Source organism: Providencia vermicola (assembly GCF_020381325.1).
GTDB classification, from domain to species: Bacteria; Pseudomonadota; Gammaproteobacteria; order Enterobacterales; family Enterobacteriaceae; genus Providencia; species Providencia vermicola.
This window is the reverse complement of the sequence record NZ_JAGSPI010000012.1, coordinates 142,668-197,073: the sequence shown is the minus strand read 5'-3', so window position 1 is coordinate 197,073 and position 54,406 is coordinate 142,668. Positions and strand designations below refer to the sequence as shown.

Sequence of the window (54,406 nt, the reverse complement as noted above, 5' to 3'; positions counted from 1 at the left end):
CTTCTGGGTCGTTGCTGCGAGGTGACGTATATTACGTTTTTCTTTTAGAAAGTCAAGTGTTTATTTTCAACTTTTTCTTTCTTCACCTCCGTTATCACTGGGTTTCCCCTTTTCGCCGAAGCGGTTTGTCGTGACAACGGATGCGCATTATAGGGAGACGAAAAAATCTCGCAAGTGTTTTTTTGATATTTCTTACTGACAGCCGAATAATTAAACAATTCGTATAAAAAAAACATGATTTGTTGATAAATCACACTATAGATTATCAAACTCAATCGCAAAGTAGGAAACCTTCTCCCAATTGGTGTACTCAATTTCAGTATTAGGGTCTGTTGGTCCATCAGTCATTTTCATAATGAGACGGATCATCACTTTGTCGAACCATTTATAGCGCGGGTAAAACAACGCCCCCGCAAAAACAGACTTCAATGCTGGCTTCCAAGGACAAGCCTCCAGAAACTTACGTGTATAAGCATTTGTCTCTACGGTATTCTTGCCTTCTTTCCTTGCTGTCAGGTTCACTGCAAAGAAAGCGGTCTTCATTGAATTCAACTGGCTTTGATGAGAAGTCACGAAACGCTGAAGTTTTTTATTAAAATGCCCATAACGGATAGAAGCACCTACCAGTACCTTTTCATAAGCAGATAAATTAAAATTTTGCTCTGTATTCAAATCGCGAATATCACACTCTCGCCCTAAGCTACGCAATTGCTCTGCTATTTTTAAAACAATTTTTTTCGTCTGCCCATCCGTACTGGAATGTAGAAGTAAATAACTCATTATCGTTCCTAGATTTTTATCATTTCTATATATAGCAATATTGTACTGTATTACTCACGCCAAAACGTTGGAGTCAATAACACTAATAAGGTAAACACTTCTAAACGACCAAATAACATGGTAACGACCAAAATCCATTTACCCGCTGGATTCATACTTGTGAAATTATCCGCTACTGTGCCTAACCCAGGTCCTAAGTTATTCAATGTAGTCGCAATCGCAGAAAACGCTGAAAATTCATCGACACCTGTTGCGATAAGTAATAAGAGGCTGACAACAAAAACCAATGCATACGCAGAAAAAAAGCCCCAAACAGCCTCTATTATACGTTCAGGAAGTGCTCTTTGACCAAGCTTGATGGTATAGACTGCATTTGGGTGTACCAGCCGTTTGAGTTCGCGGGAACCTTGTAAAAACAATAATAAGATACGGATAACTTTTAAGCCGCCCCCTGTTGAGCCTGCACATCCACCAACAAATGCTGCACACAATAAAAGCATTGGCAAAAATAGCGGCCAACCAGAGAAGCTATCTGTAGTGAAGCCTGCCGTTGTAGCCATTGATACAACTTGGAAAAAAGCCTGATCAAGTGTTTGACCCAAACCGCCGTAGACTGAGTGGTACATCAATACCGCAGTACACACCACCACGAGAACAAATTGGAAGCTGATAAACATCTTAAATTCAGGATCGCGCCAATAAATACCAAGGCTTCGCCCAGTTAAAACTGCAAAGTGCAAACCAAAGTTACACCCTGAGATAATAAGGAAAACACCAATAATGGTATTAATTGCGGGGCTATTAAAGTAACCGACGCTGGCATCGTGGGTAGAAAACCCACCAATAGCAATTGTTGAAAAGCTATGGGAAATCGCATCAAACACATCCATCCCAGCTATCCATAACGCAATTGCACAGGCTATCGTCAATAATACATAGATAAGCCAGAGTGTTTTTGCTGTTTCCGCAATTCGAGGACGCATTTTATTGTCTTTCAATGGCCCTGGCATTTCTGCACGATAAAGCTGCATTCCCCCAACACCTAATAGTGGAAGAATAGCAACTGCAAGCACGATGATCCCCATCCCCCCAAGCCACTGCAACATTTGTCGGTAAAATAAAATTGCTTTAGGTAAAGAATCGAGTCCTGTTAATGTTGTTGCTCCAGTCGTCGTTAAGCCAGAAAAGGACTCAAAAAAGGCATCCGTCACGGAAAGGTTTGGTCTTTCAGAGAAAATAAACGGTAATGCTCCCACACTGCCCAATACGGTCCAAAACAAGACAACAATAAGAAAGCCTTCTTTCGCTTTTAATTCATGTTTGCTATTACGCGTAGGTAACCATAAAAATAGACCAATTAATAACGCCGTAACGAAGGTCTGGCTGAAGGCTCGCCCCGCACCATCGCGATAAATTAACGCGACAATACCGGGAATAACCATGGTAAAAGAAAAAATGATGACAAGCAGCCCGACAATACGGGTTATTGCACGAAAATGCATTCGGCAGGTTCCTTGCTAAAGCGGTTGACTATTCCGATTCTGGCGTGAGCGTTAAGGCACCACGGCTTATATCGCGTAATTTATCATTGACCTCCTGCTCAAGGGTAGCAGGAATTGTAATTTGCAAAGCAACAACTTCATTATAATCACTGTGCAAGATCACGCCATTGACCTGAGCAAGCAGCTGTTCTATTGCATTAATTAGCGAATAATCACACACTAAATTAAACACTTTTTGCGGGACTTTGGTTTGTGTCGATAATATTTTCAGCGCTTGTTGTGCGCCATTACCATAAGCTTTAACTAACCCACCAGTACCTAATTTTATCCCACCAAAATAACGCACAACCACACAAGTGATTTCCCCTAACTGACTACCTAAGAGCTGCGCCATAATAGGTTTACCCGCCGTCCCTGTAGGTTCCCCATCATCGGAAAAACCCAATTGTTGAGAATCGTCAGGACGGCCAGCAACGAATGCCCAGCAATGGTGCCGAGCATCGGGGTATTGTGCTTTAATCGATTGAATGTAATCTTTCGCCGCTTCAATACCCTCGGTATGAGCTAAGTAAGTAATAAATCGGCTTTTTTTAATTTCTTCTGTAAAAGAAATCGTTTCTGCCGGTATTAAATAAGGTTTCATTAACGTAAATGCAGGTCTCGAGTCATATTTTCGATGCGGTTAGCATGGATCACGATATTGTCTTCAATACGAATACCACCGTATGGCTTAAAGAACTCAATTCTATCCCAATTAAAATGCTGACTAAACTCACCCGTTCTCCACGATGAAAGCAGAGATTCAATGAAGTAAAGACCTGGCTCGATAGTTAACACCATTTTGGGTTCTAGAACACGAGTACAACGCAAGAAAGGATACATTTTTGGCGCGGCAAGATGTGTCCCATTGTCGTCTTGCATAAATCCAGCTGCATCATGGACTTGCAGACCTAATGGATGCCCTAAACCATGAGGTAAAAATGGTGTAGTTAAACCATTCTCAACCATTGATTCTTCACTAATACCATTAACAATATCATGTTTTGCAAGGATTTTTGCTATACGATGATGCATATCCACATGGTAATCAGTGTAACGAACGCCCGCTTTAATTGTATCGATAAGAGAAAGCTGCTCTTTATTAACATCTGAGACTAATTCAGCAAATTCATCCTTGCCTTTTGCTGCATACGTTCTCGTGATATCAGCCGCGTAACCGTTATATTCGGCGCCTGCATCAATCAAGAAACTCCGTAATTCAGCAGGAACGGATTGCTGTAATTTAGTGTAATGAAGCACTGCTGCATTTTCATTCAATGCAACAATATTGCCATACGGCACGTTAGTATCACGGTGGCCTGTTGACTGTAAGTAACTGACATTAATATCAAACTCACTCATTCCAGCACGGAAGGCTTCCAATGCAGCAAGATGGCCATTTACCGCCATTTTTTGCGCTTCACGCATGCAATACAGTTCGTAGTCTGTTTTATAGGCACGATGGAAATGGTAATAGTCTAAGACTGGCTTCGGATTGATATTATCTAAAGAGATGCCTAAAGATTCGGCTCTTGCTGCCGCTGAACCAATATAAGCTACATTCTCTTTTGGTAAACTGGCCAGGAACCCTTTGATATCATCTGCATTTTTTAGATGAATTAGTTCGACATCTTTCGTCCAAAAGCCATTTGGAAGTGGCTCAACACTGTGCCAATAATCAACGGGTGAGTAAAACCATAATTTAGGTTTATTAACACCGTCAACTAATAACCAAGAATGGGGGACATCCGTAACAGGAACCCAAGCCTTAAAGTGCGGATTAACCTTAAATGGGTAGTCACTATCATCAAGAAAGATGCGAAGTGGTTCACCCGAATGAATCAATATGGCATCTAATTTGCTGCGCTGTAAGACTTGCTGAGTTCTGTTTTGTAACGTTTTAATATGATCAGCGTAGAGTGCAGTCAGTTTTTCCATTTCCTTCAACCTTTCAGCATTAATTAGAAAATTCAAGCTTATCACGTTCTGTTCTTAACGGATATGCACTCCGTTGCAAATCTAAACTAATTAATTGATAAATAATAAAAATATCATTTTAAAACAATAGTATTTAGCTTAATTGCTGTGACCAAGATTCCAAATTTGTTATTAACTATTTGCAATTAATTAACATTCTAGTCACACTAAAATCATCTGGTCGTACCAGATAACTTTTTCATGTAAAGGAGAACAGAATGCTTTATCAAAGTGAAACAATCTATATTCAATGGTTGAAAAAAGGTATTGCAGAACTGGTTTTTAATTCACCAGGGCCAATCAATAAGTTGGATACCCACACCGTTGCTTCACTGGATGAAGCCGTGTCTGTTCTTGAGCGTCAACCTGATCTGCAAGGTGTTATTTTCCGCTCTGACAAATCTGCTTTTATTGTCGGAGCTGACATCAAAGAATTCCTCTCATTATTTGAAGCACCGAAAGAAACCCTAAGTGAATGGCTGCAATACGCTAATAGCATCTTTAATCGCATTGAAGATCTTCCCGTTCCGACGATTTGTGCAATCAATGGTTATGCACTTGGTGGCGGCTGTGAATGTGTTTTATCAACAGATTTTCGGATCGCCTCACCTGATGCTCGCATTGGTTTACCCGAAACGAAACTTGGTATCATGCCAGGGTTTGGTGGCTCTGTTCGTTTGCCAAGACTAATTGGTTTAGATAGCGCGCTAGAAATTATTACTGCTGGTAAAGATGTCAGCGGGCCTCAAGCACTCAAATTAGGGCTAGTTGATGCCGTAGTTGAAACCGAAAAATTGCCACAATCTGCTTTAGCCATTATTGAGTCAGCCATTGCGGGTAACATGAATTGGCAGAAGAAACGCCAACCTAAACTGGCTCCTCTTCAATTAAGCCCACTTGAGCAGACCATGAGCTTCAATGTTGCAAAAGGCATGGTGTATCAAGTTGCAGGAAAACACTACCCAGCGCCAATGGCGGCGGTCAATACCATTGAGAAAGCAGCAAATTGCACTCGTGATGAAGCGCTTAAACATGAAACAGCAGCTTTTGTCCCTCTCGCTCACAGTGATGTTGCCCGTTCATTGGTCAGTATTTTTCTTAATGATCAACAAATTAAATCCAATAGTAAAAAACTGGCTCAAAATGTTAAAGCGCCAACTCAAGCCGCTGTTTTAGGCGCAGGTATTATGGGTGGAGGGATAGCTTACCAATCCGCCAGTAAAGGTGTGCCAGTACTAATGAAAGACATCAATGAGAAGTCTTTAGATCTTGGTATTGAAGAAGCCCAAAAACTGTTAAATAACCAGTTTGAGCGGGGGCGCATTAGTGCAGCTAAAATGGCAACAACTTTAGCCGCGATCCACCCTTCATTATCTTATAATGGCATTGAAAATAGCCAAATCATTGTCGAAGCTGTGGTTGAAAATCCCAAAGTAAAAGCCGCCGTGCTATCTGAAGCGGAATCACTTGTTTCACCAGAAACGATACTGGCATCTAATACTTCAACAATTCCAATTTCCACATTGGCTCAATCCTTAAAACGCCCAGAAAACTTTTGTGGCATGCACTTCTTCAACCCTGTACACCGAATGCCTTTAGTGGAAGTTATCCGCGGTACACAAACGTCTGACGATACTGTCGCAAAAGTCGTTGCCTATGCAAATAAAATGGGCAAAACACCAATTGTGGTGAACGATTGCCCTGGTTTCTTTGTGAATCGTGTTCTATTCCCTTATTTTGCAGGTTTCAACTTATTACTCCAAGATGGTGCGGATTTCAAAGAGATCGACAAAATCATGGAAAAAGAATTTGGCTGGCCGATGGGCCCTGCTTATTTACTTGATGTCGTTGGTATCGATACCGCCTTCCACGCTGAACAAGTGATGGCGCAAGGTTTCCCTGAGCGAATGAGTAAAACGGGTAAAAATGCAATTGATGTGATGTATGAACAACAACGTTTTGGCCAAAAGAACGGGAAAGGCTTTTATCAATACGAAAAAGATAAAAAAGGAAAACCTAAAAAAATCAATGACCCACAAACCGATGAACTACTGAATTCTATCTGCAAAGTTAAGCGTTCATTTACGAAAGAAGAAATTATTGCTCGAATGATGGCACCAATGATAAACGAAGTCGTTCGTTGCTTAGAAGAAGGCATAATCCAAAGCCCTGCAGATGCAGATATTGCGCTAGTTTATGGCTTAGGCTTCCCTCCATTTAGAGGTGGCGTGTTCTGTTATTTAGACACACTCGGTAGCCAATCATACTTAAAAACTACGGAAGCATTAGCATCATTAAGCCCGCTTTATCAAGCACCTGAGGGCTTAAAAGCAAAAGCGATGACTAATGCTACCTATTACCCACAACCACCTGTTGTGGCTATTGATCTCAAAAAAGTTGCGAGGGGTTAATTTTATGGAAAACGTCGTCATTATTGATGGAATACGTACACCAATGGGTCGTTCAAAGGGTGGAGTATTTCGCCATGTTAGAGCTGAAGACCTTTCTGCGCACCTTATGAACGCAATTTTTGAACGCAATCCTAGTGCAAGTAAAAAAGAATTAAATGACATTATCTGGGGATGTGTACAACAAACATTAGAACAAGGTTTTAATATTGCAAAAAATGCCGCTTTATTGACGGATATTCCCCATACTGTGCCTGCTGTCACGGTGAACCGCCTTTGTGGTTCATCAATGCAGGCGGTACATGATGCGAGCCGATTAATTATGACGGGTGATGCAAATTCAGTCTTAATTGGTGGTGTGGAACATATGGGGCATGTGCCTATGACACATGGCATCGACTTTAACCCTAAACTCACATTACGAGTAGCAAAAGCCGCAGGTGCAATGGGGTTAACCGCAGAAATGTTAGCCAAAATGTACAAGATTAGTCGAGAAGAACAAGACGCCTTTGCGCTTAGGTCTCACCAACTTGCCGCTGCTGCCACAAAAAATGGAAAGTTCGCCAATGAAATCGTAGCTATTGAAGGGCATGATGCTGATGGGAATCTTATTTCCGTAAATTATGACGAAGTCATCCGCTTAGACGCCAGTCTTCAAGGGTTAGCTGCCCTTCGACCTGCCTTTGATCCTGTAAATGGTACAGTAACGGCGGGGAATTCATCTGCTTTATCAGATGGCGCATCCGCCATGTTACTGAGTAGCGAAAGCTATGCGAAGCAACATGGCATAAAACCGAGAGCTAGAGTCAGGGCAATGGCCGTTGTTGGCTGTGATCCATCTATTATGGGATTTGGCCCTGTGCCTGCGACTGAAATGGCGTTAAAACGAGCAGGCTTATCTTTAAATGATATTGATATTATTGAGTTAAATGAAGCATTCGCGGCTCAATCCATCGCATGTTTAAAAGGGCTGAATATTGCTGAAAGCCTCATTGATGAGAAGGTAAACCTAAGCGGAGGAGCTATTGCGCTGGGTCACCCATTAGGTTGCTCTGGAGCAAGGATCACTACAGCATTACTAAATCAGTTAGAGCAAAAAGATAAGCAATTTGGTTTAGCCACAATGTGTATTGGTTTTGGTCAGGGTATCGCCACAATCATTGAACGAGTTTAATACCCATTTCGTCAAACATTGCATTTTGTCGATGTTCCCGCCTAGTCAGGGGCGGGTTTTTTTTGCCTTTTCTTACCAAATACCCGTGGCTCATCTGCCATAATTTCGACTAATAGTTTTGGCGACAAAAAATTATTTCAAAGCGTTTTAACCTTGAAATGACTGTATAAACTAAGTGAAGTCCCCCTGCAATCCGCAACACTGCCATATTAAATAATATACCAATGCAAGTTTAACCCTCATAGTTCAGATTGTAGGTAGACGGCAAGCGAAGATATTCCTAGGAGCGTAGATAACTACATGACTCGGGGAGCTAAGTAAAGCCCCCCCTACAATTTGAAATATGGCGAGTTAAATAAATTCGTAGGCATCACCAAACAAGCGTTCAACTTTAGCTCCACGCTCATTACAAAAACGATCCCTCGCGCTTTTCGCCATCTCAAAACGACCTGCAATATAAATATCATGTTCTGAAAGGTCGCCAAAATCCTCTAATACTGCGCTAAGAACTGTCCCTGTGCGGCCTCGCCACAATTCATCGGGTTGTTCAACAACAGGAACGACTTTTAGACTAGTGTATTTTTCACTCAGTGCTTGAAGTTCACCAAGATCATACAAATGCTCTAATTGACGCCCTCCCCAATAGAAGGTGATATCCCGTTGAGGGTTTTCAGCTAAAGCGGCAAGCAATATTGAATGGGTATAAGAGAACCCTGTTCCTCCCGCAATTAAAATCATTGGGCTTTGACTGTCTTCACGAAACCAGGCTTTGCCATGAGGGATATCGATATCAATGCGCTGTTGATCTAAAATTCTATCCATCACCGCCATGGCATATAAATTAATTTCAGAGGCACCAATATGCAGTTCGATTGTGCCTTTGGTGCAGAGTGTAGATGCCATTGAAAAAGGTCGTTTATCTCGCTCATCCATCACAACCATCAAATATTGACCAGCTTTAAAATGAAAGGGACCATCTGGCAACAAAATAACCCGATAAACCGTATCCGTGATTGATTCGACAGATGTGACTTTACAGCTTAAAGTTGCCATGCTTTCCCTCTTATTTTTCAAAAATTTTCAATTGTTCCCAGATATCATCAATGCGAGATTTAACGCTTTCCGTCATGACGATTGGGCGGCCCCATTCACGATCTGTTTCACCTGGCCATTTGTTTGTCGCATCAAGCCCCATTTTTGAACCTAAACCAGACACAGGGGAAGCAAAATCAAGATAATCTATTGGGGTATTTTCCATCATAACCGTATCTCTAGCAGGGTCCATACGCGTTGTAATAGCCCAAATAACATCCTTCCAGTCACGTGCATTGATGTCATCATCACAAACAATAACAAATTTAGTGTACATGAACTGACGCAGGTATGACCAGACCCCCATCATGACTCTTTTTGCATGCCCTGCATATTGCTTTTTCATTGTTACAACCGCTAAACGGTATGAACACCCTTCGGGAGGGAGGTAAAAGTCGACAATTTCAGGAAATTGTTTTTGTAAAATTGGCACTAAAACCTCGTTTAGTGCTTCACCAAGTACCGCGGGCTCATCCGGTGGGCGGCCAGTATATGTTGAGTGATAGATAGCGTCACGGCGTTGAGTAACATGAGTGACGGTAAACACAGGAAAGTTATCTATTTCATTATAATAACCCGTATGATCGCCATAAGGTCCTTCTGGTGCCATCTCACCAGGCTCAATATAGCCTTCAAGAATAATTTCAGCACCAGCAGGAACTTCAAGATCATTGGAAATACACTTAACCACTTCCGTTTTATTACCGCGTAATAAACCCGCAAAAGCGTATTCAGATAACGTATCTGGCACAGGAGTAACTGCGCCTAAAATCGTTGCTGGATCAGCGCCCAATGCAACAGCGACAGGAAACTTTTCCCCTGGATGCGCTTGGCACCATTCTTGGAAGTCTAATGCGCCACCACGATGAGACAACCAGCGCATGATCACTTTATTTTTGCCAAGGACTTGCTGACGATAAATACCGAGGTTTTGGCGCTCTTTGTGTGGCCCTTTAGTGACCGTCAACCCCCACGTAATAAGTGGTGCGGCATCTTCTGGCCAACAATGCATTACTGGAATTTTAGTCAGATCAACATCTTCACCCGCCCAAATTTGTTCCTGGCACGGAGCTGAGCTTAAGCGCTTAGCTGGCATATTCAAAACTTGTTTGAATTTAGGTAACTTGTCGAATAAGTCACGGAAACCCTTCGGAGGATCTGGCTCTTTTAAGAACGCGAGTAGCTTGCCAACATCATGCAAGGCTTTAATGTCTTCTTGCCCCATTCCCATCGCAACCCGCTTGGTTGTCCCAAACAAATTACATAGAACAGGCATATTGTAACCTTTTGGATTTTCAAATAATAAGGCCGGTCCCCCTGCTCTTAGGGTGCGATCTGCAATTTCAGTCATCTCCAAATAGGGATCGACTTCCATTGTAATGCGTTTTAACTCGCCTTGCTTTTCCAGCTGCGCGATAAAATCTCTAAGGTCACGATATTTCATTATCTTCTTTTACTATTACAGAGGGAGTCTCATTATAAGACGTCCGGCCAAGGTTACAAGTTACTGTCTAAATCATTTAAAAATCAATATTTTTCTGGTTAAGTATACCATTTTACTGGCAATCAAAAGGGACTAATTTTTCTAATAATAATGTATCGAACTGCTCTGGGAATGTTTTGTTGTGCTGAAATAATTTAAAACCTTCATTCTTACCACTAAAATAATGAAGTTCATTCCCTTTAATTTGCAAGCCGCTACCTTCTCGAAGCGCAACAACCACTTCATGTGGGTTAATTACACAAAACTCTTGTAGTCTTTCATCACGTGTTTCCCCCATATGCCCAGAAATATGAGCATCAATGTAATGTGGGTTAATTTGTAATGGAAAGAGCCCCAAAGATGGCATAATAGCTGCGTTACTCACTGGCATATCATTGGTTGTGCGAATACTTGGTGTTGCTACATTACAACCTGCACTCCAACCAATGTATGGAACACCACGCTCTCTGACCGCACGTTGAATCGCCACAATCAAACCATTTTCATGTAGGCACTTGTTTAACCACCAAGTATTACCACCGCTAACCAGAATACACTCTGCTTGTTCAATGGCTTCAACTGGGCTAGAAAAATGCTCTATAGTCGTTACTTTAATGCCTAGTGCTTCTGAAAGTTGTTCTGCACGCTCATCATGAGAGCCACGCAGAACAGCATATGGAACGAGAACAGCAGATTTGATGTTTTTACGGGTAAGTGTTTCTTTAATTCGAGGTAAGGCATAGCTTAACCAAACTGAGTTTCCTGGTAATTTACCATTACTCAACAAAAAGATATCCATTGTGTCTCCTACAAACTTAGGTTCTATATTACAGTGGTCATAAGCCGCAGCTTGATGATTTTAACTTACGGATATGAATAATATTGTGCAGAGGTTCATTAGTCACATTGTTCTGTCGTAATTTGTTATCATAAACATATTATTGTCATACGAGATTCAAAAAATGGAAAAATGGTACCTGCTTTATTGCAAACGAGGCCAAATTGAACGTGCTATTGAGCATTTAAATAGACAGAACGTAATCTGTATGACTCCCATGACTGAGATGGAAAAAATTGTTAGGGGTAAAAGGACAACGGTGCAAGAAGCATTATTTCCGAATTACTTATTTGTAAAGTTTGATCATAACGAAATTCATACTACGACGATTCAATCCACTCGGGGTGTTAGTCATTTTATTCGTTTTGGCAAATTACCTGCCGAAGTACCAGATGAAGTTATTGAGTTATTGCAGCAGGCACCTATTGCTCATATGCTTGCACCAGAACTCCCAAAATCAGGCGATAAAGTGATAATTACAGATGGCCTTTTTGCAGGAGTTCAAGCTATCTTTGATGAGCCTAATGGAGAGTATCGTTCAATTCTCCTATTGAATATTTTAAACAAAAATGTCCCAAAAGTACTCGAAAATACGCAATTCAAAAAATCACCTGAGTTGTAATTCAAAACAATAAAAGCCCATTATTATGGGCTTTTATTGTCAGTAAAATCAGAACCTCGATGCTTCTATTAAGCTTAAGGTTCTTCTTTTTCCTCTTCCTCTTGCCGCTTCCTTCCTTTACCTACATAGAAATTAGAAAGTAAAACACCAAGCTCAAAGAGCAAGTACATGGGCACTGCGAGTAGCGTTTGAGATAATACATCAGGAGGCGTTAAGAACATCCCGACGATAAATGCCCCTACAAGAATGTATGGACGTTTACGCTTAAGTGATTCAGGGGTCGTGACCCCAGTCCAACATAGTAAGATAATGGCAATAGGCACCTCAAAAGCCGCGCCAAACGCCATAAACAACGTCATAACGAAACTAAGATACTTACTGATATCAGGAATGAAGTTAACGCTATCTGGCGTTGTTTTAACAAAGAAGCCAAATGCTAGTGGGAAAACGACGAAATAAGCAAATGCCATTCCAAGATAAAATAAAAAGCTACTTGAAACCAGCAGAGGTAACATCAATTTACGCTCATGCTTATAGAGTGCTGGTGCAATAAATGCCCAGATTTGATAAAGAATTACAGGTATCGATACAAAAACCGAGACCATCATTGTCAATTTAATCGGGGTAAAAAATGTTGATGCCACATCAGTCGCACTCATTTGCGAACCCACTGGCAGCTTATCAATCAAAGGGGCCGCAACGAGCCGGTAGATATCATTTGAAAAATAAGCAAGTGCAGCGAAGACAATTAAAACTGTAATTAAACAGTTTAATAGCCGTTTGCGAAGTTCAATGAGGTGGCTAATAAGTGGTTGTGTATCATTTACAGCCATGTGTTATTTTTCACTTTCGGTTTGATTCGAGTTTTTAGCTTTAGTATCTTGCGAGTCTGTTGTTGCTAAAGCGACTGGCTCATCAGTTTTTGCTGGTTCCTCAGTTTCAACTTCCTCAACAACAGCAGCCATTTTAGCCGCATACTCAGGATCTGGATCCGATTCTTGCGTCTGTTCAGCGCTGTTTTTCGCATCTTTGACAGCCGTATCATAGCTATCAGTGATTTCTTTAGCTTTATTTAACTCTGTTTCAATATCATTAGTTGTTGCTTGATAGCCACTTTTTAGTGACTGAGCTGCTGTCCGCAGTTCTTCCATAGACTGCTTCAGTTCAGGAGATAGCGCTTCTAGATTAGCTTTCTCCTCAACTTTTTTCAGCGTTTCTTGCAGTTCCTGTAATTTCAGCTCTTGCGATAGCTCATTTTGTACATTAGCAGCCATTGAGCGCATGGCACGAATCCACCCAGCAACGGTTCTCACCGCCACAGGTAAGCGCTCAGGCCCTAATACAACAAGACCGATGACAGCAACAAGCAACAGTTCACTAAAACCTATGTCAAACACGGTTTAACCCTGCTCTTTGTTTTTGCTCTCAACTGGGCTTTCTTTTTTCTCTGCAGCCTGTTGTTCCGTAATATTTTTAGTCGCAAAATCAGCATCTTGCTTTTCTTGTTCTGCTTTCGCTTTTTCATCATCACTCATCGCTTTTTTGAAGCCTTTGAGTGATTCACCTAAATCAGAACCTAAAGAACGTAATTTTTTGGTGCCGAAAATTAAAATAATAAGCAAAGCAATAATAATGAGTTGCCAAGGACTACCAAAAGCAGCCATTGCAATAGTTGATTCCATTGTTAATACCTCTATAGTTTTGGGATCAATTGTTATTAGGTCTATTATATACAACCAACACAAAATACGGAAATGTTCACAGCCTTATAAACTTGTCGCAAAACAAAGTTTACTTAATTTTCGCCTGTTTTACACCAACCAAACAACCACGATAAAGCACCAGCAGCCATAAACACTGCGGAAAGCCCCGTTAAATCGGAAATAAAGAATAAACTGCCACAAAGGATAAATGTAGCCCCTATTCCTAATAAGTATTGCGATTTCCGCTGTTTATTTCGCTGACCTTTCAACTGCTGTGCAAGTTGTTCAATGTTTGACTGCAAGTACTTGTGTTGTTTCAGGGCACCATATATTAAATCTGGTAGCTCAGGCATTTTTTCAGCCCAATAAGGTGCTTTTTCTTTCAATGCTTGTGTAATTGCAGGTAAGCCAACTTGGCTATGCACCCAATCCTCTAAAAATGGTTTTGCTGTTTTCCATAAATCCAACTGAGGGTATAGCTGCCGACCAAGACCTTCCACATACAATAATGTTTTTTGCAATAGTACTAACTGAGGTTGCACTTCCATATTAAAACGGCGCGCCGTATTAAATAAGTTCAGTAGTACATGCCCGAAAGAGATTTCGGCTAATGGTTTTTCAAAGATAGGTTCGCATACGGTACGAATGGCGAATTCAAAATCCTCCACATTAGTATCTTGGGGAACCCAACCGGAATCGACGTGAAGCTCAGCAACTTTACGGTAATCACGATTAAAAAATGCAATAAAGTTTTCAGCTAAATAGCGCTTATCTTCTTTATTTAATGAACCGACGATACCACAGTCAATACCAATATACAGAGGGTCTTCTGGGTGCTCATAACTGACAAAAATATTCCCAGGATGCATATCCGCATGGAAGAAGCTATCGCGAAACACTTGAGTGAAAAAGACTTTTACGCCGCGCTCAGCCAACAGCTTCATATTGGTTCCCTGCGCTTTGAGTGTAGCAATATCTGATACAGGGATCCCATAGATACGTTCCATTACCATGACATTTTCACGGCAATAGTCTGGATAAACTTCAGGGATATACAGCATAGAGCTGTTTTCAAAGTTACGTCGCAGTTGAATAGCATTCGCCGACTCGCGTAAGAGGTTCAGCTCATCAATTAATGTTTTTTCGTATTCACGAACCACTTCTTTTGGACGCAAACGGCGCCCATCAGGTAACAACGGCACCCAATTTGCGATACGGTACATGAGCTTAATATCCGCTTTGATAATAGGTAAAATATCTGGGCGAATAACCTTGATAACAACATCTTTGCCATTTTCTTTTAAAATAGCCGTATGAACTTGAGCGATAGACGCGGATGCGAGTGCTTGCTCATCAAAATGATCAAACCATTGCTCCAGAGGCCCACCTAAAGAAGCCTCAATATAACCACGTGCTAATTTACCATCGAAGCTGGCAACTTTGTCTTGTAATAAAGAGAGTTGGTCTGCGATTGCAGGTGGAAAGAGATCTCGGCGAGTCGATAACATCTGGCCAAATTTAATCCAAACGGGGCCTAATTCTTGTAATGCAAGACGTAATCTCTCACCAAGTTCTTTATCTTTGTGCTGATTCCTAATCCAAAAAAAACCCAAGCGACCAATACGAAGTGGCAACGTAAGTTTAATTTTGGGGATTAACTCATCTAATCCGTAAGAGAGAAAAACCCGAATAATGAAGTAAAGTCGTTTTAATTCACCGGGTGTCATTCTTCTCCTCCAGTTGGCTTAACCGTTGTTCCAGCGTACTCATTGAGCTCTCAATTTGCTCAACCTCATCACTAAAATGTGCGAGTTCGAGTTGGCTTGGCGCCATTTTCCACTCTTCAATAAGGGCATCTTTAACATACGTCTTTTGGCGTTTAACCAAATGAGTTGCAAGGCAAACACCTTTATTTAGCAGCTTGCTCAACCCCTCCGCTGCTACATCACCGATATACGGTGATAAATAGTGAGCTGGATTCCAAATCGCTAAATCGAGCAAAGAAGACCAATGTTGGACAATCTGCATATCCCCTTCAATCACGATATCACCGTGATTAATCAATTGAGATAATTGTTGTTTGTCTTTCAACTTCACTAAAGTGAACAGCGACGTTTTAATTGTACAATCTGCCGTTTCAGTCCATTCGCTCAGTACATCAACATGATTTTCCGCAAAAATCAGGGTCAGTGTTTTATTAAGCTCTTTTAACTCAATGGACATCACCTTACCCGCCAAACGCATCCTAGCAGGCTGCAAAACCTTCTCTTTAAACAGCATATGATTAAGAGAGGTTTCCATCATTGCTGTTATTAAAGAATACAAAACCGTATGTTGGATTTCGGTATGTGCTGATGGCGCTTCCATCTTAGAATTTAAACCCTTTGTGCAATGCCACAATACCACCGGTCATATTTGTATAAGACACTTGTTCAAAACCGGCATTTTCCATCATCCCTTTCAAAGTTTCTTGATTCGGGTGCATACGGATTGATTCTGCTAAGTAACGATAGCTATCTGGATCGTTGACGATAGCCTGACCAATACGCGGTAAAATATGGAATGAATATGCGTCATAAGCTTTATTCAGTGGTTCAATAACGGGTTTTGAAAATTCTAAAACCAGCAAGCGACCGCCTGGTTTTAGCACACGAAACATTGAACGCAGTGCTTTGTCTTTATCGGTAACGTTCCGCAAGCCAAAAGAAATAGTAATACAATCAAAATAGTTATCTGGGAATGGTAGTTCTTCTGCATTAGCTTGAACATAATTAACATTCCCCACAATGCCGAGGTCGCGTAATTTTTCACGCCCCATTTTCAGCATGGAATCGTTAATATCTGCCAGAATGACTTCCCCTTTTTCACCCACCAAGCGTGAAAATTTTGCGGTTAAGTCACCTGTTCCACCTGCAAGATCCAGTACACGCTGATTACGGCGCACACCACTTGCTTCAATCGTGAAACGTTTCCAGATGCGATGAATACCGAATGACATCAGGTCATTCATTAAGTCATATTTTGATGCTACAGAGTGAAAAACATTCGCTACTAAGCCAGCTTTATCCTCTTTGCCGACAGTGCGGAAACCAAAATCAATGGTTTCTTTCGTTGGTTCAGTCATTTCTCTTATGCCTGCTTATCATTCAAACTTTGTAGGAAGTGTAACAGCCTTTGAGGTAAAACCCTATTAGAAGTCTACGATTCAGCACAATTAGGTGAATCTGACCGCTCTACAAGTTGAGGCTCAATAGGTTGTTTTATCTCTACCCCAAGCTCCTTAAAACTTTCCGCTTGGCTAATCAAATTACCCCGCCCTTGAGCAAGGCGTTTCATCGCCGAATGGTAAGTATTATTCGCTTTATCAAGGCTGGAGCCTAAAACCTGCATATCATCCACAAATAAACGCAGCTTGTCGTACATTTTTGCTGCTTTATCTGCAATTTCTTGGGCATTTTGCCCTTGTCGCTCATAGCGCCATATATTATTAATTGTTCGAACCGCCACTAGCAAGGTGGATGGACAAACTAACATGATATTTTGCTTTATTCCTTCATCAAGTAGCTCGGGGGCTTCTTTCAAAGCCAGCAAATAGGCTGGCTCAATAGGAATAAACATTAAAACGTAATCCAGTGAACGAATTCCTGGTAACTGATGATAATCCTTTCGGCTCAACATTCGCATATGATTACGAATGGAAGCAACATGGTTTTTTAACGCTTGTTGCTGATCATGAGGGTCTTCACTATTGAAATAGTGCTCGTAAGACACTAATGACATTTTTGCATCGACAACCACATCTTTACCTTCAGGAAGGTGGATAATGACATCAGGTTGATAGCGACTATTATAACCTGTATTAATACTGACTTGGGTTTCAAATTCGCTGCCTTCACGCAAACCAGAAACTTCTAAGATACGGGTTAGGATAGTTTCTCCCCAATTACCCTGTATCTTGTTATCCCCTTTCAGCGCACGCGTTAGATTAACGGCCTCTTTGGTCATCTGATTGTTGAGCTGCTGCAACTGCCTAATTTCATAGGCCAATGTATGCCTTTCTTTCGCTTCTTCACCAAAACTTTGTTGAACTTGTTGGCGAAAACCGTCTAATTGTTCACGAAAAGGCGATAGCATTGCGAGTAAGCTTTTTTGCTGCTGTTCTGAAGCACGACGCTCATTTTGTTCAAAAATACGATTAGCTAAATTTTCGAACTGAGTCGTTAAGCGTTGCTCACTGTTCTGTAAAATGCGTTGTTTTTCTTCGTTAGCAAGCTGATTTTGCTCTAATCGTGTGATGACTTCGCGTAATTCGGCCTCTTGCTCCCGGTTAATGTCACGTTGTGTACGAAGCTCTTGATCAAGCCTGTCATATTCCTCTTTCCACTGAGCAAGATGTACATTTTTTTCATCGCTGGCTGCAAGTTGGCGGTAAGCCTGTTGTAGCTCTTGATCTTTATGCGCGATTTTTTGGGCAATAGAAAACCACGTCGCTAAACCACCGACTAAAATGCCACTCAACGCACCAATAACGGCATATAAAAGAGAGGTATCCACGATTAAATCCTTACTTTACAAAATCTAGTGTAAGGTAATGGGATACTGTATAAGTGTCCAGAGGTAATTTCATTTGCCGCCGTTTATTTGCGAGCCGCTTCGCAAGCTTAGCCTATCCAACTCGCAAACCATTTAAGACCAAGGGCTCCCGGGGCGAGTATGCCAAACGCCCAGATCATCGCAGAGGCAATATTAGCAAGTTGGAAATGGCGTTGAGGCATCGCACAGATCCCTGCAACCAAAGGGACGACGGCTCTCAATGGCCCGAAGAAACGACCAAAAAAGATCCCCCAAATCCCCCATCGGTCAAAAAAGAGTTGCCCTTTATCAATCATTTGCGGATTACGGGAAATTGGCCACATCTTGCGTACGTTTTCTTTGTAATGGAAACCAAACCAGTAAGAAAGCCAATCGCCAAAAAAGGCCCCTAACGCAGCCGCCAACCAAATAGGCCAAAAAACAATATTGCTTTCACCAATCAAAGCGCCAAGCGCAAGCAGTATCACTGTTGCAGGTAAAAGAAGTGATAAGAAAGCGAGAGATTCACCAAAGGCGAGAAAGAAAATAATGGGTAGCGCCCATACTTCATGTTCACGAGTAAAATCCGTCACAACGGTCACGATTTCATTGAGCGTCACGGTATATTCCTTCCATCAATGGCTAGATGTATTACAGTAGCGAAAAACGTATAAATCAAGATTAAACAGGACAATAAATTCAGCTGAGTTGTGTGGTCATATCTTTATTCACACAACATCAGCCAAGGTAACATCTATTATTCGAGGAAGTGTTGCTGTAAGTCTTCACGTTGTTTCAGCCCTAAGCCAAAATCGGTTTCCAACCACTTATTCACATTACCATACTGTTTTTCAATACTTTTTAAGGCTGTTTGTAGGAACTCTTCACGGACAGAATACACATACTCAAACTTTTTCACGATACTATCACTCATGGTTTTTGCATGTTCTTCCAGTAAGTGCTTACGATATGGCGCTAATGTTTCGTTAGTGAGCAAATAGTCTTCCATTACTGTTTCAAGATCAGCACCTAAAGCAAATAAAACCAGCGCCGAGCCAACACCAGTGCGGTCTTTCCCGACGGCACAGTGCTGAACAATCCCCCCTTTTTCGGGTTGCTGTAGCATGTTCACCAATTGATGATATGCGGGGTTATTCAACGGTAATAATTCATACAAACGAAACATAAATGCTTGTGGATCAAACTGTTCCAATATTTCTGGCGTGAGCTTATCTAAGTTTGCTGTCACTTCTTTGGCGAGCGGGTTTGCTGGAGCATGGACATAATGCGCACCTTGCCAAACGACATCAGGCTTAGCAATGATTTCAACTTCGTCCCGATAATCAATAATTTGGAAAAGATTTTGTGATTGTAGAACCGACTCATCATCCTGAGTTAAGCGATCTAATGCCCCTGAACGGAACAGCACGCCAGGCTTGATTTTATTGCCATTAGATAGTTTTTTCCCACCTAAATCGCGGAAATTAATCCCCCCTTTCAGTGGAAGGACGGAAGGGTGAAGGTAAGGTGTTGTTGACATAATGATTCCTTTTTTGCCCACAGCACACGTCTAAGTTGCAAATAAAGAAGATGCAAGCCAAACGATTAAAGGGCACATAATATTGATAATTGTTTTTATGACAATAACAGATCTAATGAATAAGAGGATCACGTTATTTTCTGGAAATTCATTACAAACTGTTAAAAACTTGGCAGGATTATAATTCAAATAGATAATATGGAGGGCAAACTAAGCCCGCCTATTGCCTTTCCACAACCGAGTGAATTTTAAATAGGCGAGCCAGTAAATCATTGATTACAGTAAACGACGTGCCGCTTCAACAACAATACTCAGCACATTACCTTCTGTTTTCTTCAGTAATGCTTCATTTGGGATTTCTTGTTGTGTACGATTAACAATCACCCCTGCAACCATACCTGCACGTAAGCCTTTGCTGCTTGAGCACATGGTCAGTAACGTTGCTGATTCCATTTCATAGTTCATAACGCCCATGTCTTGCCACTCTTTCATTGAGCCTCTGAAATGGCGCATTACACGCCCAGTATAGGTATCATAACGCTCTTGGCCTGGGTAGAAAGTATCTGAAGATGCAGTGACGCCAACATGAACCGTTGCACCCGCATCTTTTGCCGCTGCAAATAATGCATTAGTACAATCAAAATCAGCCACTGCTGGGTATTCAAGTGGTGCAAAGTGCTGGCTTGCACCATCTAAGCGTACTGCACCTGTAGTGACTAATACATCACCTACATTAATATCTTCTTGGATTGCACCAGTTGTACCAATACGTAGGAAAGTACGGATACCTAATTGCGCGAGTTCTTCAACTGCAATAGAGGTAGATGGGCCACCAATACCTGTTGAGCAAACAATAACGGCTTTACCATCGAGCTCACCACGCCACGAAGTATACTCACGTAATGACGCAAGGTGTACAGGGTTATCCATCAGACGTGCAATTTTTTCAACACGGTTAGGATCCCCAGGAACAATCGCTACGGTTGCACCCTGTAAGTCACTTTTCTTTAAACCTAAGTGGAAAACGTCGGACATATCAAACTCCTTTACACAATGGCATCATTGAATTAATTAGCTGCTATTAATATAGCGATAAGCACAAGTTAATTTAGTGACGAGTATCTCTTTTAATGAAAACACCATTATTTTATTTTCAATAAAACGTGATTTTAATCACAAAACAAAGGTGCCATATTGAGAATATGTTTAAGATGCAATCAGTATAGATGAATGTACCCGATTATCGAAAAAAAGCGCCTATAAAGGCGCTTTGGATTGGCAGGTAAAACTTAAAGTACAATTTTAGAGAATTACATCAAGGACAAGGACGCCAACTAAACCAATCGCCCACGCTATTGTTGTAGGAATAGACCAAACGATCATTTGTTGTTTTACGTCTTTGATCCCCATCATTCTGTTCACAACCCAATATAGGCTGTCGTTGAAATAACCGAAGAACAGAGACCCCATTGTTGCCGCTTGCGCCGCAACCAATAAGTTAATATCGGGTATTTGGCTGATGATTGGTGCAGATATAGATGCTGCTGTGATCATCGCTACCGTGCCAGACCCTTGAATTAAGCGTACCAATGTCGCGATAATAAAAGGAATTAGTACAGGTGTAATTGGTAAGTTTGCAACATGCTCAGCGAGAATATTACCTGTCCCACTATCACGTAATACTGCGCCTAACGCACCACCAGCACCTGTCACTAACAAGATAATTCCAGCGGCTTGTAAGCCTTCTTCCATACGGTCGATGACTTCTTCTTTTGTTGCCTTTGGCATTAATGTGTATACCGATATCAACACACTAATTGATAAAGCAATAATTGGCGCACCTAAGAATTCAAATGTCTGAAAATACCAGTTGCTTTCCATTCCTTGGAATGATTCAGTTTTTAAAATCAAGCCATTAATTGCATTGATAAAAATCAACAAGATTGGCGTGATAATCGGTAGTAAAGATAAAAATAAGCTTGGTAATGGTTTGTTTGCTTTTTCTTCCATGTAACGTGCGTGAACTTCTTTCAGATCTTCACTGCCCGTTTCATCTGGCATAAACTCAGGATATTTAGTTCCTAACCATTTGGCATAAAAAACAATTCCGATGACACAAGGAATAGCGAGGCTCATTCCAGCCAGTATCATCGCCCCAACATCGACACCAAAAATACCAGCTACGCCTAAAGGGCCTGGTGTCGGAGGAACTGTATGGTGTGTAACAACCAAACCACCAGCCAGTGCAACCCCTAAGGTTAATATGCTGCGCTTACCATTTTTTGCCAGCGCTTTTGCCAATGGATATAAAATGACGAAAGCGGAGTCAACGAAGATAGGGATACTGACAATATAGCCCGTAATTGCCAGTGCCCACTCTTCACGTTTTTTCCCTAACCATTTGATAAAGCTATAGGCGATTTGTTCAGCAGCACCTGAAACTTCCAGCACCCTTCCCATCATTACCCCGAGTCCGATAACAATACCGATGCTACCAAGTGTTGACCCAAAGCCTTTTGTAATGACTGTCACTGTCTCTGCTGCTGTTAAACCACCAGAAACACCCGCAATTGCCGCAGCAATGAGCATTGCCAATAACGCATGAACACGCGTTCGTAATACGAGAAAAATCAGAACGAATATGGCCACCGCGAGGCCAATAACAGGAATATAGGACATAGGCTATCTCCTAATTAGACGAGCCGTGGTGGGTGATAAACGAACGGATCGCGTCACCAAACGAGCCATCTGCACGGAAACCTAAATCCAATGCGCGGCTAATATCAAATTTACCAGGCCAACTCGCCACAATACGGTTAATGGCTTCATCGGGCTCAAAACGGATAAGATCAACCGTTTCTTGACCTGCAACATCACGCAATGCGTCAATCATTCCCTGAACCGTGACGGTGATGCCTGGCAAATTCACTGTCCGTGACTGGCCAAATTTTTCTGCAGGAATACTCACCGCATGAATAAAATTGTTAATCACCGTTTCTGGGCTTGATAACCATAATTCCAAGTCAGGTGAAACTGGACAAACACTCTCAATACCATTTAATGGCTCACGAATGATGCCACTGGCAAATGAAGAAGCGGCTTTGTTTGGCACTCCAGGGCGAATACTAATTGTTGGCAAACGCATAACACGTCCATCTATATAGCCTTTACGGGAGTAATCATTCACCATTAACTCACACATCGCTTTTTGCGCGCCATAAGATGACTGAGGGTTCACAACACACAGGTCAGTGATCACATCAGGTAATTGCCCACCAAAAACAGCTAATGAGCTGGTGAACATAAATTTAATTGCAGGGTTCTTCTCACGAGCAGCTTCCAATAATTGGCGCGTTGCTTCGAAGTTGACTTTCATGCCTAGGTCAAAATCGCTTTCAGCATGGCTGCTCACGATAGCAGCAAGGTGGAAAACCACATCCGTTTGCGCATCAATCAGCTCATTGGCTGCGCCTGGCTGGGTTAAATCCAACGCGACACAGCTCACTCTCGCATCTTCAACAGGCGATGTAGGGCACTGAATATCGGCTAAAACAAGGTGGTCAAATTTTAAACCCTGGCTATTTTTAAGCAAAGCAGCGGCTAGCTGCTGGCCCAGAAAGCCTGCGCCACCAGTAATAATAACTTTCATTGTAATTCTCCTTGCTATAGCCTTTTTCTGGCTATGCAGTCTAGGTAAGATTATTTATGTTTTATGTCTTTATTAAATGAAGTTTTATGTTTTGTTCTGTTATCCGTTGCACCACATCGATGGGTAATCGATCATCACAAACAATGTCGTGCAACTGATTTAGAGGGCAAACACGGAACATGCCATACTTGCCGAATTTGCTACTATCTGAAACCAACACACAACGTCGGCTTACATCTAGTAGCGTTTGTTTTATCTGTACTTTTTCCTCATGAGGTGTTGAAACACCATGTTGCAAATCCCATGAGCTAGTACTGATAAACGCAATATCCACATTCAAGGTTTGCAACATCATCGCGGCGGTATTCCCAACGCAAGAATGATTGCGTTTGTCCACTTGCCCACCTGTGTGGTAAAGGTTGAGCTGCGATTTATCCATCAAATACTGCATGATAGAAAAATCATTAGTAACGATCGTTAAATTAAAGCGTTCACCAAGGACACGAGCGATTTCAAATGTTGTCGTCCCCGCATCGAGGTACACAACTTGCCCATCTTCAACTAACGTACTGGCAAACTGGCCAATTTCACGCTTATGACGGTGATGCAATCGCGCCTTTTCACTCCAAGGTAGTTCTTGACGCAACACATCATTTAACTTAACGCCACCACTGATACTGAGCACCTTCCCTTCTTCTTCTAGCATCCGAATATCACGTCGTACGGTCATATGAGAGACATTCATAAGCTCAACTAAGTCACTGATCGACACAGTTTGGCGCTCATGCACGTAACGGTAAATAAAATCACGACGCTCAGAAGGGAGCATAGGTTCTCCTAATTATGAATCTGCTTGTTTAAGCCAGCCTAACCCATCTTCGGTACGGCCTGCAGGATGATATTCACATCCTAACCAACCGTCATAACCCATTTCATCCAATTGTTTGAAAATCCAAGGGTAATTCACTTCGCCGCTATCGGGTTCATGACGATAAGGGACTGACGCTATCTGAATATGACTAAATTTACCCCATAAACGTTCGATTGTTTTCAATAAATCACCCTCCATAATTTGGCAGTGATATAAATCCAACTGGATAAATACGTTTTCACGATTAATTTCAGGTAATAATGCTTCAGCTTGCTTTTGAGTGGTTAAAAAATAACCAGGCATGTCACGGGTATTGATTGGCTCAATCAGTACACGGATCCCATGCTCCGCCATCACATCCGCAGCATGTTGAATATTTTTGATAAAACACGCTTTTTGCTGTTCTAATGTGACGTTTTCATTCACTTTTCCTGCCATTGCATGCACTTGTTTACAACCCAATGCTTTCGCGTATGTCAGTGCCGTTTGTACACCTTCGGCAAACTCAGCCTCACGACCAGGAAGAGATGCCATGCCACGCTCGCCCGCTGCCCAGTTACCCGCAGGCATATTGAACAGTGCCTGCGTTAAATTGTGTTTCTTCAGTTCATTCGCAATTAAATTGGCATCTTCTTCATAAGGAAAAAGATATTCAACGCCTTTAAAACCTGCATTCGCTGCACGTTCAAAACGTTGCATAAACGGCACTTCGTTAAACATCATGCTGAGATTTGCTGCAAACTTAGCCATTTTTTGCCTCCTTACTTTTGTGGATAACGACTTTCGAGCAACTCGACTTGCTCTTGCGTTAATGTCGTAAAACCGTGTGGGCGCAATGTGATATATAAGCGAGCTGTATCTTCTAGCTCTTCTGCATTAAAAAATGCTTGTCTTAGTGTTTTCCCACCCACCACAGGCCCATGGTTAGATAGCAAAACCGCATTATGCGTCGGTGCTAATTTCGCAATTTCCTCACCAATTCGGTCGTCCCCTGGCGGCAAATACTCAATCAGTGGCAATTTACCCACACGCATGACGTAATAAGGCGTAATCGGGGGCAAGCAATTTGCGGTATCTAACCCTGCTAAGCACGATAGCGCAGTAAGCCACGGAGAGTGCAAGTGAACAACGGCTTGGCAATCAGGACGTTGCTGATACATTGCCATATGCATAGACACTTCTTTTGTTGGTTTATCACCATCAATCCAATTTCCATCGGCATCTAGCTTACTCAGTTTGTTTGGATCTAAATCCCCAAAGCTGGAATTTGTTGGTGTAACAATAATGCAGCCATCAGGTAGCCTAGCGCTTATATTTCCAGCCCCGCCGCTGCTATATCCACGATTAAACATTGACTTAGCCCAATCGACTAACTCTTGACGCAGCGCCTTTTCATCACTCATTAAACATCTCCTGTGCGAACTGGAAGAAATTTTCTTGGCCGAAGTTGCCCGATTTCAATGCTAACCAGTTTCCGCTTGCTAAATCTTGTACCCAAGGAACGCCTGGGGCGATCGGTGAACCAATGCTCAATTGTTCAGTACCAAGGCTTTGAACAACTTTGCCCGACGTTTCACCGCCCGCGATAATAAACGTGTTAAACCCTTTTGATTGAAGTTCCTTCACCACTTCACCAAATACGTTTTCGACCGCACTACTCGACTCAACAGCGCCATATTTTTCTTGTGTTTTCTTTAATAATTCAGGTGGCTGAGTCGCATATAATAATGGCGCTAAACCTGTCAATTGCTGCTCTTGAACCCAAGCTGCCAATGATTTTGCATACTCAGGGTTATTTAAACACTCACCAACATCCAATGCTTTTGCAGGTGCGATTTGCAGATAGGCCTGCACTTGCTTGTTTGTCATAACAGAGCAACTACCTGACAAAATGACCGTTTTCCGAGCTAAGCCAGTCGGTTTTTCCCCTCTGGTGGTGTTCCCCCCCCACACACACTGGCTATCAATGTTTGCCAGTGCAGCGCCTAAACCAGAGCCGCCAGTGAGTAATGGCATTGTTTTCACCGCACTTGCGATGGGTAATAAATCATCCATGGTGATCGCATCGACAACCGCATAACTCATGCCTTGTTTAGCAAACTCAGCTAGTTTTGCACTTATCGTGTCGCAACCCTGCTGTACCTCTACCAGTGAAATTAAGCCCGCTTTCCCTTTCGACTGTTTCTCCATAACGCGCAATAAATTTGCATCCGTCATTGGTGTCACAGGATGATGTTGCATCCCACTTTCGTTAAGCAACTGACCATTAACAAATAAATAGCCATGAACAACGGTTCTGCCATTGATGGGTAATGCAGGGCAAACTAAGGCTAAATCCGTCCCCAATTGCGCCATTAATGCATCAGTGACAGGGCCGATATTGCCTTTTTCTGTCGAGTCAAACGTCGAACAGTATTTAAAGAATATTTGCTGGCACTGCGCTTTTTGTTTTAACCAGTTACACGCTTTTGTTGAAGCACTCACGGCTTCATCAACAGGACACGAGCGACTTTTTAAACTGACAACAATCGCATCAACATCATGAGGTACAACGGTGTTTTCATCAGGTTCGTTCAACAGTTGAACGACCTTCCAACCGTTTTGTACCATAAAGCCCGCAATATCGGTCGCACCGGTAAAATCATCGGCGATTACGCCTAACTTCACTGTCATGCTTTTTTCTCCGGTAAAGTAATTCCTTTAAATGTTTTAATCACTGCGCTGTCATCTTGCAGACCAAAGCCTTCGTTACTCGCAGAAATAAACATTTGATGGGCAGTCGCGGCGAGTGGAAGCGGGAAGTTTAACGCTTTCCCCGTTTCCATCACTAAACCTAAATCTTTCACAAAAATATCGACAGATGATTTTGGTGTGTAATCACCATCCAATACGTGCTGCATGCGGTTTTCGAACATCCAAGAATTCCCTGCCGCATGCGTGACAATGTCATACATCACATCAAGGTCGATACCCGCTTTTGATGCTAGCGCCATACTTTCTGCCGCTACAGCGATATGTACACCCGCGAGTAATTGATGGATGGTTTTTACCGTTGACCCTAAGCCAACTTGATCACCTACACGATAGAGACGCTCGGAAATGGCATCAAAGACAGATGATAACCTTTCAAATAAAACGGGCTCACCAGAAGCCATTATGGTCAGTTTGCCTTCAGCCGCTTTAATCGCACCACCTGAAATTGGTGCGTCCACCAACGATAATTGGTAACTTGCAAGGCGTTTTGCAATTTGCTTAGTTTGCTCAGCAGCTAAAGTGCTGTGTAAAACAATGATTGTCCCTGGGCGTAGTTGTTCAACAAGTGGCTTGTCTCCAGAAAATAAAATAGCTTCAACTTGGCGGCCATTAACAACTACGAGTAATAACGCCTCTATTTCCTGAGCAAATTCAGCGGCATTTTGCCCTACAGCTTTTGCCCCAACACGAAGTAAGTTTTGGCAAGCTTCTTGGTTTAAATCAAATCCATAGGTTGGAATATTCTTTTTTATTAGAGATTGTGCAATGCCCATCCCCATGGAACCAAGGCCAATAACGCCAATATTATTAACGAAATTTCCCATAATGACCCCTGATGTTGTTAATCTTCGTGACTGTTGTGAATTTTCACACAACAAAATTCACAAACACATGACTAACATCACATTGCGAATAATATAAAAAACAATCAATTTTCACATAACAAATTGAAATAAAACAAATAAACAAATTCACACCTCATGAAAACCATTCACATAAATGTGTGATAAAAAATGTGACATCAGTTGTGCTTATTCACATCCTCCATAAACTCAATCACATCACCTTGTTATATCGAATTATCTTGAGTGCATCATTTTCATTGACCTGAAAAATAAATTAATCAAAATAGCCGACTACAATTTTTCAAATAATGCTCCATACTATGAGTGAGAGCATCAAGTGGCATGTTACCTAGGAGTCAAAAAATGGGGCTATTCGATCAAATGTTAGGGATGGTTGCAGGTGATAAAATGCAACAATTTCAATCTGTTATTAATTGGATTGAAAACCAAGGTGGCCTTTCTGGCGTCGTTAATAAATTTAACGAACAAGGCTTAGGCGGCATTATTACGTCGTGGATTAGCGAAGGGGCGAATTTACCGATTGATGGAAGCCAATTAATGCAAGTGTTTGGCAATGTTAATCTTCAAGAATTAGCTCAATCTGTGGGCTTAGATACACAATCAACGTCAGATTTAGTGGCTAAATATCTACCCCAACTGGTTGATAGTGCAACACCAAATGGTGAACTTCCTGAAAACCTCGATTTGGCTTCTATTGGTATGAATCTGTTGAAATCCAAATTGTTTGGTTAACCCGTTAACCGCCTGTATACACAAAAGGCAGGTTTCCCTGCCTTTGAGGTTGTTGACAAAGCAGGATAAAAGCGTGGTTTTTCCTGCTTTGTGTTATCAGCCGAAAATCAATAAATTGATTTTCCTAATTTATTTTCAAAACCCATCCAACCTGCCGTCAAACCTAATCGGTTTGCCAGCAGTCTGAAAGGCAGGTTTCCCTGCCTTTTATCACGCTTTTACGATGTGTGCTCACTTCTTAGCAATTTCGCGGCTTCAACCATGTTGGCCAACGCTTGGCGGGTTTCCGCCCAGCCGCGGGTTTTCAGTCCGCAGTCTGGGTTCACCCATAAGCGCTCAACAGGGACACGTTTTTCCGCTTTTCTGAGCAATGCAACAATCCACTCCACATTCGGTACATTCGGTGAGTGAATATCATAGACACCTGGCCCAATTTCATTTGGATAATCGAAATGTTCAAAAGCATCCAGCAGATCCATATCTGAACGCGAGGTTTCGATAGTAATCACATCTGCATCTAGCGCCGCTATCGAACCCATGATGTCATTGAACTCGCAATAACACATATGGGTATGAATCTGTGTGTCATCCTCAGCGATGGCAGCACTGAGCTTAAAGGCATCGACTGCCCATTTTAAGTATGCTGCCCACTCATTTTTACGCAGTGGTAAGCCTTCACGCAATGCTGGCTCATCAATTTGAATAATACCAATACCCGCTTTTTGTAAATCATCCACTTCATCGCGTAGTGCCAGTGCGATTTGTTTTGCAATGGTTTCACGGCTTACATCTTCACGCGGGAATGACCAACACAGGATAGTGACTGGGCCTGTTAACATGCCTTTGACGGGTTTTTCCGTTAGCGATTGCGCATATTTCGCCCATTCAACGGTAATTGCCTCAGGGCGGCTAATATCCCCAATAATCACGGGTGGCTTCACGCAACGCGAACCATAGCTTTGTACCCAACCATTTTGCGTGAACACATAGCCATCAAAGTGTTCACCAAAGTACTCAACCATGTCATTACGTTCAGCTTCACCGTGTACCAACACATCGATATCCAAAATTTCTTGCTCTTTAATCGCCTGTTTGATGTGCTCGCTAATATTTGTACGGTAATAGGTTTTATCTACATGGCCTTTTTTGAAATCTAACCGTAGTGTTCTGATTTCACTGGTTTGAGGAAAAGAACCAATCGTGGTCGTTGGCCATAATGGCAAGTTAAAGCGTTCACGCTGAAGCTGTGCACGTTGTGAATATGGGCTGGTGCGCTCTGTATCCCCCTCACGAATTGCCGCTAAACGTTGTGCGACGGTGGCATTATTCACTCGAGTTGAAGTTTTACGAACTCGAATCGGCGCACTGTATGTTTCTAACGTTGCGATGTTTGCATCAGTAGGTTGATTGAGTGCTTTGCTCAGCAAGGCAAGCTCTTCACATTTTTGTAATGCAAACGCGAACCAGCTTTTCACTTCCGCATCTAAACGCGTTTCATCATTCAAATCAATGGGACTGTGCAATAGTGAACAGGAGGTTCCTACCCATACTGAACGTTGACCTAGCAGTGGTTTTACTTGGGTAAATTTTTCACCTAAATCGGCTTTCCAAACATTACGGCCATTAATCACACCTAGTGATAAAATCCAGTCAGCAGGCAGCGCTTGGTGCAGTTTCTCAATATCATCTGAACCCGCCACAACATCGACATGTAACCCCTGGACAGCTAACTGTTTGATGATATCTAAGTGATGGCTAACGCCATCAAAATACGTGGTTAACAATAATTTTATGTGGCCTGATAGCGCTTGATAGGCCTCTTTATACGCTTGTTGCCATTCAATAGGTAAATCCAGTACCAATGCAGGTTCGTCAATTTGCACCCATTCAATGCCTTTTTCAGCTAAGCGCGCCAATATTTGTTGGTAAACTGGCAGTAATTCATTCAGCAACGATAAACGATCAAATGATTCGCCTTTAACTTTCCCTAACCACAGATAGGTAAGTGGCCCCACAATCACAGGTTTAACTTTGTGGCCTAGCGCAAGTGCTTCATCAACTTCATCAAACAATTGATTCCAAGATAGCGCAAATTTTTGCCCTTTTTGAAATTCAGGCACAATGTAATGGTAGTTTGTGTTAAACCATTTGGTCATTTCACCTGCTGGCGCGGGAGCACCTGTTGGCGCACGGCCACGAGCGACCCTAAATAAGGTATCTAAATCAATAGAACCATCTTCATTTTGATGGCGTGGCGGCACGTTACCTAATAGTAAACTGGTTGTCAGGATTTGGTCATACCAAGCAAAATCACCAACGGGTAATAATTCAACACCTGCATTTTTTTGCTGCTCCCAATGGCGAACGCGCAACTCATGCCCCACCGCTAAAAGCGCCGATTGGTCAATTTTGCCTGCCCAATAATCTTCTTGTGCTCGTTTTAGCTCTCTTTTCAGACCGACGCGTGGAAAACCAAGTGTATGATTTATAACAGACATATTGACCCCTTAAAATATTTAGCCGTCTAGATGTTTACACATCCATAATCAACAGGTACTGTATAAAGCACAAGCGCAAATATTTCATTGTCACCGTGAAGGTTTCTCATGATCGAACTAAAACATTTAAAAACATTGCAAGCGCTCAGCCAGTACGGTTCATTAGCGGCTACAGCAACACACTTGCACCAGACACAATCAGCTCTGTCACACCAGTTTAGTGATTTAGAGCATCGGTTAGGCTTTCGCTTATTTGTACGAAAAAGCCAACCATTACAATTTACGCCACAAGGAGAAGTTTTATTGCAGCTGGCACAACAAGTACTACCCTTGGTCAAAGATGCCATTCGCGTTTGTAATGAACCAGGTGTCTGTGCGCTGCGTATTGCTATCGAATGCCACAGTTGTATTCAATGGCTAACACCTGCGTTGCAACAGTTTAGGCAGACCTGGCCGCAAGTGAGTGTGGATTTTAAATCGGGGGTGACATTTGACCCACAGCCTGAGTTACTTTCAAGAGAACTCGACCTTGTGATGACGTCAGATATCCTGCCTGATCAAGGTATTCATTACACGCCAATGTTCGATTATGAAGTGAAATTGATCGTCGCCAATGACCATCCGCTTGCAAAGAAGCCACACATCGAACCACATGATTTGGCGAATGAAACATTACTGCTCTACCCAGTACAACGAGAACGTTTTGATGTTTGGCGGCACTTCCTGCAACCTGCGGGCGTTTCACCAAATGTAAAAAACGTAGATAACACATTGATTTTAATTCAAATGGTAGCAGCTAAAATGGGGATTGCCGCATTACCCCATTGGGCCGTCGATTCATTCGAGAAACAAGGGTTGATTAAGACTAAAACATTGGGGAGTGGCTTATGGAGCCGGCTATACGCTGCATGCCGTGAAGGAGAACAGCGTCAGCCAGCTATCGAGGCATTTACTGAGAACGCGACGGATCACGCTGTGGAGAGCCTTTCGTATGTGAAGCCCGCGAAAGTATCCAACGCTTATGCACCCAAAGAGACGCAATTATTAGGCTCGATCCAATGGTAAAACTCAACCAATTAGGATGTTGCTGCCAAATAGCGAAATTCACTAATAGGCCAGCTGGAACCATCATGTTATTCATAATAGCAAGGGTTCCAGCATCAACTTTTGTTGCCCCATAGTTCCACATAAAATAACCAATGCCTGATGCAGCAATACCAAGCCACAGCAGAACTCCCCATTGGAGGTTTGTGGTTGGCATCATGGATTTATTACCAAAGAGCAACCAGCCAATCAGTGCCACTAACGTTGCCCCCAAATAGAACCACGAGAAAGCCTGATGTTGAGGAATGGGATGTACCTCCATCAAACGCTTATACCCCACCTGCCCGATAGCAAAAAAGATATTGGCTAATTGCACGAACAAAAGCCCTAACCAGAATGATTCGCTCAAATGATCATAGCGAATAATTGCCGCACCAATCACCGCCAGCAAAGAGCTAAACAAGTACCCTTTACGCAGTGGTTGCCGTTCTAATAAGTCATAAATTAGCGTGACATACAGTGGTGTTAATACCGTAAAGAGTAAAAACTCAGCTACAGTAAGATATTGATAAGCATGGAAAACAAACAGGTACATGATCCCAAGCTGGCAAGCACCCACTAACATGTAAAGTGAAATCACTTTAGCGCCAAATTGACGCCAGCGAAGAAAAGGCAGGAAGACCAATGAAGCAAGGCCCACACGCACCAAAACTGAGAACCAGCTGTCGACTTGGCCTGCTAAATATTCACCGATCAAACTAAAAGACGCTGCCCAAAGCAGCGTCGTGATAACAAGTAACCACATAATGCTGTATTCTGTCTCAAACTAAATAATGTTGAGTAGAATACTCGGTTTTTCGTTTTAATGCTCTTTTTCGATCAGTACCGCTTCTAATAAATCTAAATCGACTAACAAAGATTGTAGTGTCTCATTGCTGATTTTTTTCGTAGCGCGCAAGTGATAAAGCTCACCACGTTCCGCACGTAACGCGGTCAAACGGAAACGTCGCTCAAGGTCTTCAATTTGCAAGTTATGATCAATTTCATCTTGCCCCGCAGTACGACGTCTGAGATAACCTGTCACGCGAGAAGCAACCTCACTGATATCTTCTGAATCAAGTTTTTCATCCACGTCCGCAGATAAACGCTCTTCCATTTTATTCAAGCTAACGATCGCTACTTCAGCCATTTTAGCCTTCGCCATACGTATTTCGTTGGCATCAGCTTCTTTGTCACCCACTTTGAAATTGCGCAGCAATAACGGTAATGCGATCACCCCCGCAAAAATGGAGAACAAAATCACCCCAGCGGCGATAAACACCAGTTGATAACGAGCAGGGAAGGGAGAGCCGTCGGTTAAAAACAACGGAATAGAGAGCACACCCGCTAAGGTAATCGCCCCACGCACCCCCGCAAAAGAAGCCAGCCACAGCTCACGCACGGTATAATTAGCAAATTGCAGTGGTTTTTTCTTTAGGAACAAACGGCTAAACCTTTTCATCAGCCACAGCCAACAAAAACGCAGCAATAACAAGGCGAAGTAAATAATGGCAACGGCTGCAAACAGCATCCATGTCTCAACGCTTGGGTCGAGATCCGCTTGAATGACGGAAGTTTCCCATATCCCTGGCAACTGGAGACCTAACATAATGAAAACTAAGCCGTTAAATACAAATTCCAACATCGACCAAACGCTATCCGCACGTAAACGCATGGCGAGTGGCGCATTACGGATCACGCCAGATTTGGTAATGGTCATCCCTGCGGCAACAGCGGCTAAAATGCCAGAAAACCCAATATGTTCTGCAATCATGTATGAAGCAAATGGCAGCAATAGCATGAAAACAATCTGTGTTGCAGGGTCATCACCACTCCAGCGGCTCATTAGGCGCAAAGATTTACTGTACAGCCACGTTACAATAATCCCTGCAAGTAACCCCCCCACAGCAACTTTAAAGAATTCAATTGTCACGCCAGATGTGCTAAACACCATTGTGCCCATTGCAATAGCAACAGCGAATTTTAATGCCACCAAGCCTGAAGCATCATTCATCAATGCCTCACCTTCTAGGACGCTCATCATACGTTTAGGGATACGCCCTTTACCCACAATAGAGGACAACGCGACCGCATCCGTTGGTGAAAGTACCGCAGCAAGGGCAAATGCAGCGATAAGTGGAATACCTGGCATTAACCAGTAAATTAAGTAACCGATACCAATAACAGTAACTAATACCAAAACCAGTACGAGGATAAAAATTTCTCGTCCGTTTTGGAAAAATTCACGGGTTGGTGTTTTCCAGCCATCAACAAACAGCAAAGGTGGGATCAACAAAACCATAAACAATTCGGGGTCAAACGTGACATGCAAACCAAATTGCGGCCAAGCCAACAATGCACCAATGGCGATTTGAATGAGTGGAAGCGGAATACGTATAGGAAGAATTTTAGCGGCAACCCCTGAAATAGAGACAGCTAAAATCAAAATAAGAATAGTAAAGAAAATTTCCATGTTGCCCTTACTGATTAACTAGACGACCAGAACTCAAAATTGCCTGCCGCCGCATAGTAAGAGATAGCACCGTCCAGACCTCGATTATGACAATCAAGCGGTCACGAGTGGAAAAACAGGACTTCCACTTGATTCACCGCCTTATATCTATTCTATCCCTAGCTACCGCTCTATGGGAAAAAAATTTATACTTTGCGATTAATCGAAATAATGCGTTACAAGGCGGTAACAACCCCCGCCTTTTAAATTTAATTATCTTTATATTGCCAAATCAGCAGCATAAAACGCCACCAAAAGTACAGCAATCACAACAGTACCGATATTTAACTTACGCCATTCACCCGCACAAATGCGACCGATCACTAATGCTGCAAAGCCAAGCATAATGCCCGTTACGATATTGCATGTCAGGACGATAAACACCGCGCACAGCAGGCCCGACATCGAATCAACAAAGTCATCAAAGTCTAATTTTGAAACGTTACTTAACATTAACAAACCAACGTACATCAGTGCTGGTGCTGTCGCATAAGCAGGCACTAAGTATGACAATGGTGATAGAAAGAGGATAAGTAGGAATAGCACACCGACAACAACAGCAGTTAACCCTGTACGCCCGCCAGCAGCTGTTCCCGCAGCTGATTCAATGTAAACCGCCGCTGGTGAAGCGCCTATAGCCCCCGCAAAAATGCTACTTACGGAGTCAGCGGTTAATGCTTTTCCACCATCAATAATTTGCCCGTCTTTATCTAATAAGTTCGCTTGCCCTGCAACAGCACGGATTGTACCCGTCGCATCAAATACGGCAGTCATAACTAGAGCCAATAAACTTGGCAGTACCATTGGTTGCAACGCACCCATGATATCCATATTAAAAACAAGAGAAAGACCATCGTCACCTAATGACGGTAATTTAAAGAAACCTTGGTATTTCACTGCAGGGTCAAAAATTAAACCAATGATTGAGATCGCAATAATGACTAATAACACGCCACCTGGTACACGGCGCTTTTCTAAGCCGAAAATAACCGCAAGACCCGCTAATGACATTAAAACAGGGAAAGAGGTAAATTCACCTAAAGCCACAGGTAGGCCTGCATTAGGGTTTTTAATCACTAAACCCACGCCATTTGCAGCAATCAATAATAAAAACAGGCCGATACCAATCCCTGTACCATGTGCAATGCCCATTGGCATATTACGTAAAATCCAGCTACGAATACCTGTTACAGAAATAATGGTAAACAAGCACCCCATTAGGAATACGGCGCCTAACGCAACAGGGATACTAATTTGCTGGCCTAAAACTAAGCTGAAAGCGGTAAATGCGGTAAGTGAAATGGCACAACCTATCGCCATCGGCAAATTCGCCCATAGCCCCATTAATAATGAACCGAAACCTGCCACTAAACAGGTAGCAATAAACACTGCAGTCGGCGGGAAACCAGCCTGCCCCAACATACCAGGCACCACAATAACAGAATAAACCATCGCTAAGAATGTAGTTAGCCCTGCAATGATTTCACGGCGAACGGAAGAGCCGCGAGCGGTGATCTTAAAAAATGAATCCAATTTGCAGTTGGATGAAGCCTGTTGGCCTGACATGGTGTACCTCTGCTGTTAATGGTAAACGAACACGCTAAAAGCCAATAAGTTTTATCTGCCCATCTTACTGGCTCATCACACATCCGCTGACGTAAACGATTACGTATTTCTAAAAGCCTCATTGACCGAGAGGGAAAATCTCAATCAAAACAATGGCGCAATCGTTTGGCTTAAAAATAAGAATAGGGCGTATTATGAGGAGAGTAATTATCGTTCGAAAACGGGCAAATGATCAAGTGTTTTTAATTTTTTCTCTGCATCAAACTCATTTTCCACCTCGAAAAATAGAATAAAATACCCAACAATAAATACAACTTTGTTAATAATATTTATTGTTCTTCACTATTTATTAAAGACAACGTTAGGTAAAAATAGCTAATTCGATTTCATATAGACTTTGTTTATATAGCGAGATTATTTTTTTGATATAATCACTGAATATTTGCTTACAAAACGCTTAGCTAACTCATTATTATTTCATGGTAAAATAATTTAAATATGCGTTAGTGAATAATATTTTGAAAAAAATATAAATATCCGTCACTGAGTAAATATTATTTTTATATATGAGCCAAACAACTATTAACCGTAGTTATTATTTTATTTCTATCACCGTGAACTAAAGCCTTAAATAAATATGCCAAATAAAAATACACCATCCATCACATTACAACGGGGTGTTTTACTACTTTTTATCAGTTTCCTTGCCCTATATTTACTCCCTGGTATCTATAGTCATAGTCCATGGAAACAGGATGAAAACTACAGCTTTGGTATTATTCAAACCATGTATGAAACAGGGAAATGGTTAGTTCCAACCAATGCGGGTGAGCCTTTTATGGAAAAACCCCCGCTTTATTATTGGGTTGCAACCCTAACCTCCCACTTATTTTCAGGGTTTATGCCACTTTATGATGCGGCACGAACTGCCAGCTTATTTTTTTCAGTCATTAACTTTTCATTTTTTGTGTTCTTAGCTCGTCGCTTTTTTACCGCAAAGGACTTTACTGATATCCGTATTTGGATTGCGCTTGCACTGTATGCTTGCGCGCCAGGGATCCTCCGTCATAGCCATGATATGTTTACTGATGTCGCCCTGATAGCAGGTGCAACAATCGGGCTTTATGGGTTATTAGGGTTGATTCAACAACAAAAAATGGGCATGTCAGCTGTTTGGCTCTGCGTGGGAACAGTGGTAACGATGCTCTCAAAAGGTGTCTTTATTCCAGGAGTCCTGTGGATTTGTCTGCTATTAGCCCCTGTATTTTTAACTCAATGCCGTACAAAGCAATTTTGGCGCTATAGTTTTGCGGCTGGATTAGCGGCGCTTATTGCTATCCTCCCTTGGCCAATCATGCTTTACCAGCAACATCCTGATTTATTTATGGTTTGGTTTTGGGAAAATAACATCGGCCGCTTTTTTGGCTTTTCTGTTGAAAAACTCGGTGCAAAAGCAAATTTAACCCGTATCCCTGCAGCCGTTTCATTGTTTGCCTTACCATCGGGTTTGTTGGCAGTCGCTTATTTCTTACGCCACCCAATCAAACGCTTAATGACTTCTAACACCTATTTACTCACATTATTCCCGCTCTTAGGCATAGTCTTTTTGCAAATATCTGCCTCTGGCCGTGCACTATACCTTCTTCCTTTTATCGCACCAATGGCGATTATTGGTACACCTGCACTTTTGGCTATTCCTGAAAAAGTGCTCAATGGGGTTTCACGTTTCTCTGCGGTGTTTTGGTCATTCTTAGTCGTATTTCTATGGGTCAGTTATTTCATCGTACTCACGGGCTACCATCAAGAATACTTAACATTATTTAGCCGCTGGCTCCCCATGAGCTATCAAATGCCCTTTTCCACTATCGCTTTCATCTGCGGGGTATTGATTACACTTGTTTGGTTCTTGCGTAACCGAATCATTCCAAACCTTTCCCCCGCCTTTCAAATGATGAAAAACTGGGTACTCGGGCTCTGTACTGTTTGGGGGGTAATCTTAACCTTATTTTTGGGCTGGGTTGATTACACAAAAGGTTTTGAAGGGGTTTTTGTCGATTTAAAACAGCATTTAGTAGGCCAATATACAGCTGATGATTGTATGGCCTCTGATAATATTGGAGAATCAGAAGCACCAATGTTGTATTACTACACAAAAATCCTACACCAACGACAGGATAAGTTCCAAAAACCAGAGCACTGCCGCTGGTTAATCGTATTATCAAAAGAAGTGAAGCCTGCCCCACAAGGTATGGTACTTTTTTGGCACAACCATCGACCAGATGAATACCGTGAAAATTTAGTCGTTTATAAAGTCACAGAATAAAGTGAAGCGGGTGTTTATTCACCCGCTAAAATTAATATGTCGCTTGTTCAGTAACTTGCGCACTGTATTTCTCTCGGGTAAACCACAAAAAAATAGCCGCAGACAAAATCAATAAAATAGGTAGGCCTGATGGAGAAATTGATGTCGCCACCCCTGCGAGCAGAGGCCCAGATAAGTTACCAATCCCCCACAACATCGCTGCCGCCGCATTCGCAATAATCAGCTCATTCCCTTTAAAGTATTGGCCAATCTGCACCAATGCAATGGTATAAATTGCCCCTGCCGTTGCTCCCAATACAAATAACAATACCCAAATTAAATAAGGCTGAGTAATGGTAAATGGTAATAAGAAACTAGCTGCCAATGTTACAACACCGCAGATCCGATAGAGTTTCTCCCGATTCATATGGTCAGCAAGCCAGCCAAAAGGCAGCTGCATAATTGCATCACCCGCTAAAATCGCGCTGATCATCAGTGCAGCCACCGCTTCTGTGTGCCCCATCCCCATCCCATAGATAGGGAACATGGATAAAATCGTGCCATCAAAAAAGGCGAAAAATAAAATTCCCCCACAAATCCCAGGCGCAACTTTCACAAACTGGATAATAGAAAAATTTGATTTTTCTGCTGTAGCGGCAATTCGATCCCCCACTTTTTGATCCATTAAGATAAATAGCACAACCGAAATCAAATGGATAAGGGTACAAATAAGCAAAGGGGATTTATCTTCTACACCATAATAAGCAATAAAAGAAGGCCCAAGTAGCTGGCTCACAGTAAATACCGTGGTATAAATCGCGAGAATACGACCACGTTTATTTTCAGGCGATAATTCGTTAATCCACGTTTCGCCTAAGCAAATCATGACACCGCTGGCAAGCCCTGTTATCAACCGTAAAGGAAATAATAGCCAAAGAGGTAGCGTACTTAATAACGGTAATAAGCTAATACCTGAAATGATGGTGGCAATTAACATCGCTTTGCGCTTGCCTGACCATTGCACAATACGCTGTACAACAGGTGCGATTAAAAACATCCCTAAAGCTGGCGCCGCGGAAATGATGCCGATGGTGAGTTCATTCACACCATAGTTATTTAATCTCAAAGCCACCATTGGAATACTTAACCCAATGACGATGCCAATAACGGCAATACTGGTCGTAATCGTAAAAATAGCAAATGAAGGGGAATGTCGAAAATTGTGTAAACACTGATTATCAGAGCTCATTTTGGTATTAATCTAAATACTTAATTAAAGAATTAGATTTTAACTCCATAAAATTAATTATTAATAATATAAAAAACCGTTGCATTATCAATAAACCTAATAATGCCAGCAGTGATTGTAGCATGCCACCTATATTCTGCTATTTATCTTTATAAAATAAATTTGTGTCTTACCAGGTATTGATAATTAAAGAACAAAGAAATATCGATATAACAAGGCCATGCCTGAAACTAAAATCACTAGATTAATAATTTTCAAAAAAGCTTCACGGGAGATTTTTAATGTAATGTGCCTACCCAACCAAGTTCCAATCAACATTGCAGGACAGAATGCTAATGCAATCAATAATGTATCAAGATTAAGGTACACTCCCATAACCAAAAAAATGACCACGCGAGTTAGCGTACTAAAACCAATTAATGTCATTTGGGTAATACGAAAACGCTGTTTATCTTCAATCCGACTGGATAAATACATTGCATAAATAAAACCACCGCTCCCAAATAACGCGCTAAAAACCCCGCCAATCAAGCTAAAAGGCACTACCAGCGCTTTTGAAAACGGTTTTTTGGCTTTTTTTGATAAGAAAGCATTTAATACATAACCAATAACAAACAGCCCTAATAACAAAACTAATATATCTGGTCGTGTTTTTAATAAAATCGCTGCGCCAATTAAACTTCCCACTATCATTAGGGGAATAATCCATTTTATTTCCTGATAATCTGCGTTTTTTCCATCTTTAAGTAAATTTAATACCGCAGCTGTTAAATCAATTAACGCTAGAATGGGAACGATCATATTCAGAGGTAAATACATCGCGAGTACAGGTGTAGCAATCAGCGCAGACCCAAAGCCTGCCATTCCAAAAACAATATAGGCAAACAACAATGTCGTAAAACAAATCGCCATTTCTGGTGAGAATAATTCAAACGGCATAGCGCTTAACTCCGAAAGTTTTTAACGCCCTCACTATAGTTATTATCACATTTATTAAATAGCTTTATTTTTTTCATTTTTAAAAATTCAAATCTCTATCAAAAAATTAAATAACACATTGAAATAGTATGGATAACTAAGAGTATGTGATTTGGTTCGCTGAGTGATGTAGAATTAGCACAATAGACCAATATTCAAGGAAAGGCATAACATGGATAAAAAAATTAATATAAAAATTGGCCAAAAAATTCGTTTACTTAGGCAAGCGAGAAATCTTTCGCTTAACGAACTTTCTCGCCTTTCTGGCATATCTAAAGCGGCACTCTCAAAATTAGAGTCTGGGGATTCAAACCCACGTATCGATACATTAGAGTCCATTGCTATAGCACTGCGATTTCCGCTAAGCGATTTATTTACACGGCAACATGAAGCCTACCCTTATTTTGTAAAATCTACACCAAGTGATGAAAGCGAGTACTCTCAGCAATTTAAATTTCGTATCAGCATGGGAAATATCTCGGAAATCTGGCAGCTAACCATGAAACGAGGTGCAATCATTAATAGCCCTGCTCACATGACGGGAACTCATGAACATATTATGGTTAATTCAGGTTCCCTCATGTTACGCTTAAACAACGATCAAAATATTGTCTTAGAAGCAGGGGATTTTTATGCATTTAGCGGCGATTTTCCACATTCCTACTTATGTATGGATGGTGAACTTCAAGCAACTGTAGTGATGACATATTCACATCTCAGTGATGGTGTTTAAACTATAACATGCTGTGCATCATAGCTAATACGTAACGTTCCCTTTTTAAATTTCATCGACTTAATTGAAAAATGACAAATATTATCTAGCGAGGCGACATGCGTCCCTCCGCATGGCATCTCTTCTGTTTGGTCAATGTAACTTATCCGCATTTCACCATTTTGCTTGATATCAACCTTACGGGCACTTTGTAAACTTTGATTGATAATCCCTTCAATTTCCGCGCTATCAAGTTCATCAAAAGGGGTTACTTGATTTTCCATCATAGTAAACTCTACTCTTGATTCATCTGGAAAGTGATGTCCTTTTTGTGCCATCCAGCCAAAACGACGTAATTCCCAATTTAACAAATGCCCCGCAGTATGAAGCGCAGCATAGCGTCGGCGTTTCTCACTATCAACTTTTGCTATAACCCTTTCTTCAGCATTAAGAGAGGCTCTCTCGGGTAAATAAGCAACAATTAACCCACTCGGGTGTTTCTTTATCCGAACACTTAATTCATTAACCCAGGCAGTGTCCGCAGGTTGACCTCCGCCTTGAGGATGAAAAATATTATCTTCAAGTGCAACCCACTCGCCTTCCTCATCGTGACCTGTATTAACTAACATTGTTTCTACTTCATATTGATAGGTATTCGAAAGATAGATATTGTTTTGCATCGTTTTTGTTCCCTTTACTCTTCATCATAAACTGAGAAACTTTTTATTTATCTTTTGATGTTATATCACCTTCGTTCGCTTTAAGAAACCCAAAACCAACATTATTTGGCTAAAAAATAAGCCCATACCAAAGTATGAGCTTATTTGAAAAACCAAGCTTAAGAATTACTGCAAATAATTTTGCATTGTTTCAAACAGCTGTAAATTATCACTAAAACGCACTTCCCTAACATCTTCAAGTTTTTCAACTTGATTAATCATTTGCGATAAGCGTTCGTCTTTTTGGACTAATAACCAAATACGGCTTTCGTCTTTATCTTTAATTGGCATACAAAGAATGCCATCTACGTTAAATGCTCTACGAGCAAACAGGCCACAAATATGAGACATAACGCCAGGGTGGTTACGAACAATTAACTCTAAAGCAATTGGGTGATGTTCAAGTACCATAATTACGCTCCAATCATATCAATATTAGCGGCACCTGGCGGAACCATTGGATATACCTTCTGATTTACATCGATCAAGGCATGTATTAAACAAGGGCCTTTGGTATTCATAACCGCTTCCAGTGCCATTGCAGGGTCTGCCTCATTATTCAAATCACAGGTTTGTAAACCAAAGCCTGCCGCTATCTTAATAAAGTCAGTTTGGTACGGATAAGCTGCAGCAAATATACGGTTTTCAAAAAATAAATCTTGTTGCTGATGAACCATACCTAACGCTTGGTTATTCATTAAAACGATTTTGATATTTAACTGATGTTCAGCTGCTGTCGCTAATTCTTGAATATTCATCATCAGGCTGCCATCACCAGAAAAACATACGATGGTTTTTTCAGGCTCAGCCAAAGCAGCACCAATCGCAGCCGGTAAACCAAAGCCCATCGTGCCTAAACCGCCTGAAGTTAACCATTGGCGAGGGCGAGACAACGGATAAACCTGAGCAGCCCACATTTGGTGCTGACCAACATCGGTTGTGACAATGGCCTCTTCACCCGCGGCACGAGCAGCAGCTAACACCAAACCATAGTGGTTTAATGGGTTATCTGCATCGCTTAAGTTTAATGGGTATTTTGTTTTTAACTCATCGACTCGTTTGATCCATTCACTTCGTGTATTTCGCTCAACCAATGGCAATAACAATTCTAAAATTTGCCCTGCATCAGCATGGATAGCAATGTCTGGACGCTTGATTTTACTGATTTCCGCTTTATCAATATCAACGTGAATAATTTTGGCATTAGGGCAAAATTTCTCAGCTTTTCCGATGGCTCTATCATCAAAGCGTGCTCCAATAACAATCAGTAAATCTGATTCTTCCATCACCATATTGGTACTTGCCGCGGCATGCATACCTAGCATTCCCAAATATAAAGGATGTCGCATAGGCACAGTCCCCAATGCCATCAAGGTCATGGTTGTAGGCAAAGCAGCCTTTTCTGCAAATGCAATCGCCGTTTCTGTTGAAGCTGAGCTAATAACACCACCGCCAAAATACAGCACTGGACGTTTAGCTTCGTTGATCATTTGCGCCGCTTGGAGTACTTTTTCCATATCAAAATTTGGCGCTTTGTCTTTCGGTAAAATGTCAGGTATCTCGGTTAACTCAATAGTCGCGGTTTGAACGTCTTTCGGTATATCAATCCAAACAGGCCCTGGACGGCCTGATTCAGCGATACGAAAAGCATCGCAAATCACCTGTGGCAAATCATTTATACTGCGAACTAAATAGTTATGCTTGGTAACTGGAATAGAAATACCATAAGTATCAACTTCTTGGAATGCATCTGTCCCTATCATTGAAGAAGGCACCTGTGCCGTAATACAAACCAGTGGAATAGAATCTAGTTTCGCATCAGCAATTGCAGTCACTAAGTTGGTTGCGCCAGGGCCACTCGACGAGATACACACAGCGGCTTTGCCTGTTGTTCGAGCGATACCCTGAGCAATAAAACCCGCCCCTTGCTCATGACGAGCAAGAATATGGCGAATTTTTTTGCTTTTTCCTAATGCATCATAAAAAGGCAAAGCTGCCCCACCAGGAATGCCAGAAACAATGGTAATACCATGTTTTTCCAGTAAATGTACAATTAACTCTGCGCCTGTAAAACGCGTTTTCTGTGGTGATGTGTTGCCCGATTCGCTCATCATAATTATCCTTTGCTAGCCTGCGGATTTGAGCGAGAGAGAATAAAAAACCCCGCTCGGTTTGCGCCGGCGGGGTTTCTAAATCTGCGTTGATTTGTACCCGTTACGGCGCTAAGCCCACGACCACCACCACACGCACGACCACCGCAGCACGTGGCGCGGTTAGTAGTAGGTTTGAGTGATTAAAAGTCATGTTCACGGGATTTTCCTGTTTTAGTCTGTCTGTTTAATTTTTTGTTGTTTTCTTAACTCCCTTTAAGAAAACATAATTTTATTACTCTGACAATCATTTTTTCATTTTTCAGTTCTCATCCCTCCTAAATGCGAGTCTCATCACATTCAACCTCATTAGAACTATCATCTTAATTTAAGACCAAACAAAGCAGAATTAACCATTAAAATACCCCAACCTATTACTTGACTTAAAGTTAACTTTAAGTTGTAGCATAGAGCCAAAGAATATGACGATGTGAACAAAAGTCATATTCAACAAATTGATTTTATTTGCTTTTTATAAAAAAGAGGTCTCTATGCCAAGATCTGTTTGGTGGTTAGCCACCGCACTTGCATTATTTATAACAGGGAATGCCATTGTTCTTTCAGTTGCTGTTGTGATTGGCGAAAATTTAGCAACTGACCCAAGACATGCCACAATTCCACTGTTAAGTCAGTATGTTGGTTTGATACTAGCAACAATCCCTATTGCCTTTTTGATGCAAAAATACTCAAGAAGAATTGGGTTTATTGTCGGAAACATTGGCGGACTCATTGGTGCTGGGTTATCGATTCTTGGGGTTTTAGAAAGTAATTTAATCTATTTCTCTCTAGGTTTATTTTTCACTGGAATTGCAATTGGCACTGCACAACAATTTCGCTTCGCTGCTATCGAAGAAGCCCCTATTTCACTGCGCGCTAAAGCGATTGGCCTTGTGATGAGTGGCGGTATTGCCGCTGCCTTAATAGGCCCAACACTGGCTATTATGACCCAAGGATTTTTTGCAAAATATCCGTTTGCAGGCCCTTTTGCTACATTAGCGGGTATTTATGTTATCGCATTTATTTTATTACTCATCGTGCCATTGAAAAAAGTGATGAAAGTACCACACGATGAAAATTTAATTAAACGAAGCTATAAGGCATTGTATTCACAACCAATACTGAAATTAATCGCGATTGTGAGTGCTATTGGTTATGCGATTGTCGTCTTTACTTTTGCCTCTATTCCACTCTCGATGAAGCAACATGATTTTCCATTTTCATCAATCGCAATCGTGTTTCAGTTTCACGTATTGGGTATGTTTGCCCCTTCATTTTTCACAGGGACATTAATTCAGCATTTAGGGGCAAAACGCATTATTTTCTGTGGCATCATTTTATTGATTCTATCTGCAGTGATGAATCTACTGGGTAATGGTTTTTATCATTATTTGCTCTCTGGTATTTTTGTTGGAGTCGCTTGGAATTTACTGTTAATCAGCACCACCAATTTACTGCCCCACAGCTATGAAGTTCATGAAAGAGCAAAAGTGCAAGGAACAACCGATTTTTTGATCTACTTTTTTGGCGGCATTGGTAGCCTCGGGGCTGGCATTCTCTTTTTCACCATTGGTTGGCAGGCGATGAACATACTATCCATTATCATTTCCATCGCTATTTTGATCGGCTTTTGGAGGCTTAAAAAATATATTCCAATGCACTGACCAGTATGAACTGTCTCGATCCTGACAATTATAATACTTATTGTAGGATCGAGGTCCAGTTATCACTCGTTTTACTCGATTCCTGATAAATATATTATCTTAAGGCAAACACTACTGGTTAGATATTAATTAAAATTTGCTATTAATGCCATTTAACAAATTAACAGCCTGTATTCTTATTTGTTTAGTATTTATTTATTGGCGGTTTACTTAATGAAGGATATGATTAAAAAGTAACTCGTAGGAAAAACATTATGTATAAAGAAATCCCTGTTCCCTATAATGGGAAATACACAGAATTTCAATCTACAGTTGTTAATGAAATAATCGTTTGGATTGAAATGAACTTAACCAGTCGTCTATTACTGGATGATATTGCACTAAAATCTGGATATACAAAATGGCATTTACAAAGAGTATTTCGTAAGGTTGTCGGGATGCCTTTAGGTGAATATATTCGTCGAAGGCGGATTTGTGAAGCAGCAAAAGACCTCTGCACCACAGAACTACAAGTGATTGATATTGCATTAAAATACCAATTTGACTCCCAGCAATCATTTGCAAAGCGATTCCGCGCTTATTTAGGTACATCGCCATCAATCTACCGAATTTCCGGTGAAAGTCAGAATGACCCTTTACTACTGGAACCTAAAGTAGCCTGATACGCAATATGAAAATAAAATTTGCACTTACCCTTTTTATTCCACCTTCAATACAAAGCTCCAAGTAAGTTAATTACTGGAGCTTTTTTATTATTTATTTTTAATAATAGCTAAAATTAATAATTCCTTAAGGTTTAAAATAATTTTTTATTTTATCCTTTTAATAAAAAATATTTTTATTTGATGGTTATATTTAAAATATAAAATACTAAAGAATAAAGGCTTCACGAGGAAGCCTTTTATATATTTATTAAAATAACAGATTAAAACGGAATATCGTCATCGAAATCCATTGGTGGCTCATTATTTTGTGGCGCTGGCGCTTGTGAGCGTGCAGGTGCAGCACCGCCACCACTGAATTGTTGAGCAGCTTGTGGCTGTTGAGGTTGACCCCAACCACCTTGACCACCTTGGCCTTGTGATGGTGCATCACCGCCGCGACCACCTAACATTTGCATAGAACCGCCAATATTAACAACTACTTCCGTGGTGTAGCGATCTTGACCACTTTGGTCTTGCCATTTGCGCGTTTGTAAAGACCCTTCGATATAGACTTGTGAACCTTTTTTCAAGTATTCACCTGCAACTTCAGCTAATTTGCCGAAAATCACCACGCGATGCCATTCAGTTTTTTCACGCATCTCGCCGGTTTGCTTATCGCGCCAGCTTTCAGAAGTTGCCAGAGTCAGGTTTGCCACAGCTCCGCCGTTAGGCATATAACGGATTTCAGGATCTTGCCCTAGGTTACCGATAAGAATTACTTTATTTACGCCTCTGCTGGCCATTTATTACTCCTGATGCATTGAATTTTAATCTCTGGATTAGCCCTGAAGTTTACCAACGACCGAACCGATTTGCACCAACAATTGAAATTGCATATTTAAACTTGCGAAACGCTTTCCAGCTTTTAGTTAAATTTCATAGTGCTTTTGCCAGTATAGACAAAAAATAATACACACCGCATCTATCTTTTCGATAAATTCTGGCTTTTGTTTTCCAATTTCATCATTAAAACGTCCTACTCTAAATAGTTCAATTCACAGCTAGGCGGCAAGCAAAGATATCGCAGGGAGCATACATAAGTATGTGGCCTGCGTAGCTGAGCGCAGCCAACACTGCTGTGGGTTGAAATATGACGAGTAGGAAAATATAACGACTACTGTATATCCATTCAGGGAAAAATATGTGATAATGATCGCTTGCGATTGTTCAATATCAAATCATCCGGGAAGTGGTAAATGGATAATATCGAAGTCCGCGGCGCACGCACGCATAATCTGAAAAACATCAACCTCGTTATTCCTCGTGACAAACTGATTGTTATCACAGGTTTGTCAGGCTCTGGAAAATCCTCTTTAGCGTTTGATACCCTGTATGCTGAAGGGCAGCGCCGGTATGTTGAGTCCTTATCCGCCTACGCGCGCCAGTTCCTGTCCTTAATGGAAAAGCCTGATGTAGACCACATTGAAGGGCTTTCTCCTGCGATTTCTATTGAACAAAAATCCACTTCACATAACCCACGTTCTACTGTCGGAACTATCACCGAAATTCATGACTACCTGCGGTTATTATTTGCGCGGGTTGGTGAACCTCGCTGCCCTGATCATGATATTCCATTAGCAGCGCAAACCGTCAGCCAGATGGTTGATAATGTTTTAGCCCAGCCAACCGATCGCCGCATGATGTTACTTGCACCTGTCGTCAAAGAGCGTAAAGGGGAGCACGTTAAATTACTCGATAACTTAGCAAGCCAAGGCTATATCCGTGCAAGAATTGACGGAGAAGTTTGCGATCTTTCTGATCCCCCTAAACTCGAATTACAGAAAAAGCACACTATTGAAGTTGTGGTTGATCGCTTTAAAATTCGCGATGACATTGCCCAACGTTTAGCAGAGTCATTTGAAACCGCGCTGGAGCTTTCTGGTGGTACCGCTGTTGTTGCCGATATGGACGATCCACAAGCAGAAGAGCTGGTCTTCTCTGCAAACTTCGCGTGTTCAGTTTGTGGCTATAGCATGGTGGAATTAGAACCGCGTCTGTTTTCCTTTAATAACCCAGCTGGGGCTTGCCCAAGCTGTGATGGTTTAGGCGTTCAGCAATTTTTTGACCCTGAGCGCGTGTTGCAAAACACCGAAATTTCTTTAGCAGGCGGCGCTATTCGCGGCTGGGATCGCCGTAACTTTTATTATTTCCAGATGCTAATGTCATTGGCTGAGCACTATAAGTTTGATGTCGAAGCCCCTTATGACTCACTCAGCCCTGCCGTACAAAAAATTATTTTGTACGGCTCAGGCAAAGAAACCATTGAGTTTAAATACCGTAATGATCGCGGGGATATTACCGTTCGCCGCCATCCATTCGAAGGTGTTCTCAATAATATGGAACGCCGTTATAAAGAAACGGAATCCACCGCCGTTCGCGAAGAACTCGCAAAATACATCAGTAACCGCCCTTGTGTTTCTTGTAATGGAACGCGTTTACGTAAAGAAGCACGGTTTGTATTTGTTGAAAACACTACGTTACCTGAAATCGCAGATTACAGTATTGGCCATGCGATGGAATTTTTCCAAAACTTAAAACTCAGTGGCCAGCGTGCACAAATTGCTGAAAAAGTACTGAAAGAAATTGGTGATCGCCTTAAATTCTTAGTTAACGTTGGCTTAAACTACTTAAGTTTGTCACGTTCTGCCGATACCTTATCAGGTGGTGAAGCGCAGCGTATTCGCCTTGCTAGCCAAATTGGTGCAGGTTTAGTCGGTGTGATGTATGTGCTCGATGAACCATCAATTGGCTTGCATCAACGGGATAACGATCGCCTGTTAGAAACCTTGATCCACCTGCGTGATTTAGGCAATACCGTGATCGTCGTGGAGCACGATGAAGACGCCATTCGCGCTGCTGACCATGTGATTGATATTGGTCCGGGCGCTGGCGTGCATGGTGGTCAAATTGTGGCACAAGGTACATTAGAAGATATTGTTGCGAATCCTGACTCCTTAACAGGTAAGTTCTTAAGTGGCGAGCGACGAATTGAAATTCCAAAACAGCGTGTTCCTGTCAATAAGGACAAAATGCTCACGGTGTTTGGCGCAAAAGGCAACAACCTGAAAAATGTAACCTTAAAAGTGCCAGTTGGGTTATTTACCTGTATTACGGGCGTATCTGGTTCAGGTAAATCCACACTGATTAATGATACATTATTCCCAATTGCCCAGCGCCAACTCAATGGGGCAACCACCATTACCCCAGCACCTTATTTAGATGTTGAAGGCTTGGAACATTTCGATAAAGTCATCGATATTGACCAAAGCCCAATCGGGCGAACACCACGTTCTAACCCTGCCACTTATACTGGCGTGTTTACGCCAGTTCGTGAGTTATTTGCTGGTGTTCCTGAGTCCCGCACTCGTGGTTATAACCCAGGTCGTTTTAGCTTTAACGTGAAAGGTGGCCGCTGTGAAGCCTGTCAGGGTGATGGCGTTATCAAGGTTGAGATGCACTTCTTACCTGATGTATACGTGCCTTGTGACCAGTGTAAAGGTAAGCGCTATAACCGCGAAACCTTGGAAATCAAATACAAAGGTAAGAGCATTCATGAGGTTCTCGATATGACTATCGAAGAGTCCCGTGAGTTTTTTGATGCAGTTCCTGCCCTTGCTCGTAAGCTACAAACCTTGATGGACGTGGGGTTATCCTATATTCGTCTTGGCCAATCAGCAACCACGTTATCAGGCGGTGAAGCACAGCGTGTTAAGCTGGCGAAAGAACTCTCCAAACGTGGTACTGGGCAAACCATTTATATTTTGGATGAGCCAACGACAGGCTTACACTTTGCTGATATTCAACAGCTTTTAGTCGTTTTGCATCAGTTACGTGACCAAGGCAATACCATTGTCGTCATTGAACATAACCTTGATGTGATTAAAACAGCAGACTGGATTGTTGATTTAGGCCCTGAAGGGGGGAGCGGCGGTGGTGAAATTCTCATCGCGGGTACACCAGAAGAGGTGGCCGAATGTGAGAAGTCCCATACTTCTAGGTTCTTAAAGACGATTTTAGAACGCGGCTATTAAGGCAAAATAACAAGAAGGAAGTCATTAGTGGCTTCCTTTTTACTTGATTAATTTTAAATCACTTTTTGTCTGCTTCTTTTGTTTTTCATAATAATTTTCATGTGAGCCAATACTCAAAAGGTATAGTGCCAACCGTGATGAAACCCACGAATACCCTAATAACACCACCAATTCATTGAGCCTAAATTTGTGAACACGCAAATAATCAAGGTCACCTTTTTTTAGCTCGCCAATCAATGGATTGTCAATAATACGATCGATTTCATCCTCAACGACTTTTAAATCGTTATCTGACATTTTCTTGAGTACTTTTTCGAACCGAGCTGATTGATAAACTTCAATCTCGTTTTGTTTTTCGGACATATCGAGATACCTTGTTGTTCTCGACCTCTACCTGAGCCAATAACATCTCTTCAATGAAGCGGTAAGATAAATCAGGATTGTCCTCAGCTATACGGCCTATTTTTGCCCAATGTTCAATTTGTTTTGGAACACTTCTGCTTTTCGCTTCTGCATGAATTTTAGCTTCAGATACGAAATCATCATCTAATCGAACAGAAATTGCCATAATTTTTTACCTACTCACAAAGGTTTATTTTATAAATATCATTATGTTACTAAATACTGAACATAATAGGTTTCACGTCATGATGATATTGCAACCTTTTAATACTCTGAGCAATATCAGACAACGGATCGTGTCGCTTGCAGGTAGATCAATCATACATCACCCAAACCAAAAAGCAACATTTTGTCGCTATATGCGATCTTAGACATAAAAAACGCAGGCCTTAACCTGCGTTTCGTTTATCAAAAACGTATTTAATTACTGGCTAACAGCAGCGAATGCCTCAACGATACGTTTTACATTGTGGCGGTTAACACCTGCCATACATACTCGGCCCGTACCCACTAAATACACCGCAAACTCGTCTTTTAGGCGAGCCACTTGTTCTTTAGTGAAACCGGTATAACTGAACATCCCGCGCTGTTTCAATAAGTGGTCGAAGTTTTTGGTTGGTAACGCTTTTTTCAGCTCATCCACCAACACGGTGCGCATGTCTAAAATACGTAAACGCATTTCTTCCACTTCTGCTAACCATTTCGCTTTTTCTGCGCTGTTGGTCAGTACCGCAGCTACAATTTTTGCCCCATTAGAGGGAGGGCTTGAATATAAACGGCGCACACCAGCTTTAAGCTGACCTAATACACGATCGCGCTCATCGGTATTTTCACAGATCACTGATAACCCACCCGCACGTTCGCCATAGATACCAAAGATTTTAGAGAATGAGTTGCTGACAAACACGGTCAAACCCGCTTTAACCATCGCTCTAATCGCGTAAGCATCTTCGTTGATACCTTCAGCAAAACCTTGATAAGCAATATCTAAGAATGGGATCAGTTTGTGTTCAATCGCCACTTTCGTGACTTCATCCCACTGCGCTGGTGTTAAGTCAGAACCCGTTGGATTATGGCAACATGGGTGCATTAAAATGATGCTATTTGCTGGCAATTTCTTAAACGTTGCAATCATTTCATCGAATTTAACGCCTTTGGTTTTTTCATCAAAGTACGGGTAATAATGAACTTTTGTGCCCGCACCAGAGAAAATAGAGGCATGATTTTCCCACGTTGGGTCACTGCACCAAACTTCTGAATCAGGATAGTATTGATGTAGGAAATCAGCACCGATTTTTAATGCACCAGAGCCACCAATGGTTTGCACTGTTGCAATACGCTCTTGTGCAATCAGCGGGCAATCTTCACCAAATACCAATTTTTGCAGTTCAAGACGATAATCTTTTAAGCCTTCCATTGGTAAATACAAAGAAGCACTTGCAGGTAACTTGTTTAGTGACGCTTTAGCGGTACCCACCGTTGCCAGCTCAGGCGTTTTACCTTCACCATCGTAGTAAAGACCAATACTCAGATTAATTTTGTTATCGCGAGTGTCTTTATTAAATTCATCCATTAACGACAGAATTGGGTCGCCCGGATAAGCATCAACATGTTCAAACACAGGACATCTCCTAATCATTATTTGGCACTGATAATGTCAGCGCGCATTGCGTTATTCAGCGTGATTATTACGTTGTTACTTGAAAATAACCCTTTGTTGACTATTCGTCTACATATTCCATCGCAACTCGTGAGGTCAATTTAGTGAGTAACTCATAGTTGATAATGCCCGTTTGTGCGGCAATTTCTTCAACTGGCAGTCCATTCCCCCACAAAATCACGTCATCACCCACTTTATCGGTGGCATTTAACCCTAAATCCACGACGGTCATATCCATCGAAATACGACCAATAATCGGCACTTTTCGCCCATTAATTAATACTGGCGTCCCCGATGGCACGTTACGCGGGTAGCCATCGCCATAACCAATGGCAACAACCCCAAGGCGAGTATCTTGATCACTGCACCACGTTTCACCGTAGCCAACACATTGACCTGCAGAATGCTCTCTCACGGCGATTAAGGTGGATTTTAAGGTCATAACAGGCTGCAAGCCGAAATCTGCCGCGCTTTTTCCTTCTTGAGGTGAAGCGCCGTACATCATGATCCCAGGACGAACCCAGTCATAATGGGCTTCTGGCCATAATAAGATACCTGCGGATGCCGCGATAGATTTTTCACCCTCTTTGCCTTCAATAAACTGTTTGAAGCAATCGATTTGACGTTGAGTTGTTGGCAAGTGCGGCGCATCAGCTTGACAGAAATGGCTGACAATATTAATAGGCAGTTCAACATGTTGGCAGCGTTGCAGGCGTTGATAAAAATCCTCAGCGTCTTTTGGTAATACACCAAGGCGGTGCATCCCTGTATCTAATTTCATCCAAACTTTGAGGGAATGTGGTAACTTAGCCGCTTCAAGCATTTCAAGCTGTTCAACACAGTGAATAACGGTGTCAATTTTGTGCTCTGCCATCAATACTAAGTCAGACTGCTCAAAAAAACCTTCCAGTAAGACGATGGGTTTTGTAACGCCATGTTGGCGCAGTAGCAATGCCTCATTCAACCTTGCCACGCCAAAGCCATCCACCAGCGTTTCCACTGCACTTCCCACTCCAACTAACCCATGGCCATAAGCGTTTGCTTTAACAACTGCAATCAGTTGGCTATTGGGTGCGATCTCTTTCACCCGTTGCAAGTTGTGTCGCAGAGCGCGGCGGTTTATCAATGCGGTTGCCGCTTTCATGATCCCCTCGTATTCTCTCTTTAATCTGGCTAAAAATTAAGCTGCACGTCGGCAGCTTAGGTCTATTCGTCTCTATTTGTTATACGCTAAAAAATATCAATTTCCATCCGATATTATTTTTATGAATCATTTAATTTTAATACTCGAATTCCAACGCCCTAATTCCAATACACCAATCCTAATACTCTAAGTAATTTGAATACTCTAAATAATTTGAATACTCTAAATAGTTTGGGTTGTCGCTAGGCGGCAAACGACGATATCGCGGGGAGCATACACAAGTATGTGACTCGCGTAGCTGAGTGCAGCCAACACCGCGACAGCGCAAAATATGACGAATATTTCCATTCGATATTATTTTATGAACCATTTAATTTTAATACTCTAGCCAATACTCTAAATAGTTTGGGTTGTCGCTAGGCGGCAAACGAAG

At 41.8% G+C, this 54,406-nt stretch carries 49 protein-coding genes; 10 read left to right on the top strand and 39 right to left on the bottom strand.

Features of this window, described 5'->3' with window-relative positions; translation table 11 throughout:
• Positions 1-255 precede the first annotated feature (255 nt).
• From hemG to pepQ, 4 genes are read right to left on the bottom strand one after another with little or no spacing between them, the layout of a single operon-like run.
• Positions 256-780 (bottom strand): menaquinone-dependent protoporphyrinogen IX dehydrogenase, encoded by a 525-nt coding sequence (gene hemG, locus KDJ85_RS17640; protein WP_225820759.1) that lies wholly within the window; start codon positions 778-780, stop codon positions 256-258.
• Positions 781-830: 50 nt separating this feature from the next.
• Entirely contained in the window at positions 831-2,282 is a 1,452-nt protein-coding gene (trkH, locus tag KDJ85_RS17635) for a Trk system potassium transporter TrkH (RefSeq protein ID WP_225820758.1), read from the bottom strand.
• 28 nt (positions 2,283-2,310) lie between these two features.
• On the bottom strand, positions 2,311-2,925 hold the full coding sequence (locus KDJ85_RS17630) for an IMPACT family protein (RefSeq protein ID WP_225820757.1): 615 nt from the start codon (positions 2,923-2,925) through the stop codon (positions 2,311-2,313).
• A complete protein-coding gene (pepQ, locus tag KDJ85_RS17625; RefSeq protein ID WP_225820756.1) occupies positions 2,925-4,259 on the bottom strand; it encodes a Xaa-Pro dipeptidase in 1,335 nt (444 codons plus the stop codon). Before pepQ ends, KDJ85_RS17630 begins: the two co-directional genes overlap by 1 nt.
• 257 nt (positions 4,260-4,516) lie before the next feature.
• Between pepQ and fadB the strand changes: the two genes are divergently transcribed.
• A complete protein-coding gene (gene fadB / locus KDJ85_RS17620; protein ID WP_225820755.1) occupies positions 4,517-6,709 on the top strand; it encodes a fatty acid oxidation complex subunit alpha FadB in 2,193 nt (730 codons plus the stop codon).
• A 4-nt stretch (positions 6,710-6,713) separates the two neighbouring features.
• Entirely contained in the window at positions 6,714-7,880 is a 1,167-nt protein-coding gene (fadA, locus tag KDJ85_RS17615; RefSeq protein ID WP_225820754.1) for an acetyl-CoA C-acyltransferase FadA, read from the top strand.
• Between the two features lie 351 nt (positions 7,881-8,231).
• Here fadA and fre read toward each other — a convergent pair whose 3' ends face one another.
• The 3 genes from fre to pepE all read right to left on the bottom strand — a co-directional run bounded on the left by fre (position 8,232) and on the right by pepE (position 11,254).
• On the bottom strand, positions 8,232-8,933 hold the full coding sequence (fre, locus tag KDJ85_RS17610; RefSeq protein ID WP_206086353.1) for an NAD(P)H-flavin reductase: 702 nt from the start codon (positions 8,931-8,933) through the stop codon (positions 8,232-8,234).
• Positions 8,934-8,943: 10 nt separating this feature from the next.
• Positions 8,944-10,416, bottom strand: coding sequence for a 4-hydroxy-3-polyprenylbenzoate decarboxylase (gene ubiD, locus KDJ85_RS17605; RefSeq protein ID WP_206086352.1), 1,473 nt, complete (start codon positions 10,414-10,416; stop codon positions 8,944-8,946).
• A gap of 112 nt (positions 10,417-10,528) precedes the next feature.
• Positions 10,529-11,254, bottom strand: coding sequence for a dipeptidase PepE (gene pepE / locus KDJ85_RS17600; RefSeq protein WP_206086351.1), 726 nt, complete (start codon positions 11,252-11,254; stop codon positions 10,529-10,531).
• A gap of 163 nt (positions 11,255-11,417) precedes the next feature.
• Between pepE and rfaH the strand changes: the two genes are divergently transcribed.
• Positions 11,418-11,915, top strand: coding sequence for a transcription/translation regulatory transformer protein RfaH (gene rfaH, locus KDJ85_RS17595; protein WP_225820753.1), 498 nt, complete (start codon positions 11,418-11,420; stop codon positions 11,913-11,915).
• A 74-nt stretch (positions 11,916-11,989) separates the two neighbouring features.
• Here rfaH and tatC read toward each other — a convergent pair whose 3' ends face one another.
• From tatC to ltnD, 17 genes are all read right to left on the bottom strand, one after another.
• Positions 11,990-12,748 (bottom strand): Sec-independent protein translocase subunit TatC, encoded by a 759-nt coding sequence (gene tatC / locus KDJ85_RS17590; protein WP_225820752.1) that lies wholly within the window; start codon positions 12,746-12,748, stop codon positions 11,990-11,992.
• Positions 12,749-12,751: 3 nt separating this feature from the next.
• Positions 12,752-13,312, bottom strand: a complete 561-nt coding sequence (gene tatB / locus KDJ85_RS17585; protein ID WP_225820751.1) for a Sec-independent protein translocase protein TatB — start codon at positions 13,310-13,312, stop codon at positions 12,752-12,754.
• A gap of 3 nt (positions 13,313-13,315) precedes the next feature.
• The gene (tatA, locus tag KDJ85_RS17580) at positions 13,316-13,597 is read right to left on the bottom strand and encodes a twin-arginine translocase TatA/TatE family subunit (RefSeq protein ID WP_219245599.1); all 282 of its coding nucleotides are present in this window, start codon (positions 13,595-13,597) and stop codon (positions 13,316-13,318) included.
• Positions 13,598-13,710: 113 nt separating this feature from the next.
• Positions 13,711-15,345 carry a ubiquinone biosynthesis regulatory protein kinase UbiB gene (gene ubiB, locus KDJ85_RS17575; protein WP_225820750.1) on the bottom strand — a complete coding sequence of 545 codons (1,635 nt, stop codon included), beginning with the start codon at positions 15,343-15,345 and terminating at the stop codon, positions 13,711-13,713.
• Positions 15,332-15,985, bottom strand: coding sequence for a ubiquinone biosynthesis accessory factor UbiJ (locus KDJ85_RS17570; RefSeq protein ID WP_225820749.1), 654 nt, complete (start codon positions 15,983-15,985; stop codon positions 15,332-15,334). The genes ubiB and KDJ85_RS17570 overlap by 14 nt, the downstream gene beginning before the upstream one ends.
• Position 15,986: 1 nt before the next feature.
• Entirely contained in the window at positions 15,987-16,742 is a 756-nt protein-coding gene (gene ubiE / locus KDJ85_RS17565) for a bifunctional demethylmenaquinone methyltransferase/2-methoxy-6-polyprenyl-1,4-benzoquinol methylase UbiE (RefSeq protein WP_047756010.1), read from the bottom strand.
• A 74-nt stretch (positions 16,743-16,816) separates the two neighbouring features.
• Positions 16,817-18,172: a DNA recombination protein RmuC gene (gene rmuC, locus KDJ85_RS17560; protein ID WP_225820748.1), complete on the bottom strand. Its 1,356-nt coding sequence runs from the start codon at positions 18,170-18,172 to the stop codon at positions 16,817-16,819.
• A 107-nt stretch (positions 18,173-18,279) separates the two neighbouring features.
• Complete coding sequence (locus KDJ85_RS17555; protein ID WP_225820747.1) at positions 18,280-18,810, bottom strand: DedA family protein; 531 nt, start codon at positions 18,808-18,810, stop codon at positions 18,280-18,282.
• A 137-nt stretch (positions 18,811-18,947) separates the two neighbouring features.
• Positions 18,948-19,730, bottom strand: a complete 783-nt coding sequence (locus KDJ85_RS17550) for a tyrosine-protein phosphatase (protein ID WP_206086342.1) — start codon at positions 19,728-19,730, stop codon at positions 18,948-18,950.
• Between the two features lie 276 nt (positions 19,731-20,006).
• The gene (udp, locus tag KDJ85_RS17545) at positions 20,007-20,765 is read right to left on the bottom strand and encodes a uridine phosphorylase (RefSeq protein WP_206086341.1); all 759 of its coding nucleotides are present in this window, start codon (positions 20,763-20,765) and stop codon (positions 20,007-20,009) included.
• A gap of 267 nt (positions 20,766-21,032) precedes the next feature.
• Positions 21,033-22,409: a GntP family permease gene (locus KDJ85_RS17540; protein ID WP_004914902.1), complete on the bottom strand. Its 1,377-nt coding sequence runs from the start codon at positions 22,407-22,409 to the stop codon at positions 21,033-21,035.
• Between the two features lie 10 nt (positions 22,410-22,419).
• Positions 22,420-23,379: a D-erythronate dehydrogenase gene (gene denD, locus KDJ85_RS17535; RefSeq protein ID WP_225820746.1), complete on the bottom strand. Its 960-nt coding sequence runs from the start codon at positions 23,377-23,379 to the stop codon at positions 22,420-22,422.
• 61 nt (positions 23,380-23,440) lie between these two features.
• Complete coding sequence (locus KDJ85_RS17530; RefSeq protein ID WP_225820745.1) at positions 23,441-24,208, bottom strand: DeoR/GlpR family DNA-binding transcription regulator; 768 nt, start codon at positions 24,206-24,208, stop codon at positions 23,441-23,443.
• Positions 24,209-24,220: 12 nt separating this feature from the next.
• A complete protein-coding gene (gene otnI, locus KDJ85_RS17525) occupies positions 24,221-25,000 on the bottom strand; it encodes a 2-oxo-tetronate isomerase (protein ID WP_225820744.1) in 780 nt (259 codons plus the stop codon).
• A gap of 11 nt (positions 25,001-25,011) precedes the next feature.
• Positions 25,012-25,653 (bottom strand): 3-oxo-tetronate 4-phosphate decarboxylase, encoded by a 642-nt coding sequence (gene otnC, locus KDJ85_RS17520; RefSeq protein WP_206086337.1) that lies wholly within the window; start codon positions 25,651-25,653, stop codon positions 25,012-25,014.
• Complete coding sequence (otnK, locus tag KDJ85_RS17515; protein WP_225820743.1) at positions 25,646-26,923, bottom strand: 3-oxo-tetronate kinase; 1,278 nt, start codon at positions 26,921-26,923, stop codon at positions 25,646-25,648. Before otnK ends, otnC begins: the two co-directional genes overlap by 8 nt.
• Positions 26,920-27,828: an L-threonate dehydrogenase gene (gene ltnD, locus KDJ85_RS17510; protein WP_225820742.1), complete on the bottom strand. Its 909-nt coding sequence runs from the start codon at positions 27,826-27,828 to the stop codon at positions 26,920-26,922. Before ltnD ends, otnK begins: the two co-directional genes overlap by 4 nt.
• Before the next feature lie 384 nt (positions 27,829-28,212).
• Here ltnD and KDJ85_RS17505 point away from each other — a divergent pair, with 384 nt between their 5' ends.
• The gene (locus tag KDJ85_RS17505; protein WP_225820741.1) at positions 28,213-28,602 is read left to right on the top strand and encodes a YidB family protein; all 390 of its coding nucleotides are present in this window, start codon (positions 28,213-28,215) and stop codon (positions 28,600-28,602) included.
• A gap of 218 nt (positions 28,603-28,820) precedes the next feature.
• On the opposite strand, the gene metE is transcribed toward KDJ85_RS17505, so the two are convergent.
• Entirely contained in the window at positions 28,821-31,100 is a 2,280-nt protein-coding gene (gene metE / locus KDJ85_RS17500; RefSeq protein ID WP_225820740.1) for a 5-methyltetrahydropteroyltriglutamate--homocysteine S-methyltransferase, read from the bottom strand.
• Between the two features lie 108 nt (positions 31,101-31,208).
• Here metE and metR point away from each other — a divergent pair, with 108 nt between their 5' ends.
• The gene (metR, locus tag KDJ85_RS17495) at positions 31,209-32,165 is read left to right on the top strand and encodes an HTH-type transcriptional regulator MetR (RefSeq protein ID WP_225820739.1); all 957 of its coding nucleotides are present in this window, start codon (positions 31,209-31,211) and stop codon (positions 32,163-32,165) included.
• On the opposite strand, the gene KDJ85_RS17490 is transcribed toward metR, so the two are convergent.
• From KDJ85_RS17490 to KDJ85_RS17480, 3 genes are all read right to left on the bottom strand, one after another.
• The gene (locus KDJ85_RS17490; protein ID WP_206086331.1) at positions 32,050-32,949 is read right to left on the bottom strand and encodes a carboxylate/amino acid/amine transporter; all 900 of its coding nucleotides are present in this window, start codon (positions 32,947-32,949) and stop codon (positions 32,050-32,052) included. The two genes, metR and KDJ85_RS17490, sit on opposite strands and share 116 nt — an antisense overlap.
• Before the next feature lie 57 nt (positions 32,950-33,006).
• A complete protein-coding gene (locus tag KDJ85_RS17485) occupies positions 33,007-34,656 on the bottom strand; it encodes a Na+/H+ antiporter (RefSeq protein ID WP_225820738.1) in 1,650 nt (549 codons plus the stop codon).
• A gap of 258 nt (positions 34,657-34,914) precedes the next feature.
• Positions 34,915-36,261, bottom strand: a complete 1,347-nt coding sequence (locus KDJ85_RS17480; RefSeq protein ID WP_225820737.1) for an NCS2 family permease — start codon at positions 36,259-36,261, stop codon at positions 34,915-34,917.
• Between the two features lie 637 nt (positions 36,262-36,898).
• On the opposite strand from KDJ85_RS17480, the gene KDJ85_RS17475 reads away from it, so the two are divergent.
• Positions 36,899-38,584: an ArnT family glycosyltransferase gene (locus tag KDJ85_RS17475; RefSeq protein ID WP_225820736.1), complete on the top strand. Its 1,686-nt coding sequence runs from the start codon at positions 36,899-36,901 to the stop codon at positions 38,582-38,584.
• 31 nt (positions 38,585-38,615) lie between these two features.
• Here KDJ85_RS17475 and KDJ85_RS17470 read toward each other — a convergent pair whose 3' ends face one another.
• Together KDJ85_RS17470 and KDJ85_RS17465 are read right to left on the bottom strand one after the other, a co-directional pair.
• The gene (locus KDJ85_RS17470; protein ID WP_225820735.1) at positions 38,616-39,812 is read right to left on the bottom strand and encodes an MFS transporter; all 1,197 of its coding nucleotides are present in this window, start codon (positions 39,810-39,812) and stop codon (positions 38,616-38,618) included.
• 186 nt (positions 39,813-39,998) lie between these two features.
• Complete coding sequence (locus KDJ85_RS17465) at positions 39,999-40,751, bottom strand: sulfite exporter TauE/SafE family protein (protein ID WP_225820734.1); 753 nt, start codon at positions 40,749-40,751, stop codon at positions 39,999-40,001.
• A 211-nt stretch (positions 40,752-40,962) separates the two neighbouring features.
• On the opposite strand from KDJ85_RS17465, the gene KDJ85_RS17460 reads away from it, so the two are divergent.
• The gene (locus tag KDJ85_RS17460; protein WP_206086326.1) at positions 40,963-41,523 is read left to right on the top strand and encodes a helix-turn-helix domain-containing protein; all 561 of its coding nucleotides are present in this window, start codon (positions 40,963-40,965) and stop codon (positions 41,521-41,523) included.
• Here the strand turns inward: KDJ85_RS17460 and KDJ85_RS17455 are convergent.
• From KDJ85_RS17455 to ivbL, 4 genes are all read right to left on the bottom strand, one after another.
• Entirely contained in the window at positions 41,520-42,182 is a 663-nt protein-coding gene (locus tag KDJ85_RS17455; protein ID WP_225820733.1) for an alanyl-tRNA editing protein, read from the bottom strand. The two genes, KDJ85_RS17460 and KDJ85_RS17455, sit on opposite strands and share 4 nt — an antisense overlap.
• Before the next feature lie 165 nt (positions 42,183-42,347).
• On the bottom strand, positions 42,348-42,632 hold the full coding sequence (gene ilvN, locus KDJ85_RS17450; protein WP_047756595.1) for an acetolactate synthase small subunit: 285 nt from the start codon (positions 42,630-42,632) through the stop codon (positions 42,348-42,350).
• Positions 42,633-42,634: 2 nt separating this feature from the next.
• Positions 42,635-44,332, bottom strand: coding sequence for an acetolactate synthase large subunit (ilvB, locus tag KDJ85_RS17445; RefSeq protein WP_225820765.1), 1,698 nt, complete (start codon positions 44,330-44,332; stop codon positions 42,635-42,637).
• Between the two features lie 103 nt (positions 44,333-44,435).
• On the bottom strand, positions 44,436-44,525 hold the full coding sequence (gene ivbL / locus KDJ85_RS17440) for an ilvB operon leader peptide IvbL (RefSeq protein ID WP_219249565.1): 90 nt from the start codon (positions 44,523-44,525) through the stop codon (positions 44,436-44,438).
• 337 nt (positions 44,526-44,862) lie between these two features.
• On the opposite strand from ivbL, the gene KDJ85_RS17435 reads away from it, so the two are divergent.
• Together KDJ85_RS17435 and KDJ85_RS17430 are read left to right on the top strand one after the other, a co-directional pair.
• A complete protein-coding gene (locus KDJ85_RS17435; protein WP_225820732.1) occupies positions 44,863-46,032 on the top strand; it encodes an MFS transporter in 1,170 nt (389 codons plus the stop codon).
• 254 nt (positions 46,033-46,286) lie between these two features.
• Positions 46,287-46,694 carry a helix-turn-helix domain-containing protein gene (locus tag KDJ85_RS17430; protein WP_219245580.1) on the top strand — a complete coding sequence of 136 codons (408 nt, stop codon included), beginning with the start codon at positions 46,287-46,289 and terminating at the stop codon, positions 46,692-46,694.
• A gap of 263 nt (positions 46,695-46,957) precedes the next feature.
• Here the strand turns inward: KDJ85_RS17430 and KDJ85_RS17425 are convergent, their stop codons facing one another.
• Complete coding sequence (locus KDJ85_RS17425) at positions 46,958-47,479, bottom strand: single-stranded DNA-binding protein (protein ID WP_206086322.1); 522 nt, start codon at positions 47,477-47,479, stop codon at positions 46,958-46,960.
• Positions 47,480-47,932: 453 nt separating this feature from the next.
• On the opposite strand from KDJ85_RS17425, the gene uvrA reads away from it, so the two are divergent.
• Complete coding sequence (uvrA, locus tag KDJ85_RS17420; RefSeq protein WP_225820731.1) at positions 47,933-50,767, top strand: excinuclease ABC subunit UvrA; 2,835 nt, start codon at positions 47,933-47,935, stop codon at positions 50,765-50,767.
• Positions 50,768-50,806: 39 nt separating this feature from the next.
• Here uvrA and KDJ85_RS17415 read toward each other — a convergent pair whose 3' ends face one another.
• The 4 genes from KDJ85_RS17415 to alr form a co-directional block, all read right to left on the bottom strand.
• A complete protein-coding gene (locus KDJ85_RS17415) occupies positions 50,807-51,130 on the bottom strand; it encodes a type II toxin-antitoxin system RelE/ParE family toxin (RefSeq protein WP_225820730.1) in 324 nt (107 codons plus the stop codon).
• The gene (locus tag KDJ85_RS17410; protein WP_225820729.1) at positions 51,105-51,335 is read right to left on the bottom strand and encodes a ParD-like family protein; all 231 of its coding nucleotides are present in this window, start codon (positions 51,333-51,335) and stop codon (positions 51,105-51,107) included. Before KDJ85_RS17410 ends, KDJ85_RS17415 begins: the two co-directional genes overlap by 26 nt.
• A gap of 258 nt (positions 51,336-51,593) precedes the next feature.
• Positions 51,594-52,790, bottom strand: coding sequence for an amino acid aminotransferase (locus KDJ85_RS17405; protein ID WP_225820728.1), 1,197 nt, complete (start codon positions 52,788-52,790; stop codon positions 51,594-51,596).
• A 100-nt stretch (positions 52,791-52,890) separates the two neighbouring features.
• Positions 52,891-53,973 (bottom strand): alanine racemase, encoded by a 1,083-nt coding sequence (alr, locus tag KDJ85_RS17400; RefSeq protein ID WP_225820727.1) that lies wholly within the window; start codon positions 53,971-53,973, stop codon positions 52,891-52,893.
• Positions 53,974-54,406: the final 433 nt, after the last annotated feature.

Excerpts from the sequence above, each read along its gene's own strand:
- ltnD (WP_225820742.1), bottom strand. The coding sequence starts at position 27,828 with ATGGGAAATTTCGTTAATAATATTGGCGTTATTGGCCTTGGTTCCATG.
- fadB (WP_225820755.1), top strand. The coding sequence starts at position 4,517 with ATGCTTTATCAAAGTGAAACAATCTATATTCAATGGTTGAAAAAAGGT.
- otnI (WP_225820744.1), bottom strand. The coding sequence starts at position 25,000 with ATGGCTAAGTTTGCAGCAAATCTCAGCATGATGTTTAACGAAGTGCCG.
- metE (WP_225820740.1), bottom strand. The coding sequence starts at position 31,100 with ATGTCTGTTATAAATCATACACTTGGTTTTCCACGCGTCGGTCTGAAA.
- uvrA (WP_225820731.1), top strand. The coding sequence starts at position 47,933 with ATGGATAATATCGAAGTCCGCGGCGCACGCACGCATAATCTGAAAAAC.
- KDJ85_RS17470 (WP_225820735.1), bottom strand. The coding sequence starts at position 39,812 with ATGAGCTCTGATAATCAGTGTTTACACAATTTTCGACATTCCCCTTCA.
- denD (WP_225820746.1), bottom strand. The coding sequence starts at position 23,379 with ATGAAAGTTATTATTACTGGTGGCGCAGGCTTTCTGGGCCAGCAGCTA.
- fadA (WP_225820754.1), top strand. The coding sequence starts at position 6,714 with ATGGAAAACGTCGTCATTATTGATGGAATACGTACACCAATGGGTCGT.
- rfaH (WP_225820753.1), top strand. The coding sequence starts at position 11,418 with ATGGAAAAATGGTACCTGCTTTATTGCAAACGAGGCCAAATTGAACGT.
- metR (WP_225820739.1), top strand. The coding sequence starts at position 31,209 with ATGATCGAACTAAAACATTTAAAAACATTGCAAGCGCTCAGCCAGTAC.
- KDJ85_RS17540 (WP_004914902.1), bottom strand. The coding sequence starts at position 22,409 with ATGTCCTATATTCCTGTTATTGGCCTCGCGGTGGCCATATTCGTTCTG.
- ubiB (WP_225820750.1), bottom strand. The coding sequence starts at position 15,345 with ATGACACCCGGTGAATTAAAACGACTTTACTTCATTATTCGGGTTTTT.
- pepQ (WP_225820756.1), bottom strand. The coding sequence starts at position 4,259 with ATGGAAAAACTGACTGCACTCTACGCTGATCATATTAAAACGTTACAA.
- KDJ85_RS17430 (WP_219245580.1), top strand. The coding sequence starts at position 46,287 with ATGTATAAAGAAATCCCTGTTCCCTATAATGGGAAATACACAGAATTT.
- ilvB (WP_225820765.1), bottom strand. The coding sequence starts at position 44,332 with ATGAGCGAATCGGGCAACACATCACCACAGAAAACGCGTTTTACAGGC.
- alr (WP_225820727.1), bottom strand. The coding sequence starts at position 53,973 with ATGAAAGCGGCAACCGCATTGATAAACCGCCGCGCTCTGCGACACAAC.
- KDJ85_RS17480 (WP_225820737.1), bottom strand. The coding sequence starts at position 36,261 with ATGTCAGGCCAACAGGCTTCATCCAACTGCAAATTGGATTCATTTTTT.
- KDJ85_RS17630 (WP_225820757.1), bottom strand. The coding sequence starts at position 2,925 with ATGAAACCTTATTTAATACCGGCAGAAACGATTTCTTTTACAGAAGAA.
- tatC (WP_225820752.1), bottom strand. The coding sequence starts at position 12,748 with ATGGCTGTAAATGATACACAACCACTTATTAGCCACCTCATTGAACTT.
- trkH (WP_225820758.1), bottom strand. The coding sequence starts at position 2,282 with ATGCATTTTCGTGCAATAACCCGTATTGTCGGGCTGCTTGTCATCATT.
- KDJ85_RS17475 (WP_225820736.1), top strand. The coding sequence starts at position 36,899 with ATGCCAAATAAAAATACACCATCCATCACATTACAACGGGGTGTTTTA.
- tatA (WP_219245599.1), bottom strand. The coding sequence starts at position 13,597 with ATGGAATCAACTATTGCAATGGCTGCTTTTGGTAGTCCTTGGCAACTC.
- KDJ85_RS17490 (WP_206086331.1), bottom strand. The coding sequence starts at position 32,949 with ATGTGGTTACTTGTTATCACGACGCTGCTTTGGGCAGCGTCTTTTAGT.
- KDJ85_RS17505 (WP_225820741.1), top strand. The coding sequence starts at position 28,213 with ATGGGGCTATTCGATCAAATGTTAGGGATGGTTGCAGGTGATAAAATG.
- ubiD (WP_206086352.1), bottom strand. The coding sequence starts at position 10,416 with ATGAAATATCGTGACCTTAGAGATTTTATCGCGCAGCTGGAAAAGCAA.
- KDJ85_RS17425 (WP_206086322.1), bottom strand. The coding sequence starts at position 47,479 with ATGGCCAGCAGAGGCGTAAATAAAGTAATTCTTATCGGTAACCTAGGG.
- KDJ85_RS17485 (WP_225820738.1), bottom strand. The coding sequence starts at position 34,656 with ATGGAAATTTTCTTTACTATTCTTATTTTGATTTTAGCTGTCTCTATT.
- ubiE (WP_047756010.1), bottom strand. The coding sequence starts at position 16,742 with ATGACTGAACCAACGAAAGAAACCATTGATTTTGGTTTCCGCACTGTC.
- KDJ85_RS17455 (WP_225820733.1), bottom strand. The coding sequence starts at position 42,182 with ATGCAAAACAATATCTATCTTTCGAATACCTATCAATATGAAGTAGAA.
- KDJ85_RS17435 (WP_225820732.1), top strand. The coding sequence starts at position 44,863 with ATGCCAAGATCTGTTTGGTGGTTAGCCACCGCACTTGCATTATTTATA.
- ivbL (WP_219249565.1), bottom strand. The coding sequence starts at position 44,525 with ATGACTTTTAATCACTCAAACCTACTACTAACCGCGCCACGTGCTGCG.
- pepE (WP_206086351.1), bottom strand. The coding sequence starts at position 11,254 with ATGGATATCTTTTTGTTGAGTAATGGTAAATTACCAGGAAACTCAGTT.
- KDJ85_RS17530 (WP_225820745.1), bottom strand. The coding sequence starts at position 24,208 with ATGCTCCCTTCTGAGCGTCGTGATTTTATTTACCGTTACGTGCATGAG.
- KDJ85_RS17550 (WP_206086342.1), bottom strand. The coding sequence starts at position 19,730 with ATGTCAACAACACCTTACCTTCACCCTTCCGTCCTTCCACTGAAAGGG.
- KDJ85_RS17570 (WP_225820749.1), bottom strand. The coding sequence starts at position 15,985 with ATGGAAGCGCCATCAGCACATACCGAAATCCAACATACGGTTTTGTAT.
- ilvN (WP_047756595.1), bottom strand. The coding sequence starts at position 42,632 with ATGGTACTTGAACATCACCCAATTGCTTTAGAGTTAATTGTTCGTAAC.
- KDJ85_RS17410 (WP_225820729.1), bottom strand. The coding sequence starts at position 51,335 with ATGGCAATTTCTGTTCGATTAGATGATGATTTCGTATCTGAAGCTAAA.
- hemG (WP_225820759.1), bottom strand. The coding sequence starts at position 780 with ATGAGTTATTTACTTCTACATTCCAGTACGGATGGGCAGACGAAAAAA.
- KDJ85_RS17465 (WP_225820734.1), bottom strand. The coding sequence starts at position 40,751 with ATGCCGTTTGAATTATTCTCACCAGAAATGGCGATTTGTTTTACGACA.
- KDJ85_RS17460 (WP_206086326.1), top strand. The coding sequence starts at position 40,963 with ATGGATAAAAAAATTAATATAAAAATTGGCCAAAAAATTCGTTTACTT.
- fre (WP_206086353.1), bottom strand. The coding sequence starts at position 8,933 with ATGGCAACTTTAAGCTGTAAAGTCACATCTGTCGAATCAATCACGGAT.
- udp (WP_206086341.1), bottom strand. The coding sequence starts at position 20,765 with ATGTCCGACGTTTTCCACTTAGGTTTAAAGAAAAGTGACTTACAGGGT.
- otnK (WP_225820743.1), bottom strand. The coding sequence starts at position 26,923 with ATGACAGTGAAGTTAGGCGTAATCGCCGATGATTTTACCGGTGCGACC.
- KDJ85_RS17415 (WP_225820730.1), bottom strand. The coding sequence starts at position 51,130 with ATGTCCGAAAAACAAAACGAGATTGAAGTTTATCAATCAGCTCGGTTC.
- otnC (WP_206086337.1), bottom strand. The coding sequence starts at position 25,653 with ATGAGTGATGAAAAGGCGCTGCGTCAAGAGTTAGTCGATTGGGCTAAG.